At 41.9% G+C, this 57,671-nt stretch carries 47 protein-coding genes (1 of these 47 running past the window's edge); 8 read left to right on the top strand and 39 right to left on the bottom strand.

Annotated elements, in window-relative coordinates:
• The 9 genes in view from ftsW to mraZ are tightly spaced (at most 13 nt apart) and all read right to left on the bottom strand, a layout consistent with a single transcriptional unit that may run on beyond the window.
• Nucleotides 1-951: the 5' portion of a cell division protein FtsW gene (ftsW, locus tag L1068_RS16835; protein WP_237131180.1), read on the bottom strand. It extends 222 nt beyond the left edge of the window; the window shows 951 of its 1,173 coding nt (coding positions 1-951); it begins with the start codon at nt 949-951; its stop codon lies beyond the left edge, outside the window.
• Nucleotides 948-2,255, bottom strand: coding sequence for a UDP-N-acetylmuramoyl-L-alanine--D-glutamate ligase (gene murD, locus L1068_RS16830; RefSeq protein WP_237131179.1), 1,308 nt, complete (start codon nt 2,253-2,255; stop codon nt 948-950). The genes ftsW and murD overlap by 4 nt, the downstream gene beginning before the upstream one ends.
• Nucleotides 2,256-3,338, bottom strand: a complete 1,083-nt coding sequence (gene mraY / locus L1068_RS16825; RefSeq protein ID WP_010561171.1) for a phospho-N-acetylmuramoyl-pentapeptide-transferase — start codon at nt 3,336-3,338, stop codon at nt 2,256-2,258.
• The gene (murF, locus tag L1068_RS16820) at nt 3,332-4,717 is read right to left on the bottom strand and encodes a UDP-N-acetylmuramoyl-tripeptide--D-alanyl-D-alanine ligase (RefSeq protein ID WP_237131178.1); all 1,386 of its coding nucleotides are present in this window, start codon (nt 4,715-4,717) and stop codon (nt 3,332-3,334) included. Before murF ends, mraY begins: the two co-directional genes overlap by 7 nt.
• Nucleotides 4,714-6,174, bottom strand: a complete 1,461-nt coding sequence (locus tag L1068_RS16815) for a UDP-N-acetylmuramoyl-L-alanyl-D-glutamate--2,6-diaminopimelate ligase (RefSeq protein WP_237131177.1) — start codon at nt 6,172-6,174, stop codon at nt 4,714-4,716. Before L1068_RS16815 ends, murF begins: the two co-directional genes overlap by 4 nt.
• Nucleotides 6,161-8,008 carry a penicillin-binding transpeptidase domain-containing protein gene (locus L1068_RS16810; RefSeq protein ID WP_237131176.1) on the bottom strand — a complete coding sequence of 616 codons (1,848 nt, stop codon included), beginning with the start codon at nt 8,006-8,008 and terminating at the stop codon, nt 6,161-6,163. Before L1068_RS16810 ends, L1068_RS16815 begins: the two co-directional genes overlap by 14 nt.
• Nucleotides 8,005-8,331, bottom strand: a complete 327-nt coding sequence (ftsL, locus tag L1068_RS16805) for a cell division protein FtsL (protein ID WP_054978925.1) — start codon at nt 8,329-8,331, stop codon at nt 8,005-8,007. Before ftsL ends, L1068_RS16810 begins: the two co-directional genes overlap by 4 nt.
• Nucleotides 8,331-9,266 (bottom strand): 16S rRNA (cytosine(1402)-N(4))-methyltransferase RsmH, encoded by a 936-nt coding sequence (gene rsmH, locus L1068_RS16800; protein ID WP_237131175.1) that lies wholly within the window; start codon nt 9,264-9,266, stop codon nt 8,331-8,333. Before rsmH ends, ftsL begins: the two co-directional genes overlap by 1 nt.
• Nucleotides 9,267-9,279: 13 nt before the next feature.
• On the bottom strand, nt 9,280-9,738 hold the full coding sequence (gene mraZ, locus L1068_RS16795) for a division/cell wall cluster transcriptional repressor MraZ (RefSeq protein ID WP_010561177.1): 459 nt from the start codon (nt 9,736-9,738) through the stop codon (nt 9,280-9,282).
• A 389-nt stretch (nt 9,739-10,127) separates the two neighbouring features.
• Between mraZ and L1068_RS16790 the strand changes: the two genes are divergently transcribed.
• Entirely contained in the window at nt 10,128-11,735 is a 1,608-nt protein-coding gene (locus L1068_RS16790) for a S41 family peptidase (RefSeq protein ID WP_237131174.1), read from the top strand.
• Between the two features lie 88 nt (nt 11,736-11,823).
• On the opposite strand, the gene L1068_RS16785 is transcribed toward L1068_RS16790, so the two are convergent.
• Complete coding sequence (locus L1068_RS16785; protein WP_237131173.1) at nt 11,824-12,711, bottom strand: DMT family transporter; 888 nt, start codon at nt 12,709-12,711, stop codon at nt 11,824-11,826.
• A gap of 94 nt (nt 12,712-12,805) precedes the next feature.
• On the opposite strand from L1068_RS16785, the gene L1068_RS16780 reads away from it, so the two are divergent.
• Nucleotides 12,806-13,546 (top strand): ferredoxin--NADP reductase, encoded by a 741-nt coding sequence (locus L1068_RS16780; RefSeq protein WP_237131172.1) that lies wholly within the window; start codon nt 12,806-12,808, stop codon nt 13,544-13,546.
• 20 nt (nt 13,547-13,566) lie between these two features.
• Here L1068_RS16780 and pmbA read toward each other — a convergent pair whose 3' ends face one another.
• Entirely contained in the window at nt 13,567-14,916 is a 1,350-nt protein-coding gene (pmbA, locus tag L1068_RS16775) for a metalloprotease PmbA (RefSeq protein ID WP_237131171.1), read from the bottom strand.
• A gap of 175 nt (nt 14,917-15,091) precedes the next feature.
• Here pmbA and yjgA point away from each other — a divergent pair, with 175 nt between their 5' ends.
• Both yjgA and L1068_RS16765 read left to right on the top strand, forming a co-directional pair.
• Nucleotides 15,092-15,622: a ribosome biogenesis factor YjgA gene (yjgA, locus tag L1068_RS16770; protein ID WP_010561182.1), complete on the top strand. Its 531-nt coding sequence runs from the start codon at nt 15,092-15,094 to the stop codon at nt 15,620-15,622.
• A gap of 30 nt (nt 15,623-15,652) precedes the next feature.
• Complete coding sequence (locus L1068_RS16765) at nt 15,653-18,193, top strand: Ig-like domain-containing protein (protein WP_237131170.1); 2,541 nt, start codon at nt 15,653-15,655, stop codon at nt 18,191-18,193.
• 60 nt (nt 18,194-18,253) lie between these two features.
• On the opposite strand, the gene tldD is transcribed toward L1068_RS16765, so the two are convergent.
• The 26 genes from tldD to L1068_RS16635 form a co-directional block, all read right to left on the bottom strand.
• Nucleotides 18,254-19,705, bottom strand: coding sequence for a metalloprotease TldD (tldD, locus tag L1068_RS16760; RefSeq protein ID WP_237131169.1), 1,452 nt, complete (start codon nt 19,703-19,705; stop codon nt 18,254-18,256).
• On the bottom strand, nt 19,695-20,519 hold the full coding sequence (locus tag L1068_RS16755; RefSeq protein WP_237131168.1) for a carbon-nitrogen hydrolase family protein: 825 nt from the start codon (nt 20,517-20,519) through the stop codon (nt 19,695-19,697). Before L1068_RS16755 ends, tldD begins: the two co-directional genes overlap by 11 nt.
• A complete protein-coding gene (locus tag L1068_RS16750) occupies nt 20,516-24,442 on the bottom strand; it encodes a YhdP family protein (protein ID WP_237131167.1) in 3,927 nt (1,308 codons plus the stop codon). The genes L1068_RS16755 and L1068_RS16750 overlap by 4 nt, the downstream gene beginning before the upstream one ends.
• Nucleotides 24,442-25,914: a ribonuclease G gene (rng, locus tag L1068_RS16745; RefSeq protein ID WP_010561187.1), complete on the bottom strand. Its 1,473-nt coding sequence runs from the start codon at nt 25,912-25,914 to the stop codon at nt 24,442-24,444. Before rng ends, L1068_RS16750 begins: the two co-directional genes overlap by 1 nt.
• Complete coding sequence (locus L1068_RS16740; RefSeq protein WP_343221965.1) at nt 25,911-26,486, bottom strand: Maf family protein; 576 nt, start codon at nt 26,484-26,486, stop codon at nt 25,911-25,913. Before L1068_RS16740 ends, rng begins: the two co-directional genes overlap by 4 nt.
• Nucleotides 26,486-26,962 (bottom strand): rod shape-determining protein MreD, encoded by a 477-nt coding sequence (gene mreD, locus L1068_RS16735; RefSeq protein WP_054978936.1) that lies wholly within the window; start codon nt 26,960-26,962, stop codon nt 26,486-26,488. Before mreD ends, L1068_RS16740 begins: the two co-directional genes overlap by 1 nt.
• Nucleotides 26,955-27,788, bottom strand: a complete 834-nt coding sequence (gene mreC / locus L1068_RS16730) for a rod shape-determining protein MreC (protein WP_237131165.1) — start codon at nt 27,786-27,788, stop codon at nt 26,955-26,957. The genes mreD and mreC overlap by 8 nt, the downstream gene beginning before the upstream one ends.
• 40 nt (nt 27,789-27,828) lie before the next feature.
• On the bottom strand, nt 27,829-28,872 hold the full coding sequence (locus L1068_RS16725; protein WP_237131164.1) for a rod shape-determining protein: 1,044 nt from the start codon (nt 28,870-28,872) through the stop codon (nt 27,829-27,831).
• 85 nt (nt 28,873-28,957) lie between these two features.
• Nucleotides 28,958-30,949 carry a formylglycine-generating enzyme family protein gene (locus L1068_RS16720; RefSeq protein WP_237131163.1) on the bottom strand — a complete coding sequence of 664 codons (1,992 nt, stop codon included), beginning with the start codon at nt 30,947-30,949 and terminating at the stop codon, nt 28,958-28,960.
• A gap of 363 nt (nt 30,950-31,312) precedes the next feature.
• Complete coding sequence (locus L1068_RS16715; RefSeq protein WP_237131162.1) at nt 31,313-35,359, bottom strand: DUF6701 domain-containing protein; 4,047 nt, start codon at nt 35,357-35,359, stop codon at nt 31,313-31,315.
• Nucleotides 35,334-35,771, bottom strand: a complete 438-nt coding sequence (locus L1068_RS16710; RefSeq protein ID WP_237131161.1) for an agglutinin biogenesis protein MshP — start codon at nt 35,769-35,771, stop codon at nt 35,334-35,336. The genes L1068_RS16715 and L1068_RS16710 overlap by 26 nt, the downstream gene beginning before the upstream one ends.
• An 8-nt stretch (nt 35,772-35,779) precedes the next feature.
• The gene (locus tag L1068_RS16705; protein ID WP_237131160.1) at nt 35,780-36,604 is read right to left on the bottom strand and encodes a prepilin-type N-terminal cleavage/methylation domain-containing protein; all 825 of its coding nucleotides are present in this window, start codon (nt 36,602-36,604) and stop codon (nt 35,780-35,782) included.
• Nucleotides 36,604-37,170: a prepilin-type N-terminal cleavage/methylation domain-containing protein gene (locus tag L1068_RS16700; protein WP_237131159.1), complete on the bottom strand. Its 567-nt coding sequence runs from the start codon at nt 37,168-37,170 to the stop codon at nt 36,604-36,606. The genes L1068_RS16705 and L1068_RS16700 overlap by 1 nt, the downstream gene beginning before the upstream one ends.
• Nucleotides 37,157-37,624, bottom strand: coding sequence for a type II secretion system protein (locus L1068_RS16695; protein WP_237131158.1), 468 nt, complete (start codon nt 37,622-37,624; stop codon nt 37,157-37,159). The genes L1068_RS16700 and L1068_RS16695 overlap by 14 nt, the downstream gene beginning before the upstream one ends.
• Nucleotides 37,625-37,642: 18 nt before the next feature.
• On the bottom strand, nt 37,643-38,182 hold the full coding sequence (locus L1068_RS22090; RefSeq protein ID WP_054978944.1) for a prepilin-type N-terminal cleavage/methylation domain-containing protein: 540 nt from the start codon (nt 38,180-38,182) through the stop codon (nt 37,643-37,645).
• Between the two features lie 26 nt (nt 38,183-38,208).
• Complete coding sequence (locus tag L1068_RS16685) at nt 38,209-38,829, bottom strand: prepilin-type N-terminal cleavage/methylation domain-containing protein (protein ID WP_237131157.1); 621 nt, start codon at nt 38,827-38,829, stop codon at nt 38,209-38,211.
• Between the two features lie 46 nt (nt 38,830-38,875).
• Nucleotides 38,876-39,259 carry a hypothetical protein gene (locus L1068_RS16680; RefSeq protein ID WP_054978946.1) on the bottom strand — a complete coding sequence of 128 codons (384 nt, stop codon included), beginning with the start codon at nt 39,257-39,259 and terminating at the stop codon, nt 38,876-38,878.
• 95 nt (nt 39,260-39,354) lie between these two features.
• A complete protein-coding gene (locus tag L1068_RS16675; RefSeq protein WP_237131156.1) occupies nt 39,355-40,581 on the bottom strand; it encodes a type II secretion system F family protein in 1,227 nt (408 codons plus the stop codon).
• 4 nt (nt 40,582-40,585) lie between these two features.
• Nucleotides 40,586-42,295 (bottom strand): GspE/PulE family protein, encoded by a 1,710-nt coding sequence (locus L1068_RS16670; RefSeq protein WP_054978948.1) that lies wholly within the window; start codon nt 42,293-42,295, stop codon nt 40,586-40,588.
• Nucleotides 42,285-43,451 carry a tetratricopeptide repeat protein gene (locus tag L1068_RS16665; RefSeq protein ID WP_237131155.1) on the bottom strand — a complete coding sequence of 389 codons (1,167 nt, stop codon included), beginning with the start codon at nt 43,449-43,451 and terminating at the stop codon, nt 42,285-42,287. Before L1068_RS16665 ends, L1068_RS16670 begins: the two co-directional genes overlap by 11 nt.
• Nucleotides 43,448-44,350, bottom strand: coding sequence for an AAA family ATPase (locus L1068_RS16660; RefSeq protein WP_237131154.1), 903 nt, complete (start codon nt 44,348-44,350; stop codon nt 43,448-43,450). Before L1068_RS16660 ends, L1068_RS16665 begins: the two co-directional genes overlap by 4 nt.
• Nucleotides 44,350-46,023, bottom strand: coding sequence for a pilus (MSHA type) biogenesis protein MshL (gene mshL / locus L1068_RS16655; RefSeq protein ID WP_237131153.1), 1,674 nt, complete (start codon nt 46,021-46,023; stop codon nt 44,350-44,352). Before mshL ends, L1068_RS16660 begins: the two co-directional genes overlap by 1 nt.
• The gene (locus tag L1068_RS16650) at nt 46,007-46,339 is read right to left on the bottom strand and encodes a hypothetical protein (RefSeq protein WP_237131152.1); all 333 of its coding nucleotides are present in this window, start codon (nt 46,337-46,339) and stop codon (nt 46,007-46,009) included. Before L1068_RS16650 ends, mshL begins: the two co-directional genes overlap by 17 nt.
• A complete protein-coding gene (locus tag L1068_RS16645; RefSeq protein WP_237131151.1) occupies nt 46,317-47,009 on the bottom strand; it encodes a type II secretion system protein M in 693 nt (230 codons plus the stop codon). Before L1068_RS16645 ends, L1068_RS16650 begins: the two co-directional genes overlap by 23 nt.
• Complete coding sequence (locus tag L1068_RS16640) at nt 47,009-47,605, bottom strand: PilN domain-containing protein (protein ID WP_105171096.1); 597 nt, start codon at nt 47,603-47,605, stop codon at nt 47,009-47,011. Before L1068_RS16640 ends, L1068_RS16645 begins: the two co-directional genes overlap by 1 nt.
• Nucleotides 47,589-48,530: a hypothetical protein gene (locus L1068_RS16635; RefSeq protein WP_237131150.1), complete on the bottom strand. Its 942-nt coding sequence runs from the start codon at nt 48,528-48,530 to the stop codon at nt 47,589-47,591. Before L1068_RS16635 ends, L1068_RS16640 begins: the two co-directional genes overlap by 17 nt.
• 88 nt (nt 48,531-48,618) lie before the next feature.
• Between L1068_RS16635 and L1068_RS16630 the strand changes: the two genes are divergently transcribed.
• A complete protein-coding gene (locus tag L1068_RS16630) occupies nt 48,619-49,524 on the top strand; it encodes a pyridoxal-phosphate dependent enzyme (protein ID WP_237131149.1) in 906 nt (301 codons plus the stop codon).
• Between the two features lie 17 nt (nt 49,525-49,541).
• Here L1068_RS16630 and L1068_RS16625 read toward each other — a convergent pair whose 3' ends face one another.
• Together L1068_RS16625 and L1068_RS16620 are read right to left on the bottom strand one after the other, a co-directional pair.
• Nucleotides 49,542-50,861: an EAL domain-containing protein gene (locus tag L1068_RS16625; RefSeq protein ID WP_237131148.1), complete on the bottom strand. Its 1,320-nt coding sequence runs from the start codon at nt 50,859-50,861 to the stop codon at nt 49,542-49,544.
• Between the two features lie 75 nt (nt 50,862-50,936).
• Entirely contained in the window at nt 50,937-51,746 is an 810-nt protein-coding gene (locus tag L1068_RS16620) for an ion transporter (protein ID WP_237131147.1), read from the bottom strand.
• Nucleotides 51,747-51,952: 206 nt separating this feature from the next.
• Here L1068_RS16620 and sbcD point away from each other — a divergent pair, with 206 nt between their 5' ends.
• From sbcD to L1068_RS16605, 3 genes are read left to right on the top strand one after another with little or no spacing between them, the layout of a single operon-like run.
• Nucleotides 51,953-53,164 (top strand): exonuclease subunit SbcD, encoded by a 1,212-nt coding sequence (gene sbcD / locus L1068_RS16615; protein WP_237131146.1) that lies wholly within the window; start codon nt 51,953-51,955, stop codon nt 53,162-53,164.
• Nucleotides 53,161-56,832: an AAA family ATPase gene (locus tag L1068_RS16610; RefSeq protein WP_237131145.1), complete on the top strand. Its 3,672-nt coding sequence runs from the start codon at nt 53,161-53,163 to the stop codon at nt 56,830-56,832. Before sbcD ends, L1068_RS16610 begins: the two co-directional genes overlap by 4 nt.
• Nucleotides 56,833-56,843: 11 nt before the next feature.
• On the top strand, nt 56,844-57,296 hold the full coding sequence (locus tag L1068_RS16605) for an RNA-binding S4 domain-containing protein (RefSeq protein ID WP_237131144.1): 453 nt from the start codon (nt 56,844-56,846) through the stop codon (nt 57,294-57,296).
• Nucleotides 57,297-57,671: the final 375 nt, after the last annotated feature.

Below are 57,671 nucleotides of genomic sequence, written 5' to 3'. Positions count from 1 at the left end.
ACCTTCGTAGTCTTTACCTGCTTTAAGGGCATTGAAGCCAATATTTAGCGCTCTAAAAATCAGCACAAATAACACAGTTAACACGCTTAATACGCCGATAAATCCGGTCTCTTCGGCTAAAATCGCAAAAATAAAATCGGTGTGCGCTTCAGGCAAATATTGTAGTTTTTGCACGCTATTACCTAACCCTTGACCAAACCAATCACCACGACTGTATGCCATTAACGACTGAACCAATTGATAACCCTTACCAAACGGGTCATCCCAAGGATCCATAAAGCCAGTAATACGTGCACGACGATAAGGTGAGCTGGCTATCAGTAACACTACTAGGCCAACACCTGCCATCATCAAAGCAAAGAATTGCCACAAACGTGCGCCCGCTAAGAACAGCAAACCTACAGTTGTTACAAACATTACTACTACCGTACCCAAGTCGGGCTGCATCAAAATCAAAAACGCATAAACCGTAAAAACAGCCAACGGTTTAATAAAGCCTTTTAAGTTTTCTTGTACTTCAGATTTTTTGCGAACCAAGTAACCAGCGAGATAACAAAAGAAAAATAATTTAGCAACTTCAGATACTTGAATATTAATAGGCCCTAAACCAATCCAACGCGTTGAACCGTTTACTTCACGACCAATAACCAGTACCGCGATTAACATAGGTACACCCGCCAGCAACAGCGGTAAATTGGCCTTTTTCCAAAAACTCATCGGTAAGCTGGTTGAGATCATCAACAAACTCATACTCAACACTAAATACACAACGTGGCGAATGGTGAAATGGAAGGGGTTATCAAACATACGAATTGCAGTTGGCATCGACGCGCTGGTTACCATAATAAAACCAACACCAGCCAAAATAACCATGCAATAAATAAGTGGAATATCGTAAAGTGTATTCGAGCGCACATGAAATTGCGCTTTTAAAAACTCAATCACCTTCATGATTTCACCGCCTTGTTAACCAACTCTACAAATGCATCGCCGCGATGTTCAAAGCTGTTAAACATGTCAAAACTCGCACACGCAGGAGCAAGCAATACTATATCCCCCGAAACAGCGATAGCCTTCGCCTGTAATACGGCATCTTCAAGTGAGTTTGTCTGGTTTGCGCTTTCACATAACGCTGCTATCTGGGCTTTATCTTTACCAAACGTAATAAGCTGTTTAACGGTCGTTTCAATATCAACTTTTAACGGTGAAAAATCGGCATCTTTGCCAACACCGCCCGCTAATAAAATTATATTTTTACCTGTGGCTAAGCTTGTTAATGCAGCTTGTGTTGCACCAACATTCGTCGCTTTGGAGTCATTGACATAAAGTACGCCGTTATCTTCACATACTAATTGGCAGCGATGAGAAAGCCCTGAGAACTGATTAAACGCCGTTTTAAACACATCAACTGGCAGTTTAAGATTTTCTAACAGCGCCATAACTGCAAGCGCGTTGAATTGGTTGTGTAATCCAATCACTTTTAGCTCGTCAGTACTCAGCATTTGTTTGCCGTGTACATTAAAGTATTGCTGCGAAATCGTGTAATCACCTTGTTGCGCACCAAAACTAACACTTGGCGTTTGCTCACAATGAGTTAATGCATCATCAAAATTAACAACCACGTGTTTACTGTGTAAATGAATGCGCTGTTTAGCGTAAGCATAATCACCAAGGCTGTCGTAACGATCCATATGATCTTCGCTAATGTTGAGCACGCAACTTGCTTCACACACTAACGAATGCGTTGTCTCTAATTGAAAGCTCGATAGCTCCAATACATAGCAATCGTAATCTTGGTCAATAACATCCAGTACCGGTGTACCAATGTTGCCTGCAAGTGCCACTTTATAACCCGCTTGCTTTAATACATCGCGCGTTAGTGTAACCACTGACGACTTACCATTAGAGCCTGTTACCGCATACACAGCTTTGGTATTAATCCGAGCAAATAGCTCAACATCGCCAATCACTTCTACACCACGGGTTACTGCATCTTGTATATACATGTTAAAAAGCGCAATACCTGGACTAATAACGATTAAATCAACGTTTTTAAATAACGTATCGTTAAGGGCGCCAAAATGTGTATCTGTTGCAAGCTGTTTAGCAATATCAGCGTTAGGTGGCAAATCACGACTATCCACAACGCTAAACGCAATATTTTTACGAGCGAAAAAACGCATTGTGCTCAGACCGGATACACCCAGCCCAAGCACAATAATTTTTTTGTTTTTAAGTTCGTCTAAATAATTCATTTATCTCAGCTTTAATGTTGCTAAACCGGCTAAAACTAATACCACCGAAATAATCCAAAAACGCACAATAACGCGTGGCTCTGGCCAACCCTTTAATTCATAGTGATGGTGTATGGGTGCCATGCGAAATATACGTTGGCCGCGTAACTTGTACGAGCCCACCTGCAAAATAACCGATAGTGCTTCCATTACAAAAACACCACCCATAATCACGAGTACCAATTCTTGTCGTACTAATACGGCGATAATGCCAAGTGCACCACCTAGCGCAAGCGAACCTACATCGCCCATAAATACTTGCGCTGGATATGTGTTAAACCATAAGAAACCTAAACCCGCCCCCACAATCGCAGTGCACAGAACAACTAATTCGCTCGCCTCTGGGATATAAGGAATATGTAGGTAGTTGGCAAAATTAACGTTACTGGTTACGTACGCAATAAATGCAAATGCGCCGGCAACTAAAATCGTAGGTACAATAGCTAATCCATCTAATCCATCGGTTAAATTAACGGCGTTTGATGTACCAACAATTACAAAGTAAGCCATTACAATGTAAAACAAGCCAAGCTGTGGCATTACTTCTTTAAAGAAAGGCACAACAAGCGCAGTTTCTTGCGGTAACGCAGCACTGTAAAATAAAAATGCACCGGCAGTTAAGGCGATTACTGACTGCCAAAAGTATTTCCAACGCGCAATCAGGCCGTCAGTGTTTTTGCGCACTACTTTACGGTAGTCATCAATAAACCCCACCACACCAAGTGAGCCGATAACAAATAATGTGACTAATACATAACGGTTGCTTAAGTCAGCCCATAACAATGTACTGGCAAAAATAGAACCTAAAATCAAAATGCCACCCATTGTTGGCGTGCCTGATTTAGATAAATGCGATTCTGGACCGTCATCACGTACAGTTTGGCCAATTTGCATTAGCTGTAAACGACGAATCAATTTTGGACCAAAATAAAGCGACAGCATAAGTGCGGTTAACACACCTAAAATAGAGCGAAACGTTAAGTACGAAAAAACGTTAAAGCCTGAGTAAAATTGTGTTAAATATTCAGCCAACCACATTAACATGACTGTTCACCTTTCTTATTATTGAGCTCGTCTACAAGTAGTTCCATTCGAGAACTACGCGAACCCTTTATCAAAATTGTTGTACGCTCACTACCGCTAGCTGCATCGTTAAGTAACGCCTGCTTTAACGCATCGACAAGTTTTTCGCGGGTTGAGAAGTGGCGGCCAGGTTGTTCAAACACATCACTCGCCGATTGACTGAGCACACCTAATGTATATACATGATCTATGCCTTTATCTCTGGCGTATTCGCCTACTTCTTGGTGATAGACACGTGCATCTTCACCAAGTTCAGCCATATCACCTAAAACCAGTATTTTTTTGCCGTTAATACCGCTTAACAGGTCAATTGCCGCACGAACCGAACCTGGATTAGCATTGTAGCTATCATCGATAAGAGTCAGCTTTTGCGAGACCTCAATAATATTCACGCGCCCTTTTACCTGCGGCATATTACTTAAGCCAGATGCAACTTGTTTTAAGCTAACATCCAGCGGAAGTACCAACGCTGAAGCAACTAAGCTGTTAGTGACATTGTGTGAACCTGGAATCGGCAAATCAACTCGCACCGCTTCACCTTTATAAACTAAGTCAAAGCTTGCACGACCAAAATCATCTAATATTATATTTTCAGCCCAAATATCTTTGTGCTGTGTTGCTGAGAACTGAGTTACCTGTTTGTCTTCAAGGCGTGCTAACCAATAGTCAATAAACTCACTATCGGCATTAACTACTGCAACACCATTTTCAGGTAAGCCTAAGAAAATTTCGCCTTTTGCACGCGCTACACCAAATAAATCACCAAAACCTTCTAAATGCGCTTCCGCCACATTGGTAATCGCCGCTACATGTGGTTTTACTAAATCAGTGGTATAGGCAATTTCACCCAAATGATTTGCACCCAGTTCAATCACCGCATACTGGTGCTTTTCTTCTAATCGCAACAGCGTAAGAGGTACACCAATATCGTTATTAAAATTACCATCGGTCGCCAGTACTTCACCGAGCTGCGATAAAATCGCCGCGGTCATTTCTTTTACTGTGGTTTTACCTACACTTCCCGTCATCGCGACAGTTTTAGGGCTCACTTTAGCCATCACAGCTGCGCCTAACTTACCTAATGCAAGACGAGAGTTTTCAACGATAAACTGAGGGATATCGACATCTTGCTCTACTTCAACAATCAGCGCTTTAGCACCTAATTCTTGTGCTGTTTGGGCGAATTTATGGCCATCAAAGTTTGGTCCTTTAAGTGCTAAAAACACTTCGCCTGCTTGTAACTTTCTTGAATCGGTTACAATTGTTGAAAATGCTACATTTTCGCCGCGGTATGACACACCTAAGACGTCTGCAATCCAGTTTAGATCAGCCGTAATCATGCGCTTTCCCCTTTTAAAATCTGCTGTGCAACTAAGCTGTCACTAAAGTGCAGCGTGTTAGTGCCTATTATTTGGTAGTCTTCGTGGCCTTTGCCAGCAATTAAAATAATGCCATCAGCAGAGGTGGTGGCAATCGCATGCGCGATAGCTTGGTAGCGATCATGCTCAACCACAGCTCGTTCAGCAGCTGCAAATCCAGCTAAAATGTCTGCGGTAATTGCTTCTTCATCCTCTGTACGCGGATTATCGTTAGTAACAATTACTTTATTTGCATACTTTTCAGCGATTTGCGCCATTAGTGGGCGTTTACCTTTGTCTCTGTCACCACCACAGCCAAACACACACGTGATATTGCTGCCAACATGTTCCGACAATGCAATCAATGCTTGTTCAAGGGCATCTGGTGTATGGGCGTAATCGACAATACAGGTAGGTTTATTATCTGCGCTGAAAGCTTGCATTCTTCCGACTACCGCATCTAATTGGGCAATTTTATCAATTAACCAATTAAAGTCATATGTTAAATTCAGTAATGTCGCGAGTGCAGCGGTTAAGTTATATAAATTAAACTTACCAAACAAAGGTACGGTAACTTTTTGACTTCCCCAGCTTGAGCGAATATCACAACATAAGCCTTGTTTTGAATACTTTGCATTATCAAATGAAACAAACGGATAGCTAATATCGGTTGGCAGGTTTTCACCAAATAGAACTGGGTTAGGAATACGATCTTCTGCGAGCCATTGCTTTACTTGTGCATCGTCAAAATTAACGACATTACATTTCGTAGAGAAATTTGTTAGTAATGATAATTTTGCCTCGCCATAAGCGAACATAGTGCCATGATAATCAAGATGGTCACGACTTAAATTAGTAAACACCGCAATATCAAATGCACTATGCGCCACGCGCTGTTGCACTAAACCATGAGACGATACTTCCATTGCCACTAATTCATAATCGCGCATTTGCCAAAATAAATCTTGTAGGTCAATGGCTGAAGGTGTGGTGTTTGCAAGTGGCGTAAGCTGCTCGGTTTGACCCCAGCCGAGAGTACCAATAACACCTGTTTTAGCTTCTTCTGCACTGGCGAGGTTTGCGATCATGCTCGTTACGGTAGATTTACCATTAGTACCTGTAACGCCAACTAACTTAAATTGTGTACTCGGCTCGCCGTAAAAAGCACTCGCAAAAAGGCTCAGCTTATTCGCTAAGCCATCAATAACCTGTACATTCGCTAGATTTGGTTGATATTGACACTCGCTATCAACAAGCACTAGCGCAGCACCTGCCGCCAAAGCGTTATCGATAAAGCGTGAACCATCGAGTTGATGACCTTTAATCGCAATAAACGCAGTACCGGGCGCTATGGCCCGGCTGTCTAAAGTCAGTTTATGTGTTTCAATGCCGCAGCTAGGTTCACCTATTGCGAGCAATGCGCGATCAATAGGTAACATAGTCCTGCCGTTGAGTTAGTTGCGCCACTGCCTCAAGATCCGGTGCAACATTTAAAATTCGCAGCGATCCAGACATAATTTCAGAAAATGCTGGGCCGGCAACATCACCACCATAATAAACGTCACCGCCAGGTTCATTAATCATCACAACAACCGCTAAACGCGGGTCAGATACTGGGGCAATTCCAGCAAAGTAACCTACATATTCATCACCATAGCCGCCAAATGCTGCTTTTTTCGACGTACCAGTTTTAGCTCCAACGCGATAGCCATCAAGCTTTACACGCCTAGCAGTTCCGCCACGTTCAAACACGCTTTCCATCATTTCAAGCACCGCATACGCATTACGCTGTTCAAACACGCGGTCGCCATGCACTTCGCCTTCTTGTTTTAAAATCGTCAGAGGACGGTTAATGCCACCGGAACCGATAGCTGCATATGCACGCGCCATTTGCGCGGTACTTACTGAAATTCGGTAACCATATGCTAATGTTGCCACCTCAAAATCAGACCAACGACCATGCGGTGTAAATAAGCCATCGCTTTCACCAACCATACCCGTGCCAGTTTCCTCGCCAAAACCTAAACGTTGGAAGAAACTAATAAAGTCTTGTTTAGGCATAGTTTGTGCTATTTTCGATACACCCACATTTGACGATTTTTGTAAAATTGTACGCAGATCCATTGAGCCATTGTTCTTACCATCGGTAACAATACTGCCGCCAACACGCATCCACCCTTTTGTATTAATCACGGTATCAAAATCGATGGTGCCATACTCTAGTCCAGCTAAAACCGAAATAGGCTTTAACGTTGAGCCAGGCTCAAATAAGTCAGTAATTGCGCGGTTACGGCGTTTATGTGGCGCCGCATCTTTTAAATTATTTGGATTGAATGACGGGCTATTCACCATAGCTAGCACTTCGCCAGTCGTCACATCAACAACCATAGCGCTACCCGACGTTGCTTTATAACTCAGAACTGCTGATTTTAAAGAACGGTAAGCCAGTGATTGAATGCGCTGATCAATGCTCAATTGGATATTTTCAGGCTCAATACGCGCACGCTCGTCAAGAATTTCTATTTCTCTACCTTGTGCGTCTTTACGAATGGTACGTTTACCAGCTTCTCCGGTTAACGCTTCATTGTAAAGTTTTTCAATACCTTCGATGCCTTCACCATCGATGTTAGTAAAGCCAAGTACGTGCGCAGTTACTTCACCCGCTGGGTAAAAGCGTTTTGATTCGTCGAGTAGGTAAATTCCAGGCAGTTTTAATTCTGAAATATAGCGTGCTACCGGTGGAGTTACCTGACGCTTTAAATACACAAAGCGGCGGGTGTTATCGCTTGTTAGTTTTCCATCAATTAACGGCTTTTGCAGGCGTAATACTTCAGCGAGATCCTGCCAGCGCGAATCGCTGTTATAGATTTCAATTTTTTCTTTTGCAACACGTGCGGGATCATCATCTAATGCTTTGACCGCTTGTTTAATATCGAGCTGATTTTCTCTCGCATGCTTGCGCGCAAGACTATAAACCTTGGCTGTTAAGGCCTTATCAAGTTGTTTTGGGTCACCGTATACACTTACAACCGGTACGCTAATCGCCAGTTCGTTACCATGGCGATCTAAAATTAAACCACGCTGTACATTAACCTTTTCCACGCGTACCGTACGTTTATCATTTTCAGACACGGCAAAATCAGGTTCGATAACCTGAATATAAGCGGCGCGTGCAACCAGTGTTGCAAATACGGCAAAAATCGTGGCACATACCAATAAGTATCGCCAGCGAATTAAGCTGCCTTGTTTTGGTTTAGTAGTATGTCGTTTCATGGTAATACCACCAGCTTTTCATCCTTGCGTTCTGGTCGTTTCATATTAAGTTTTTTCTTGGCGATATCTTCCACTCGGGCATGCTGTGCGTAGAATTCACTTTCTACAACTAAATAGCCCCATGCCAAATCTAATTCATCTTTTTGTTGTAACAACGTATCTTGTTTGATCACTTCCGCGCGTGACGCATCGGTAACCATCACTACGGCAAATGCCGAAGCAAAAATAGAAAAAAGCAGCCCCAAAGTGACTTTCTCCCTAAAAAGTCCCTTAGTGATCTCGATAAACAGGTTTGGCTGACGCGTATTATTTTTACTAGCCACTACAACCTCTTAGCGATCCTAAGTACGGAGCTGCGCGCACGGCTATTGCGAGCTATTTCTTGCTCGCTCGGTTTAATAGCCTTACCTATCGCTTTTAACGTTAGGTTTTGTTTTAACTGTTCATCAGTAAGCGGAAGGCCTCGCGGTACTGCTTCGCCTTTGCTTTGCTTTTTAATAAATTGCTTAACAATGCGATCTTCGAGCGAATGGAACGAAATTACCGCTAAACGGCCATCTTGCTTAAGTACATCAAGCGAGCCTTGTAATGCCGTGGTGATTTCTTCAAGCTCACTGTTGATATAAATTCGAATTGCCTGAAACGTACGCGTTGCTGGATGCTTGTGCTTATCTTTTACTGGTACTGCTTCATCAACTAACTTTGCTAATTGCTTAGTCGTTGTGATTGGATGCTCATCGCGCGTTTCAATAATTTTGGTTGCAATACGGCGACCAAATTTTTCTTCGCCATACTTCTTAATCACAAAAGTGATGTCTTCTAGTTCCGCTTCTGCCAACCACTGCGCTGCACTGCGGCCAGAACTAGGGTCCATACGCATATCCAGTGGACCATCGTGCATAAAGCTAAAACCACGGTCTGCTTCATCAAGCTGTGGACTTGAAACACCAATATCTAGCAAAATACCATCAACCTGATTTAACAAATTGAGGTTTTCGGCTACCTGACGGATATTTGAAAAGCGATCATGCACAATCTGAAAGCGCGCATCATCGGCAAACTTTTTCGCCGCTTCAATTGCCGTTGGGTCGCGATCTACCGCAACGAGTCGTCCTTGCTCACCTAGGCGTTTTAAAATTTCGCCCGAATGGCCGCCACGACCAAAGGTACCATCGATGTAAATACCGTTTGGCTTAATATCTAAAGCCTCGATCGTTTCGTCGAGTAACACGGAGATATGCTGTTGGCTTTGAGACATAAGGCGCCTATTATTAAAAATTGAAATCTTGTAGTCGTTCGCTAACGGTCAGATCTTTTTGCTGTTCTTGGGCGATATCTTGTTGTAATTTTTCATTCCAAGTATCTTCATCCCAAAGCTCAAACTTATTGAGTTGACCAACTAACATTAATTTTTTATTGAGCCCTGCATGCGCTCGAAGTGGAGATGACAATAAAATTCTGCCGTTTTTATCAAGCTGACATTCCATCGCACTACCAAGTAAAATACGTTTAACGCGACGTTCCGCTTCAACCATATTCGATAATTGACTCAGTTTTTGCTCAACTTCTTGCCATTCACTTAGCGGATACAACAAAAGACAGGGATCTTTTAAATCAATTGTGCACACTAACTGGCCTTCGCAATCTGCCTGCAATAAAGCACGAAACTTGGTTGGTATTGCCAAGCGTCCTTTATCGTCGAGGTTAATTGCATGTGCGCCACGAAACATGTAAGCGTTCCCATTTTTTTATTAGTGCCGATCCACTGAGATCCATTTTTTACCACTTTTCTCCACAACGTTAGAGTCTAGGGCTTGACACAGGTATTTGTCAAGAATTGTAACAATAATATTTTTCTCGCTAGCCCTTTATTGATAAGGGCTAGAGCAAAGTTAATGAATTTAGTGGAAAAATGTGGAGGGAGATCTTAGATCAGGCCTTTACTAGCCTAGCATTGAAACTTTTTGCACAAAAAGCGATCGAATATTTATGGTTTAAGAAAATAAGCATGCGCATAACAGATCGTTCTTTTACAAACTTTAACTGTAAACAGTTGTTGTTATTTTGACCCTCTGATATTTTGTGATGATAAATTGCGATCTTATTTAAGGAAATATTTATGAAGTTCAGCAAATTGCAAAAAGGAATTACCTTAGCGTTATCAATGTCGATGTTAGTAGCCTGTAATGGGGACTCAGGCTCAGACTCAGATAATGATATTGGTGGCGGCGATAATTCATGGGTTGCCGGTGAGTTTAAAGCAAAAGAGATATTTGCGAATAAATGTGCCGTTGTTCGTACTGGATCTGATCCTTATACCAATGAAGTTTATAAAGACCGTGCTGGTACACTCACAGATGAAAAAATGTGGTTACGTTCATGGAACCATGAATCATACCTCTGGTTCGATGAAGTTGAAGATGTCGATCTTGCCAATTACAGTACACCACAGGCTTATTTCGAGGTACTTAAAACATTTGCCAAAACCAGCTCAGGTGCAGATAAAGATAATTTCCACTTCGCACAAGATACCGCTGAATACCGTAAGCGCACTCAAGGCAGTGCATCTTCAGGATATGGCATTCGCTGGCAAGCGCGTAACCTCGATGAAGAAGGTCGTTTCACGCTTCCACGCACATTGTATGTGGCAACTATTGAACCAGGTTCACCTGCAGATACAGCGGGCTTTATACGTGGCGATCAGATCATCAAAGTGGATGGTGCTGATTTCTTAAATGGCAATGATGTTGAAACACTTAATGCTGGTTTGTTTCCGACAAATAATGGTCAAAGCCATGACATAACAGTAAAAGATGTATTTGGCGCGGAAAGAACCATTACAGTTACATCTGGTAGTTACGATCTTTCGCCAGTCAAAGCGACCAATACCTTTGTCCATGCTGGTAAAACGGTTGGCTATATTCAATTCGATACATTTAATATCAGCGACGCGCAAGATGATCTAATCAACAAGTTCACCCAATTTAGGAACCAAAATGTTAGTGAGCTGGTAGTTGATTTAAGATACAACGGCGGTGGTTTACTCGCGCTTTCTTCACAGCTGGCTTATATGATTGCCGGTGATGTGAATACGCAAAACCGAGATTATTATACGCTTAAGTACAATGGCAAATGGTCTAACGATGAAACTATCGGCTTCTATGATAAAAAAATTGATTGGCAAAACGGTAATTTAACGAACATCGATTTACCAACCGTAGGCCTTAATAAAGTATACGTGTTATCGAGTGATTCAACTTGTTCAGCGAGTGAAGCACTAATTAACGGATTAAAAGGCATTGATTTAGATGTTGTGTTAATTGGTGGCCAAACATGTGGTAAGCCTTATGGCTTTGTTCCAACCGATAATTGCAGCACAACTTATTTCACAATTCAGTTTAGCGGTGTAAATGATAAAGGTTTTGGTGAGTACTCTGATGGACTAATCCCTAAGCAAAATCCTAACTTCCAAAACGAAGTGCGCGGTTGTACGGTAAGTGATGACTTAACTCGTCCACTCGGTGATATTTCAGAAGGCATGCTATCAGCTGCGCTTTACCACATCGAACGAGGCAGCTGCCCACCAATTGCTGCAAACTATGCACCAAAGACATCAACAACGACTAAACAAGTTGTTGGGCACCCTCTTAAAATGCCACAAGATCGTACGCAACAAATGATTGAAAATAATGCGATCTTTACGCCTCTTGAGACTACAAATAAATAAACGGCGGTTTATTTATTAACGCTAGAAAAAGGTGGCCATGCCACCTTTTTTATTCATATACCTTCTTCACAGCATTTTTTCATATCAATTACCGGAAAATAAAAAACAACGAAATCCCGCCAACCGCAAGCACAGTGCCAAACAGCGTTTTTCCAGAAGGAATTTGCCCTTTTAAAATTGAAAACAACAAAATAAATAAAGGTGATGTGGCAATTAACGTTTGCGCTACAGCCGGATTCGCATATTTAAGTGCAATTTGCTGCAACCAAAGCGTTAAGAAAGTGCCCACCACAATGGCAAGTAACAGTAATACAAACTCACGCTGTGCCATTTTTGAAAAACCAGTAACTAGCTGGGCTAACTGTTGTCGTTTAATCAGTACAAGGGTTAAGAGCAGCACGCCCACACCTGCAAGTAGTCTAAGTACTGCACCTAGTAACGGCTCAATATCGCCAGCAACAAGCGCATAATGAGAAATCACCACGCCCGAGGCTTGGCAAACACTGGCTAATAGACCAAAGCCTATGCCAGCTGCATTCACTTTTTGGGTATGGGTTTCAGGCTGCATCACCACTAAGGCTACCGCAAAGGTCGTTACCAACACACCTAACCAACTCTGCCAAGTTAATAAGCTACCAAGTATTAATACCGCTAAAATTCCGGAAAGTGGCGGGGCTATAGATTCTAGCAAGAGAGTTTTATTTACGCCTATGCGCTTTAATGATGCAAAATAAGCACTATCACCAATAGCAATACCTATCACACCTGAAAATAACAAAATCCCTATATGCTCAGGCGATAAACAAAACTCCACATTTGGCAGTAAAGGCAGCGTAAGCAGCATTAATGATGCAGCAATAACACCTTTAACCAAATTAAGCTGCAAGGCACTAAAGTGATGACTAAAACGACCATACAGCAGGCTTGCTAGTGCCCAAAAAAAAGCCGCAGCTAACGCTGCCACTTCACCTAACATACTATTTCCTCAATAAAATTCTTTCCACCAGATTGAAATTCTCAGCGCAGCTGCCACAGTTAACGTAGCCCCAAATAAACGTTGAGAGCAAATTATGGCAAATTGGATTGATGGACAAGTTACTCATATCAAGTGGTGGAACGACAAGCTATTTAGTTTAACCGTGTCTGCATCATTACCAAGTTATAAAGCAGGGCAATTTACTAAACTTGCAATGACAATTGAAGATAAAAAAGTCGCCCGTGCATATTCTTTCGTCAATACACCGTCAAACAATAACCTTCACGAGTTTTTACTGGTTACTGTGAAAGACGGATTACTTTCACCACCGCTTTCTGATTTAAAAAAAGGGGATACATTGCAAATAGCTGAACAAGCCTCTGGTTTTTTTACGTTAGATGAGGTGCCAGTATCTGACACATTATGGCTATTAGCGACAGGCACGGCGATCGGCCCTTTTTTATCTATGCTAGGTGATGATGGGATTTGGCAAAAGTATAAACATGTTGTGCTTGTTCACGGGGTACGTAAACACACAGACTTAGTTTATCAGCAGCAAATTTGCGACCTGTGTAGCAATCATCCACTGACGTTTGTGCCCGTTATCAGTCAAGAGAAGTGGCCCGATGGGCTGCAAGGTCGCATTACTAATGCGATAACCTCAGGTGAGTTATTTAACCACGCTGAAATAATGCCAACGCCACAAAACAGTCAGTTTATGCTTTGTGGAAATCCTGAAATGGTCAAAGAAACAACGCAATTACTATTAGATTTAGGCTTTACGCTAAATCGCCGCGCAAAGCCTGGAAATATTACCGTGGAGCAATATTGGTAAATTGTCGTAATTAAGGCCGGCTACTCACCGGCAATAGACATACTCTCAATCAAAATTGAGCCTGTTTGAATGCTGCCGCGCACATCAACATCACCGCCAATTGCCGCCACTTTTAAGAACATGTCTTTTAGGTTTCCGGCAATGGTAACTTCACTTACTGGGTATTGAATTTCACCATTTTCTACCCAAAAGCCAGCTGCACCGCGTGAATAATCGCCGGTGACAATATTAACACCTTGACCCATAACCTCTGTTACTAACAAGCCTGTGCCCATTTCATTAAGCACATTTTTTAAATCTTGATGCGAGGCCTCTACTAACCAGTTGTGAATACCACCCGCATGGCCTGTTGCCTGCATACCAAGTTTGCGTGATGCATAACTTGCTAATAAGTAAGTTTGTAACTCACCACCTTTAATGATTTCACGATCTATAGTTTTAACCCCCTCACTGTCTACAGCTGAAGATGCTAAGCCACCTAAAATATGCGGACGCTCCTGAATATTCACTTTATCGCTAAACACTTGGCTACCTAAGCTATCAAGCAAGAAACTCGATTTGCGATAAAGTGCACCACCACCAATGGCTGAAACTAAGTGGCCAAATAGCGAGCTGGCGATATCAGCGCGAAACACAACCGGATACTTACCCGTTGGAATACGACGACAATTTAAACGTGCGATTGTTTCTTCTGCCGCTTCAATACCAACACTTTCAGCGCTACTTAACCCTTCTTGTTTACGTGCGATGGTATACGCTGAATCGCGTTGCATCATGCCATTTTCTTCGCCAATTACCATACAGCTAATGCTATGACGACTGCGCGGAAACCCTACTAATTGACCATAACTATTGCCATATACACGCAGGCCATTGTGGCTAGAAAAACTAGCGCCATCTGAATTACTAATACGACTATCAAACTGCATTGCTGCCGCTTCAGCTTGTTTACACAAGTCAATTCCTTGCTCAGCGGTTACTTGCCATGGGTGATACAAATCAAGATCTTGCGGAGCAAAATCAAGCAACTCTTTATCAGCGATGCCATTACATGGATCTTCTGAAGTATATTTAGCAATCTCAACTGCTTTCGATACAACTGTTTTTAGCGCATCAGGGCTTAAATCTGCGGTTGACGCTGAGCCTTTTTTATTTCCTACATAAACACTAATGCCAAGGGCACCGTCTTGGTTATATTCAATCGTTTCAAGTTCGCCTAAACGGGTTGAAACAGATAAACCTGAGGTACTCGACATTGCTGCTTCAGCAGAGCTTGCGCCTAACTGTTTTGCGTAATCGAGCGCTTCGCTCACCGCTTGCTTAACTTCATTGAGGCGCTGAAAAATTGGATCGTTAGAGTCTGCTTGCATAGGAAAATGAGTTTAAATTTAAATATTTTTTTAAGCATATCAAAAATACCGTCATAAGGCAGAGCATCGAAACAGATTTTTCACGTATAATATAAAGAAATTACGCAATTAGACTTGGGTAGATTTACTCAAAACAGACTAACAATGCGTGACATTACTAATTTGTGGAGAAACCATGGCCAAAAAGAACAAAGTTGATTTCGATACGCCAGAGGAAGAAATTATTTACGTATCACGTGCAGAACTTAAGCGTGATGCCAAAGAGTTACATGGACTTGGTGCCGATATTGCTGGACTAAGCAAAAAGCAACGTAAAACAATTCCATTAAACGATGAATTGATTGAAGCGATGGAGCTTGCAGATCGCCTTAAAGAAAAAACGGAAGCTTACCGCAGACATTTAAACTACATTGCAAAATGTTTACGCTTGGCGGCAAATATTGAAGAAATCACTAAAGCGGTAGATATTTTGAAAAACAAGCATGCTCAAGGTAATGTGTTGTTTCATAAACTTGAACATATTCGCGATGAGTTAATTGAAGTTGGCGACAATAAGATCAATGAGTTAGTATCAGAATATCCCGAACTTGATAGACAGCGATTACGTCAATTAACACGCCAAGCAAAAAAAGAAAAAGAAGCAAATAAGCCAGCTAAAGCTTATCGTGAAATTTTTCAGTGTTTAAAACAAGTAATCACGCACTAATAAAACAAACAGCAACGGTTAAGGATAAGCATGAGAACAATAAGGCAACTTGGTATTTTACTCACTGCATCTGCGCTTGCAGCGTGTAATGGCTCATCGGGTAAAAACGATGAAGTGACACCGCCAGACCCAAATGCGCCAACGCTATTGACGCTTTCGGTACTTGATGAAAACTGCCAAGCACTTGCCACACCCTCTCTCGTTGCTGGTTCAACATTTTGTGTACAGGCTTTTCTAAGTAAAAATAGCGAAGCCATAAGCAATACCAGTGTTAGTTTTGAAACAGCGCTAGGCACATTGTCGCCAAGTAGTAAATTAACTAATGTTGATGGCATTGCACAAGTATTACTCAGCAGTACCCCTTCTGATATTGGCGCAGCGGAGATCACGGCAACATCGCAAGATGCGAGCGCTAGCACAAGCTTTGAGTTTTTACGCGACACTAGTCAAACAACGCTATTGCCTGTTGTGACACTCACCAGCTTAGTTGGCGATTTAGCGGTAAACAATGCAAAGCTTGGCGAAGTTATTACGTTAAAAGCCAACTTGCTCGACAATCGAAGCAACCCAATAAGCCAAGTACCGATTAGTTTTTCTGCTGAGATTGGTGAGCTTAATGCTGCATCTTGGTTAACCGACGCAAATGGTAATGCCAGTGTACAGCTAACGCTCGCTTCCGACAGTCCTATCGGCGCGGCCACAGCCGTAGCAACGTACCAAATTGATGAAACTAATAGCGTAAGCTCACAAATAAACTATCAAGTATTAAGTGCCGATGATATTGATACACCGGTTATACAAGCGGGTTACTTTGATAGCAATGGCAATTTTGTTGCTAACCAATTGAAACTTAGCGTTGCGCGCCAAAGCGATGGCTCGGTAGATTTAGCGGCTGGCGGTACTCTCGGCCTATCACTAGTATTAGTAGACGAGAACCAGCAAGTAATCACTACGCCAACGGCTGTTAATTTTAGCTCCAGCTGTGTAATTAATGGCACAGCTAGCATTGACCAGCAAGTTCTCACAATAAACGGTGAAGCTAATTCAACGTACAGAGATATTAACTGCGCTGGGGCCAATGGTAATCAAGATCAAATCATTGCAAGCGTTACCGTAAACGGCGAAAACATTATTTTAACGCAAGATGTAAACCTCTCTGGCGAAGCTCTCGGTGCCATTGAGTTTGTATCAGCAGATCCGACGTCAATCGTGATTAAAGGTACTGGCGGCGTAGGCAAACAAGAAATCTCAACCATCACTTTCCGCGTTAAAGGCAAACAGGGTAATTTACTGGCTCAACAGTTAGTTAATTTTAGTGCAAGTACCGATGTTGGCGGTCTAGAAATATCTCCTACTTCCGCAATAACTAACTCACAAGGTGAAGTGAGTACCAAAGTAATCTCGGGGACTGTGCCAACACCTGTTCGCGTTACAGCAAGTGCCACAACGACTAACGATGCAGGCGAAAGCGTCGAGATTATCAGTCAATCTGATTTGCTCTCGGTGAATACCGGTCTTGCCGACCAAAACAGTATTTCTTTATCTGCAGAAATTCTTAACCCTGAAAGTCACAATACAAATGGCGTAACAAGTGAGATTACCGCATGGCTAGCAGACAGTTTTAATAACCCAGTTCCCGATGGCACTACAGTTAATTTTACCACTGAAGGCGGTCAAATAGAGCCAAGCTGTCAAACTACCAATGGTTCATGTTCAGTTACTTGGCAAAGTAGCAACCCTCGCGTGTTTAACCACAGATCCACCATTCTGGCTACCGCCATTGGCCATGAAACCTTTTTCGATACCAATGGTAATAACCTATTTGATAATCAAGATGGTAGTGCCGTAGAAAACGAAAAAGTATCAAGCGGGTTTGGGCGTGCTGAATATTTACCGTCAGGTTTTATCGATATGTCGGAAGCATGGCGCGATGACAACGAAAACGACCAATACGACCAAGGCGAAACCTTTATCGACTTTGATAACAATAAAACCTTTGCCAATGCTGATGGTATGTTTAACGGCCCACAATGTTCTAGCGATTTGTGCTCAACAAAAAGCTTAATTAATGTGCGTAAGTCATTGGTGCTGATTATGGCAAGTGGCAGTAGCTATTGGTCATTGTATGAAACAGTGGAAACCACACCGGGTGAATTTAACGAAACTATAGTCGCGAGTAACCGTGATAACGTAAGTATCTTTAGAACACCCATTGCACGCGGTGGTAGCCAATCTTATTCGCTAAGCTTTGCTGACACTGCATTACAAACCTTGCCCCAAGGCAGTACAGTGAGTGTGAGTACTGATCTTGGTGAACTAGTTGGTCAAACAAGTTTTACGGTAGGTAATACCAATGGAACAGCAAGCCCAATCAGTCAAACTGACTTAAATACTAATATTACTATCTCAAGTGCAAAGACTAAGAATGTATTTGGCGGCGATACGATAGGTTTTACGCTAAAAAATACGCTCGCTGAAGGTGATGATGCAACTACCGCGAACTTAACGATTGAAATAACAAGTTCAGGTGGCGTGGTTACATCACAGTTTATTACGGTCGACTTACAATAAATCGAAAAAAACGCTGCAATTGCAGCGTTTTTTGTTTTGGTAAGCGCTAATACAGCTCATTTAGGCTGCGGTACCGCCAACTGTAAGTTCATCAATTTTAAGGCTTGGCTGACCGACGCCAACTGGCACACTTTGACCATCTTTGCCACACACGCCCACGCCATTATCAAGTGATAAGTCATTACCTACCATTGAAATTTTGTGCATTACGTCTGGGCCGTTACCAATAAGGGTAGCCCCTTTGATTGGTTGCGTTACTTTGCCATCTTTAATTAAATACGCTTCTGATGCCGAGAACACAAACTTGCCTGATGTAATATCAACTTGACCACCTGCAAAGTTCGTCGCGAAAATACCGTTTTCAACACTTTCTAAAATTTCTTGTTGCGTACTTTCACCCGCTAGCATGTACGTATTCGTCATACGCGGCATAGGTAAATGAGCATATGATTCGCGGCGACCGTTACCTGTAGGCGCTACGCCCATTAAACGCGCATTAAGCTTATCTTGCATATACCCTTTCAGCACACCGTTTTCAATCAGCACGTTGTAACCCGCAGCAACACCTTCATCGTCAACGTTTAATGAGCCACGACGGTTGTCCAGCGTACCGTCATCAACCACAGTACATAAGCTAGAAGCCACTTGCTGGCCTACTTTACCACTGAAGGCCGAAGACCCTTTACGGTTAAAATCGCCCTCTAAGCCATGACCTACAGCTTCGTGTAGCAGCACACCAGGCCAGCCACCACCGAGTACCACAGGCATAGTGCCCGCAGGCGCTTCAATTGCGGCAAGGTTAACATTTGCTAAACGCACTGCTTCGTCGGCATAAGTCATCCAACGTGGTTTGCCATCAACCATTTCATAAAAATAACCATAATCTAAACGCGCACCGCCACCAGCACTGCCACGCTCACGCTTACCATCTTGCTCAAGTAGTACCGATGCGTTTAAACGAATAAGCGGGCGCACATCTGTTGCAAATGTGCCGTCACTCGCGGCAATAAGCACCTCTTCATAAACCGCTGCCATTGAACACACAACTTGCGATGCATTTGGCGCTATTTTGCGGATGTACGCGTCAATTTGTTTTAACAAATCAATTTTTTCGCCATCCGTTAAGCTGCTAATTGGCATAATCGGCTGAATAATATGCTTATCACGCTCTACTACCTGAATTTTGCTAGTGCTTTGTGCCGCGCTATTTTTGTCAGCAACACTTCGTGCTGCCAAAGCCGCCTGAGTAATGGCATTTTTATTAATTGCATCAGAATACGAGAAGCCGGTCTTTTCACCAGATACAGCTCTAACACCAACGCCACGCTCAATGTTGTAGCTACCATCTTTTACAATACCGTCTTCGAGTACCCAAGACTCATGATGACTTGATTGAAAATACACATCAGCATAATCAATTTGGTGTTCTTGAATTAAAGACAAACTATCGAGCAAATCTTGGCGTGAAAGGCCGCTTTGCGCTAGTAAATGCTGTTCTACGTTATTGCTCATGTTTAAACTCATAATTAAATTGGTTATGTGACATCAGCGGCATTTTTTGCCTTACGTCTGTCAATTTATCCATATTGGGTAAGTATACGATATTGTTAGCTTCATCACCTAACATCGCCTCTATCTCACCCCAAGGTGAAATAATCACGCTATGGCCATACGTTTGTCTGCCATTGTCATGTGTGCCTGTGGTAGCAGCAGCAACTAGGTATACTTGATTTTCAATCGCTCGCGCTTGTAGCAACGGCAACCAATGTGCTTTGCCAGTAGGTACGGTAAAGGCCGATGGCACTAAAATAATCTCTGCCCCTAAAGCTCTAAGTGCGCCAAACAAGCCCGGAAAACGCATATCATAACAAACCGTTAAGCCGATTTTACCAAACGGTGTGTCAACTACGACTAAGTCTTTGCCAGCGATAGTGGTATTGGATTCACGATAATTTTGCTTTGCATCGTCAACATCCACATCGAATAAATGAATTTTGTTATAGCGTGCAACCACTTCACCTAACTGGTTAATCATTAAAGAGGCTGCGTAATATTTTGTCCCTTCGGCGATAGGGATAGTGCCGGCACTTATCCAAACGTTAAACTGTTTTGCCAACTGACATACTTCATCAATAAATGGCGCACTATTATTGGCAAACGCCATTAAGTCATGGGCTTTGGCATCAAAACAAGCGAACCCTTCTGGCAAACAAACCAGCAAAGGATCATTTGCATGCTCGTCGCGCAAGGCGATTAACTGCTGACGCAAGTAATCCAAGTTGCTACGTGGTTTAGCGCTTACCGTCCATTGCAAAACAACAATCATTGGTTTTGACCTTCTGTTTTGTCGCCTGTAGGTTGCTCATTTGGCATAGTTGCATCACTTAGTGGCACTATTTTCTTTTCAGCTGGCAACACATCTTGTTTGGGTGTACCAGGCAAAGTCGATTGTGGAATTTCAATTTCACGGCTCTTCTTGCCTTTTTCTGTAACAACTGGTTGCTCAAAGGTGCCGGTAATGGTGTATTCAATTTCAGAAATAACGCGCGCTGAATGCAGCACTTTATCTATCGCGAGTGCAGCTAAACCTGTTACAGGATTTACCATCCAAGCAACAATTACTGGAATGCTTGAAGTCACCTCTGGCGCAACCCACATTGTATAATCAATTTTTTGCGTATTGAGGTCTGCATAACCCTTGATGGTTAAATCTGCAGGCACACCATTTAGCTCAGTATCTTTGGTGTACGCCACGCCCTTATCAACCTGCATACTGCCTTGCATGCTGTTGTAGAAAAATCCTTTGGCAAATACATCTCGAAAATCCAGTTTAAGCTTCCGTACTAACGAATCTAAGCTTAACAATGAAAATACACGTGCTCCGCCATCACTAATATCGGTAATATAGCCATCACCTAAACGCCATTTTAAATCGCCAGAAAGCGACTGCGTATTAAACTGATAAGGCGTACCATACCAGTACAAATCAATATCGATTTCGGCGTTAGATTCTTTAATTGAGCTGGTGAGGTCGAATTCGTCGGTTAGCTCACCGATATCCTTACTTACTAGCTTGCCACTTAAGTTAGTTTTTTGTTTTTGCCAGCTGCCTTCACCAATAAATAAGTGCTTGCCTTTATCGACAGTCAACTTACTGATCAGCAAACCGTTATCAGCCGGATCTAAATCGAGCGATAGCTTATCTAGCTGATAGCTATCCACTTTACAATCGGCACAGTTAAATCGAATCGCCGGTAAATGGGTTAACCATTCATTGTCTTGTGGGCTACCGAAGTCATCAATTGGCTTTAAACCAACACTAGGCTGTGCCTCTGTTTCTTCAGGTTTAAAGTTAAGCCGTAAATAATCCGCTTCAATAAACACAGGTCGCTGCGCAAGAATACGTGGAATACTCACTTCTGCGCGTACTTCTTTACCATTAATTTTCAGCTGGGTAGACTGCGCTAATGCGCTGAGGTTTATCTCAAGATCATTAAACTCAATTTCCGATAGTGTCGCATAATCGATATTGGCATTTACCTCTTTTAACTTAGGAAATACTTGACTATCCGAAGTCGACTCAGTTGGTGTAGCAACCAAGTGATCAATAAACGGGATCCACTCCACAATATCGGCTTTTGCAAGGGCTACCGTCACATCAAAGCCACTGGCATTAATACCAAGATCATTTTCACCGACGATCAAGTGTGCATTACTTACCTTGCCCAAGCGATTATCAACAATACTATTAAAATAGAGTTGCTGATTAATATTTGCGGTGATCAAGTTCGAGATTTCATCGCCTCTTACATTTAAGGTAAAGGGCCATACTTGATCACGTTTTTTACTATATGGCGCTGGTAATGCAGTACTTAAGCCTATTAAATCTGACGATGCACTGGCAGTATAATTAAACCCTTGTGGCTTTAGCTGCATATTAAACGCGATATCAAACGGCACAGCACCACTCATGTAACCACTCATAATGCCTTGCGTATGCTTAACAATGTCACTCACTTGCCAGCTGGCATCGCCAGTCACTGACAGGTCGTAGTTTTCGCCTTGCTGCTTGCCTTGCAAATTAAACTTAAACGGCATATCAAGCCAGCTAGCCGTCGCATTGCTGAGCTGAATATCGCTATTGTTAAAGGTTAAAGTACCGGTAACCTTATCAAAAGGAATACCCGGCTTTGCTATAAAAATCGGGGTGTTTTTAAGGTCAATAGAACCGCTAACGCTCACTTCGCCTTTACTTAACGGTACTTGAATGCGTGTTTTACCAAGCACAACACCCTGCCCTTGCACGGTTTCAAGTACCACACCAATAGAGTCTTTTAGTGGTGTGGCTACAAAGAAAGGCTGTAATTCTTGTGCTTTTTGCTGTGTTTCAATATCAACATTTAGCGTACTTGCATGTGATAAGTCGTCAATACTAACAACAACGCCATTACCTAACTGTAATCCAGCAAGTACTCCCTGCTGCGACACAATGTCCATGCGTTCATTTGAAAAAATTAAGTCAGCTTCAAGATTAGTAATATCTGGCCACGATTGATTAAAGTTAAATGTTGCATCGGTCACTTTAGCGTCAACTAAAAAGCGGCCGTTGTGCTCTTGATATGGGAAGTCGCTTAGCTTGCCTTGCCACAATACCTTTGCCACATCTATTTTACCGCCTCGCAGTGAACGATTGAGGTAATCAATTGTGCCCTGTGGCATATAACCTCGTGGAAAATAATGACGCGCTTTAAGTACTTCTGGACCCTGCATCTCTGCATATAAACTAAGTTCGCTTTGCTCAAATAAATTAAGGGAAAACTCTGCGGCGAAGGTCAGCTCGTCATTATCTAACCAAATGGTGTCACTTTCGAGTCTCCAGCCTTGCGCTTGTTTTAGAAAATCAAGGTTAATGGTTAATTGCTTGTACGGAATAGCACGCGTAAACAGCTCGCCTGTCATGATGTAGTCTTCATTACCTTGAACTGACAACTTAGCTGCTGACTGATCGCCTACCAGCGTGAGTGATAAATTTTGCACCCCAGGAATGCCGTTATAGTGCTGCCATGACAAATCGCGCACTGAGGTAGTAAAGAAATAATCTTCTGGATTATGATACTGCACATAAAGATCTGAGACTGAGCCTTTTAGTAATAACTGCTCAACAATTTTAGTTTGCTCAAATGGGAGCAAAGGGGCTACATCACTTAATAATGCCAGTGGAAAGTCACGCCATTGCGTCGTAATACGACCATTGTTGTAGTCAATTTTACCACCAAAGCTTGGCCATTGATTTTGATTAGCACCAATATCAAGTTCAGACGTTTCAAATCGCCAACCATCGTTGTGCGGTCGCACTCTTAGCGTGCCTGCATTGATTTGTAACGACTCTCTTTCGTTTTCTTGTTGCCAGCTAATCTCGCTTGGTTGCCAATCTAGTTGAATGTTTTCAACTTTAAACTCTTTAAATCGCGCCCATGCTTTAAAGTTAATATCGCTTTTAACTTGGGTAACATCATCCGAAAGCACATCGCGCAACCAACTGCTCGCATTTAGCTGCTTACTTTCAACAAATAAAGAACCAAAAGATTCAGAGAAATGTTCACCGTATAAATCGAGAATAATCTCTAATCGATTATCAGAAATACCCGGCAAGGTGATGTAACCTACGCCTTGATGCTGATTGTTACGGTTTTGCCAAGTGACACGCTCAATCGCAATAACGCGCTTTTCATTGCGCTTGGTGTTAACTAAAAATTGGCTATCTTCTACAGCAAAGTGACCACTTTGCGCTAAAAATAAGGTTTCGAGTACATCAATTAAGTTAGCACCGTCGGTGCTTTCATCACTGCTTGGGAAAGGCTGGGTTAAATCAACTTTGGCGTTAAGCCCTGACAACACAAAATAGTTTGATACTAACCTGCGCTGCAGCACAGATTGCCACACATTAACATGCAAACGCGATTGTTCAACATAGAGTCCAAGAGCTAGTGACTGGTTTTTGCCGAACGATACCTGATTAAGTACCAATGCGGGGCCTGTGTGCTCCCAACCAGCAGAAATAGAACCAATAGCGATACTAGTGCCAACTTGTTCGGTAATCAGTGCTTCAATTTCACCTTTGTAATCATTGGCATAAGGCAAGCTGTATTTTAGCAACGACACAAGCACAGCGACCAACACAAGGCTGATCGCGAATATTTGCCAAACTTTACGTAAACACCAAAAACAGGTGTGCCTTACTTTTTGCACTACATCATCACCACATCAAACTGCTCTTGATTATACAAGCTTTCCGTTTGAATACTGACTTGTTTCTTAATAAAAAGTTCAAGTTCAGCTAAGTTGTGATACTCATCATTAATCAGTGCTTCGCTCACAGCTGGCGAAGCGTAAACAACAAATTTAGTCGCATCGTAAGCCCGATTAACACGCACAATTTCACGTAAAATTTCGTAGCAAACAGTTTCAACTGTTTTAAGCGCGCCTCGCCCTTTACACACTGGGCACTCGCCACACAGAATATGCTCTAGACTCTCTCGCGTACGCTTACGTGTCATTTCTACTAAGCCTAGCGCTGAAAAACCGTTGATATTGGTTTTGGCACGATCTGGCGCCATAGCAACTTCTAAGCAATGAAGCACACGACGTTTATGCTCGGCACTGGCCATATCAATAAAGTCGATAATGATAATGCCGCCTAAATTACGCAAACGTAACTGACGAGCAATCGCTTGAGTGGCTTCAATATTGGTATTAAAGATGGTTTCTTCAAGGTTGCGATGGCCAACAAACGCACCGGTGTTAACATCCACCGTTGTCATTGCTTCGGTTTGGTCAAATATTAAGTAACCACCCGATTTAAGCTCAACTTTACGTTCAAGAGCTCGTTGAATTTCATGTTCTACACTGAACAAATCAAAAATTGGACGTTCACCCGGGTAATATTCCAATGCTTTAGCAAGCTCTGGTACAAACTCTTCGGTAAACGCAGTGAGCTGCTGATAAGTGAGCTTTGAATCAACACGAATACGCTCCATATCTTCACCCACATAATCACGCAGTGTGCGAAAAGCAAGAGTTAAGTCTTCGTGTAGAATCGACTCTTTACGCGTTTTTTTGCGTTTTTTTGCTATTTTGTGCCATAGTTTTTTTAAGAATTTAGCATCGTGCTCTAATTCAGCTTCGGTTGCGCCTTCAGCTGCAGTGCGCACAATAAAGCCACCTTCCTGATCATGAAATGGTGCAACGATCTTTTTTAAGCGCTCGCGCTCTTCTTCACTTTCAATACGCTGCGATACACCAACATGGGTGGCATCTGGCATAAATACTAAATAACGCGATGGAATAGTGATATCCGTTGTTAAACGCGCACCTTTAGTGCCAAGTGGATCTTTAACCACTTGCACCATAATAAACTGCCCCTGCCTCACTAGTTCTCGAATATCCTGAACTTTTTTGATCGGCTGATCATCCACGCCTTCGGCAATTGAGGTGCTATTTACAATATCAGATGCGTGTAAAAATGCGGCTTTTTCAAGGCCTATATCAACAAACGCTGCTTGCATACCTGGCAACACGCGGCTCACTTTACCAAGGTAAATATTGCCAACAATACCAAGATTACCTTCACGCTCTAACTGCACTTCTTGCAGCACGCCGTTTTCAATTAATGCGACGCGACTTTCACTAGGGGTGACGTTAATTAATAACTCTGAGCTCATGCAAATTCCTTTAAAAATTGCGCCAATAATTGCTCGGTTTCATACAGTGGCAACCCCATAACGGCAAAGTAACTGCCATTAAGCTTAGTAACAAATCTACCTGCCCCACCTTGAATACCGTAGCTTCCTGCTTTATCAAATGGCTCGTTTGTTGCGCAATAATCGTTAATTTCTTGTTGTGACAACTTTTTAAATGTAACGTCAGTCACAACTAACTGCGACATTACCCCTTGCTGATTGGCAAATGCAATGGCGGTCATCACTTGATGGGTTTGACCTGACAATGACGAAAGGGTAGCAATTGCATCTGCCAAATCCGCAGGCTTTCCTAACACCGTGTCGTTTAATACCACCACAGTATCTGAACCCAGTACAGGGCAATTGTGAGCAGCTAATTTTACACCCGCTAACGCTTTTTCTTCTGCAAGGCGACAAACAAACTGTTCAGCTGATTCGCCTGTTTGTTGTGTTTCATCAATATCTGTTGCGAACTGCTCAAACTCAACATGCAGTTGAGCAAGCAGTTGTTTGCGTCTGGGAGAAGCAGACGCTAAATAAATTTTAGTCAAAATTAGCGTATCCTAAAGTGACGTCGATATTTTCTTAGCAGTAAAAACAACCACGGCCACGCCAATGCACCCGTTAAAACCGGCCATAAATATTGCGGTAAAAAATAAATATCGAGTAAAAAGTGATTCAGCCAAAATACCAAAAGATAATAAAGCGCCAAAAATAACGCCACTAACATCGCTTGCTGCCAAACACTAAAATTACGAATTTTCTGGTAATTACTTGCCGTAATATAAATCACAATTGAGTAAGTAAGTGATCGCACACCTAGCGGAGATCCAAGCGCTAAATCAATAATCAGGCCAGCCATCCACGCAAAGCCTATGTTTACCCTATGGGGTAAGGCGATAGACCAATACATAATTACCAACAACACTAAATCAGGACGATACATTTCAAACGCAATTGGCAATGGCATTAATGCAACTACTAAAGAAACAAATACCGAAAGTAAAATAAACCCTAAATGCCTAGTCATTGGCCACCTCATTACGCCAAAGCAAAATCAGCAAACGAATGCGGTCAAGCTCGGCAATTGGACTGGCATAGACTTCAGAAAAAGGCCTACCCTCGTTACGATTAATACTGGTTACAGTGGCGACCGGATAGCCTTCAGGAAACACGCCACCCAACCCCGAACTCACTAGCACATCGCCAATACGAATATCCATGCTATGTGGCACATGAGATAATTTAAGCTGATCAATTTTACCAATACCTTCCACCACAGTACGCACATTATTGCGCAATACACGCACAGGCGTAGCATGTTGTGTATCAGTGATTAATAACACTCGACTCGTTGTGCTGCCAACCTGAGTGACTTGACCAACAATGCCTTTGTCATCAATCACTGCAAGGCTTTCTTTTACATCATCAAGTAAACCGCGATTAATTAACACCTGATGGCTGTATGGGTTGGAATGAACTGATAAAACCTGAGCAACCAGCTTACGTTCTTCAAGCTTATTTGAAGAACCGAGCAAGGCTCTTAGCTTTTGGTTTTCGAGCTGTAAGAACTCATATTGCTGCAATTTTTGATTTTGCACCAATTGCGCTTCGCGCAGGGCATCGTTCTCAACCATTAAACGCTGGTGAGAAGAAAGGTTTTTACTGCCTTCGCGGAACATTTCATAAGGGAGGTTTGCAAGGTAAAACAAAGGGCTAACTATGGTGTTTAAGCTAGCCCTAACTTTGGAACCGCCATCCGTGTAGCGATCGCCGATAATCAGCATCACACTCAATACGATGGCAATTACCAAACGTAATTGCAACGAGGTATTTCTACCAAAAATTAAATTCATTGCGCCCTCAAAGAGCAGTAAAACAAGTGTATTTAGCTACTTAATCGTAGCTAAATACATCACCACCATGCATATCAATCATTTCAAGTGCTTTACCACCGCCACGCGCTACGCAGGTTAATGGATCTTCCGCAACAACAACTGGAATGCCCGTCTCTTCCATTAATAAACGGTCAAGATCTTTTAGCAATGCACCACCACCGGTTAATACCATACCGTGTGCTGAAATATCGGAAGCCAGTTCAGGTGGTGATTGCTCTAACGCAACCATTACCGCACTTACAATACCTTGTAACGGTTCTTGTAATGCTTCTAGAATTTCACCTGAATTTAGCGTGAATGAGCGCGGCACACCTTCAGCAAGATTGCGACCACGTACTTCAATTTCTTTTACTTCTTCGCCATTAAATGCAGAGCCAATTTCATGTTTAATGCGCTCAGCGGTTGCTTCACCAATTAAACTGCCGAAATTACGACGTACATAGTTAATAATTGCTTCATCGAACTTATCACCACCAATGCGAACTGATGATGAGTAAACAATACCGTTTAAAGAGATAATAGCGACTTCAGTTGTACCACCACCAATATCAACAACCATTGAACCTGTTGCTTCAGATACCGGTAAACCAGCACCTATCGCAGCGGCCATAGGTTCTTCAATTAGGTAAACTTCACGCGCACCTGCACCCATTGCTGATTCACGAATCGCACGTTTTTCAACTTGTGTTGCACCACACGGTACACACACTAAAACACGTGGACTTGGACGTAAGAAATTATTGTTGTGCACTTGTTTAATAAAGTGCTGTAACATTTTTTCGGTTACATAAAAGTCGGCAATAACGCCGTCTTTCATTGGGCGAATTGCTTTGATATTACCAGGTGTACGGCCAAGCATTTGTTTTGCTTCTTGACCTACTGATGCAACACTTTTAGGGCCACCTGGTTTGTCGTGGCGAATTGCCACAACCGATGGTTCATTTAAAACAATGCCCTGATCTTTCACATAGATAAGTGTATTGGCAGTTCCGAGATCGATTGATAAATCGTTAGAAAAAAGACCACGTAATTTTTTAAACATGGAACTGGGGTATCCTTGTAACGTATGAGGCTCAGTTTTATTTTTAATCGAATAACTAAACGCTCAAATAATAAATATAAAGTGTCTAGCGCTCGCGCACTAGACGAAAACCGATGTAATTAGCACGAAAATCCGTTGCTAAAATTAGGCGTGTCGACGCACGCGCTAAGGTAGGTGCAAAATTCCATGCACCGCCACGAATCGCAACATCAGAACGACCAGCCGTTTTTTGGGTCCACTCCCACACATTACCAACGGTGTCATAAACGCCAAAACGGTTAGCGCTGAACGACCCTACAGGTGCTGGGCTCTGATTTGACCACTCACTACCACACCAACCACAATTAGCTAAGTTATTGCCAATATCATTACCCCAAGGGTAATCGGTTTTAGTGCCGGCACGTGCCGCATATTCCCACTCCACCTCAGTTGGCAGGCGATATTCGTTGCCTGTTTTTTCACTTAACCAATCAGCATACGCTTTGGCATCTGAGTAAGTTAAGCACACAACTGGAAAATTATCTTTTTGCTCGTAGCCTGGGTTTTGCCAATTAAGCGACGCTTCCCACACTGGCTCACCATTTAAATAGTAAGCACAGCCTTGGCCACTTTCTGCTTCTGTCTTGTAAGCAGTATCGGCAACAAATTCGTTGTATTCGCCTACTGTTACTTCTTTCTCGTTCATCGCGTACGAATCACTCAGAATCTTTTTAACAATAGGTTGCTCGTTTGCTAAACCGTTACCGGTTAAATCACCCATTTCAAACTCGCCTGCTGGGATCACAATCATGCCAGCTGAATTTTCAATCGTGCTGCGAGTTGAAAGGCTTGGTGTAGTCGTTGTTTGGCGAGTTCGCGTTTGATTATAGTTAGACTGAGTAATCGTCTCTTTTCTTAAGTTTGCGCGTAATGTTTGCGAGCGTTTTAAATTAATATTTCGCGTATAGGTTTGATAACCTTGTTTGCGAATTTCAATGTCATAGCTACCTGATGGCAATGACACATCTAAACGAGTTGAGCCGTAGCTTACACCATTAATAAACACTTCATCATCGCGCACGTTAGAGCGCAATGTGAGCTGGAACAATCGCTCTTTTTTTGGCGTATTTACCTCTACCGTATCACGGTTAGTTACCATGCTTGCTGATGAGGGCGCGCTTTTATTATCTTTAAAACGCACTACTGGTTCATCGTAGCTTGCACTTATAACTGGCTGATAAACATTAGGAATTGCTGAACCATAATCAGAACAGAAGCTGTTATCTAGATTAAGCAAATTACATAAACGGCTGGCGTTTACTTCGCCGCGCATGGTTACGCTTAGGTTGGTATTATAATTACCTTGCCCGCTAAATGAGCTGTTAACCACATGACTGCTTAATACTTGAACCTGCGCACCTGACATATTGCGCTTTGGTTCAACCACTCTCTGCTCGGTAATATTGGCAAAAATTTGGTCCATAAAGCGTTTTGTGGCTTTTTGTAAACCTTGTGATTGACCACGTTGCTCACACGCCGCTAGCGTTTCAGTGCGCTTACAGTTTACTGTGTGATTCACTTCAACAGTGCCTTCACGGGTAAACTCATTACGTAAACGCTCAACACGTGCGGTATTTTTTTGCTGCTTTAAGCTTTCGAGGGTGTTAACTAAGGTATGTTTTGAAACGCGGATTGCTTCAATATCTTTGCGATGAGATGAAATCGCTACAAGCTGTAGGTCTATATCATCTTTATTTTGCTTTAGATCCGCAATCGCTTTTTGGTAGCGCGTTTGCGCCGCACTAATATCCAATGTTGGGTCTTCAATTAAACGGCGATACAAATCATTCATCGCGTCTAATGATTGGTTGCGTTCTTTCTCTAGCGAAATAGAACGTGAACGAAGTAATTCCAGTTGCTCTTGCAATTGTTTTTCTTGTTTTAGATGTTTATCTAAAACACCAGATAACTCTTTGAATTCAGACTGCTTAATATCTATTTCAGCTTGAATGCTTGATACTGTATTAGTGTCTTGTCCATGCGCTTGCCAAGTAAATAGGCTAAGCGAGATCACCAATGACAAAGGTGCTAGTCGCATATAATTATTCCCAAAACGGCCGATTTTTGGTTTTCTTGTTTTCGTTTTTATCGTAAGGGCACTTGCCCTAATGCTTTATGCTATTTTTTTGTCATGCAAAACACAAGCTTTGTCTTACCTTAAATGGCAAATTTTCAATTAAATAGCAAAACTAAAGGCTGTTGTTGTTTGTTTAATAATTCAGCCGAGCAATAAAACTACTTTAAATAAGGCGAAAGTAATGAAATTTAGTTATCTAAAGTAAGTTGTTTTGTGCGCAAGAAAGAAGCTGCTTTAATCAGAGTCCAAAGGACCTAAAAGTATATTTCACTCCAGCATTTCATTCACTTGGAACAAAAATAACGTTGCAAAGCTCAAAAGATATTAGTTTTCTCGCCAGTAAATTACGCGGTCATTTCCTCTAAAACGACCAAACTGCAGCACGGCATTAGGATTATCATTTGCATCGTTATAGTTTCCATCGTTATTCCAATCAAACTGTAACCACTTTTCTGGGCTTACGTAATCAACATTAAAAGTACGCTGCTCTGTTGGCGTTGGCGCAGTCAAAAATAACTCTCGACCCGATTTGTAGATACCTGCGGCAAAACTATCACTCAAATTATCTTTAAGCGGTTGGTTATCTTCAATCACTAAATTAGCAAAGTTGTATGCGCTACAAGAGTCTGACATATTAACCACAAAGTTGGTGCCATCCCAATATTCAACTTTCATTGGGATTTGTAGCGCTTCATATTCACTGCCATAGTTATTGCTGAGTGTTAACCGGCCATAGCGCATTTCCGTGGGCGAAATAATTTCAACACCGCCAATTACTTTAGTGTTAATAGCGCGACTATCAGCTGTACCAGCAAGTTGATTAGCATTTTGATTTAAATCGTTGAGTACTTTGCCATCTGAATCAGTTAAACGCACTAATGGAATCACTTGCGTCATTGGAATTGACGGCGCACTATCACGCTCTAACGTGGCGTTGTTTACATTCACCACATACAAACCTTGCTGCCAGTCGACACCGTCATCGGCACTCAAACTGTAACGCGGCGCAAGTTGTGTTGCCGATTTATAATTTGCAGCATCATCATTTTCAATTAAGTTTTCAATGCTCGCTTTGGCAAAATTAAGCGTACTAGTTGCATTATAAGTGTAATTGTGTAAGCGGTTACCTAATACATCTTGCGCTGTAATGGTGTAACTCAATTCATCAAACGGCTGGCTGTAATAGGTAAAACTATTGCAAGCACTTGTCAGTGATTGCTCTGTCATTTCAAATTGCGCGGGGATAAAGCGCCCTACATTGGCCTTACTGCCAGAGATAGATCCACCATCACTATGGTTTAAGTAATTACTGCTTGAAAGGTTAGCGAGCAGCTCAATAATCCCCACTTCATTAAATTTTGCATCAGTGATCGTCGCAACACCCGATACAAAACCATTATCCGGCACAGCATTAGGCGATAACACACCGTCAATACCTGCTTGCGGCGCCTGTAAGTTATGCGTTAACGCGACTGTTCCTGTGATATCAGCACTTCGAAAATTACGCGTTATCGCACCATTGGCATTGTGAGCCTCGACTTGAATATTGAAATCTTCCGACGCCATTTTAAATACAGAATCTTCCGCATCAAACGCGTTCGGATCGCTGGCTACAATGATGTTAAACCTTTCAGGACGCACCACATAATTATTACTGGTGTCGGTTAAACTCGCTCCATTAGGTGCTGATGCAAATGCCGACAAACTAATTCTACCGGCATCAAGATAATTTAACGCCAAATTCGCTTTATAGTTATTAGTTGGATCAAAATTAACGGTTACAGGTGTGTTGTTTGTTACTGGCGTATTATTGACAGTAAACGCCATCGATGATGGGTTACTTGGTTGTACAAAATTATTGGTAAAGTTGACTGTTTGTGGGCCACTAAAAATGTTTTCACACGCGCCTGTATTATCGTTTTTTCTTACCGCCATTAATTCAGCGCTATACGGCACACCTGATATTTGATCGCTAATGGCACTGATTTTAAATCCCGTATCCACGAATTGGGTATAACAATTAGCAAGCGACACTTCATTTGCACCGACAAAACATCTAAACCCTGAGCTCGGATTCGTTATGTTAGTGTTTAGCGCGTAATTAATGGTACTTGCTTGGGTGTTATTTAAGCTGATATTTGCTCGACCATTTACCGTAAATGGGTTACTTGGCGACCAACTTAACGCGCCACCACCTGAGGTGGAAAGCGATACAGTAGCTGGGTTTGGATAATAACTACTGCAAGTATCGTCAGCACATGCCTCAATTGTCATGGTTTCAGCTTCGCATGTTAACCCTGTATTATCACTTAGCGTAAGGCGATAATGGTCAACACTCGGCGCATTGTCACACGTACGTACCGTATTCATATCACTTAAAATTTCAGACTGTTGTAACGCACGTGAATAAATTCTTACTTCATCAAGCTTACCTTTAAAATAACGATCGCTGCGAATGCCGCCACACTGTGTTGAAGTATTCGTGCCTACATCAACACCAATAAAAAACTTACACGGTGAATCAGCTAACCCATCGCTGTAACTACGTGAGGCATCGGCAATTCCATTAATGTACATAATTTGCGAACCAGATCTGTAAACAACTGCAACATGAGTCCATTGATTAAGCGGTATAGTGCGCGAGCTGGTAAATGAACGCGTTTGTCGAGCGGCGTTTTGCCACCACCAAAATAATCGATTATTTGAATCTAAATGGAATTCAAAATGCTCATCTTTAGATACTAAACTTCGCAGGCCACCGCGATTTTCGGTGGGATAAACCCAGGTACTTACTGTTAGTTCTTGATAGTTAAAATCACCACTGTCATCAACTGACGCATAGTTGGTTCCATCAAACTCTGCATAATCACACGTACTTTGACTGCCTATAGTGTTGGCAGGCCCTGGTGAGTGAATTGAAAACGAAGGACTTCCCGAAGGGGTTAAGTCATGAGGCTCATTTAAATTAGCATCTAAAAAATCACGATCCAGTTGCCACCAACCATTGGCATCGCAATATTGTTCGCGCGCGGCTCCATCCCAGCCTAAGCCTAGGTTTTGATTTTGATAGATGGTTTGAATTTGTGTATCGCCAATCGCTTTATCAAAAATCAGTAGTTCATCAACTAAGCCGCGAAAGCGCTGATTAGCATCAAAACCGCCACCTAAATTATCTTGTTCTTGCCCTAACATTAAGTAGTTAATGTTTAATGAACCACTATCGTGATTTGATACACAGACTTGTTGCTGCCCATTAACAAAGAAGCACGACGTTGAACCATCGCGACGCCAAACAAAGTGTCGCCAAACATTATCTGAAAAGTTTGGAATGCCGATGCGAGAGGCGCGATCTTGTTTAATCCAAGGCTCAAATAATGTACTGCTTGGATGCCACCAAATTAATTCATTAGCATTATTATTGTTACGCGCACCAGAAACTAATACTTGGCTACCTGAAAAACTACTTTTAACCCACGCCGAAATCGTAAACTCTCTGCCACTGAGTAAATCCTCATCAATATCAATTCGTGCATTGCTAATACCGTCATCAAAAAATGCGGCATTACAAATTTTTCCTTCCGCGGGTTGAATATTAAAAGGCGTACCATGTTCACTGTTAATTGATTCTATGACTTGGTTATTTACACCGCTTAACCATGAAAATTCATCAAAACGAAATTCCGCGATAGGCGACGCATTTGGGTCAATCGTCGTCGCACCACAAATACCCGTAAAATTATTTAATATACTTGGTGCTACGTAGCTTACTTCGGCACTGTTGCCTACACTAACCGACGCGCCTGATGTAAGCGCACCTTCGAATTCAGCACCAAATGCAAGATCTATCTGGCTTTGTGAATAAACAAATCCGCCAAACTCAACATTATTGGCAGTTGAAACACTGCCAGCTACGTAAATAATTAAATCGTCCGGGCGCGGCACATCAATATCACTAAAAATAGATAAAGATCCTCTTACAACTATGCGTGTTGGCCCGGTAACACGTAAGTTTGGACGGTTAAGTGATAAAGAACCAGTGAATAAATAATCGCCTGAAAGTTTGCCATTATTTGGAATACTAGTTTTAGGATTTGATAAACTTGGCTCTTGAATGGTTTCAGCATTCGTGCCCGAAGCGATACACTTTGAACCGCACGCATCAGGGTTGCTATCTACCAGATTGGTCGTAACAATTACACTATTAGCCTGGCCGCTAATTTCTGCATTATTTGAAATAATTGCACTGCCGTTATTAAACGTCGCAATTCCTGAAGGAAATACATCTTCACAAGCAGGCAAATTTGCCCAAACTAAATTAGGAAGCAACAGCAATAGATAGAAAAAGCTAGTTAAGTGTTTTTGCTTCAACATTGATACTTCTCTGCGTTGTCCACTGGCCAGAATCACAACTTACCGTACTGGTTATCCGATACACAGTCACCGTAGAGGTTGGAGAATTTGCATCCGCCACATTATTTACCGAGCTGCATGACAGCTCTACAAATTGGCAATTTTCCATATACTTAGTTGCATTAAAATGGTTTGGCGGCAGATCAGCATTACATACGCCGCTTGGCGCATTCAGGGGAAACAACTGTGTGAGTTTCCATTCAACACCACTTTGCGCTGACAAAAACGCTTTAGAGCCATAGTACTCTACTGCATTTGATTGCGCGCCCCCTTCAATCACACGAGTAAGCGCTAATCCAAGTGCCAACAATACAATAGCAACAAATAACGATGTAATTAATAAACTGCCTTGCTGTTTAAACCTTAACGTCATACATTTCTCTAGGGCACGTTTGGAATATGCACTTCATGGTTAAATACCAAGGATTCAGAACTATTAAATCCCATCGCCAGCCTTATATTAACAATAGCATTTCGCGTTAAGCTTGCGTCATTAAACTCAAAAACTAAGTGATCAGAAATGTATTTTGCTAATAACTGCCCCTTCACTCCATCAAGCACATGCAAAAGCGAAGGTGTTGGCTGATTCACTTCAAAATCATAACCTTGATAATAATACAAACTATCACCTTCAACACAAAAGCTAATTGGGCTGTTATTCAATACAAACAATCGCTGCGTTGGTGAGGCAACTGCAAAACCATTATCAAATGACCAACGCTGTGTTTTATTTGCCTCTTCTTCAACCGGGTCTGCCGATAACAAGCGAACGCGATTATTACTCAAATCATAAATATCGGCAGGGCTTTGTGGATATAAGGTGACACGATCATTTTCAAACGCTTTATCTTCATTATTAAACGCCACAACAATTAAATCACCTGCACTTGAGGTATCAAGCGGTGGGTTATTGACATAAATACTGCTAGCTTTAAACGGCGTAAACTCTAAACACTGAAACGCTTGACCTGAAACATTACCAGCTTGAACTCGAATCGAATTAGGCGTTGCTTGGCGTAACTCTTTACTTAACCGCAGTAAGGCAAAACGCGCTTGTGCTACCACTTCATCACGCTCTGTACCCGTTGCATAAATTTGTGCACCAAACTTTATAAACTGCATCGTGCTAATGCTTACAATACCGATAATAACAATCACAATTATCAGTTCGACCAAACTAAAACCTGTTCGTTTAGCGCGGTTCATTAGTAATTACCTTTGTAGGCAGAAAAACCATATACTTCGCCTGTTGGCGCTGTCACAGTTACCGTGATTAGTTTTAAGGTATTATAATCACCAGATGTATCTGCTATACCATTGGCATCATCATCGTAAACAACGTTAACTGACAGGCTAAAGCCAGGATAAAGGTTTGTAACTGGTTGACCTAAGCTATTTTGTAAATCTGCAGCTTGGTAATTGCCAATAAAGTCATCTACATCGTTAAGTTTGTTACGAATACATTTTCCGTTAATATCTTTTTCTTCGGGGTCATCACAACCCAAATCACTTGGCAAAGTACATGAACTTGATGCTATACCACATTGAGTATAAGGAGGACTGCGTCGTGATTGCTCGTCAAATGAGCGCCCTAAAATCTCGTTCATCATCGCTTGGCCTAGTTCATTGGCTTTAACTTGAATCACGGGATCGGCGCTTTGCTTTGCCTGCGGTGCTAACAGACCTGTTACTATGGTAAGCACAATCGCCATTAGCACTATACCAAAAATCACTTCAACTAAGGTAAAGCCCTTAAGCCTATTCACATGCATAAATGCCACCTTGTGCAGAAATGCAAATATCCGCCTCACCAAAATCGATTTTGCAATTTGCGGCGCAATTTAAATTTGGTCTACCAAAATCATCAAACTCGACCTCATTAAAACTGGCATTATTTGAATCAAGGGTTTGGATACGTGTTGCTGTGCTATTAGTTGGAATATTGACAACAAGATAGGCAAAATCGAGCGCTAAATTGGCGCAATTATTAGTCATTGCAGGTGCGATTTGAGCACTACTAAAACACACTTTGTGGGATAAGGTATTATTAGTATTTTGCATTGCGCGAAGTTGCATAGTGCGCAATATAGTAAGGGTTCTGTCGCGGAACTCAAAGCTATCAAAACTTTCGTTTGTAAAAAATTTAGGCACCACGGTTACCGCCAAGGTGCCTAAAATTACCAAGGTTATTATTAGCTCGACAAGACTAAAACCTTGTTGTTTCATCAAAAATCACAAAGTCGATTAACAATCGTTTGTTTGAACCGTTGTAGTTGCGGCATTATAAACAAAATTAGGTGTAGTACCAGTACGTGTAGCTGGTGCATACCAAACAAAACAACCAGCATCAGTCACAGCTGTTGGCTCTGTTGAACCATTAGCATAAAAAACACCTGCACCACTAACCACATTAAAATTAAAATCAGCAGAATTTGCAGTTCCACCATTGTTTAAATCGGCAACATTCACGTCCATTGCAACTACAATGCCCGACGCCGCACTACCTGTTAGGTCAACGTCTGGATAACCATATACCAAGCCAATCGATTCACCTGTGTCAGCCGTGATAGTACCTGTAGCTTGCTTCTGTAAGCCTGCAATCACAGATTTACCGTAAACGATTGAGCTTGCGCTATCTGCTGCACCTGCAACACCCTGAATAGTCGATGCATTAGCATCGCCTTGTAAATCTAAAAACTTAGGGGCTGCTGTTACTGCTAAAATACCTAAAATTACAATAACGATAATTAATTCGACTAATGTAAAACCTGTTTGCTTTTTCATATTACTTACCTCTTTAAAGCCTAAAATTAGTTACCAAAAACTCGCACTACGCCAGTTGCTGGAGTGTATTCAATACCACGTAAATTTGTATCTGCAGGGCTGTTTGCCGCTGGAGGAGAGTTGATGTCAAGCGCGCTTACTAAATAATAGAGACAAACGCCACCATTACCATTGGCTGCACCATCTGCATCGTGTCTTACAAAATAAGTATTTTGTTCAAGCTCCGCGACTGTTGCCACAACAGTGTTAGATGGCGCACTTTGCAACACTGAATTAAACACGCCTTGGCATTTCAGCGCTGTTAATGCTGTTGACTCTGTCGAACCAGCTATTTCATTACCCGCAGCGTCCACACCTGATGTTGGGTAGCCAATATCCGGGTCAATACCAACACGCGTTGTATCATAATCAATAAAGTTGATAGCGGTATTATTGTCAGGGCGACCTAACACTTCCCATTGACCGCGTACTAGGCCAACTGCAGCTGCTAAACCACCTGCAACGCCTTCAACCGTCGAGCGCTCTGCTTCTTCTTGAATATCAATAAAGCGCGGCAATGCCGTCACGGCCAGTAAGCCTAAAATTATCACTACAATAATCATTTCGATTAATGTAAAACCTGTGTTCTTTGCTAGATTTTTCTTCATTTGACGCCTCGACGACTTAATTGTAACCAAAGTTTACATTTATGCTCTAACTATTGCTCACTATGCCATTTAAGAACATGTACTTAAATAGTAAAACTGAATTTTTATAGTATTTACAGCCAATTATTTGACCGTGATCTAATATTTCTACACTGTTAACATCCGATAGCGCAATTGACTGTAAGTTTTCGAACAAGCCATCACATTGCGCTTTGGATGAGGTAACTACGTGGGTTACAAATCCATTACGGTTAACACGTGCTTTTAACACTCCTTCGCTACTTAGCGATGACTGTGCGACCAACGACATTTCAACTTCACTTTGCTTATCTCGCATCCATTGATGCCTAATATGGTTGATGCTAGTTACAAACTCATCTTTTGATTTTTTTGCAACTACTTGTTCAACTTCATCATATAAGCCTAGCATTTTTCCTGCCAAGACCCAGTACAGCAGACAAAAAACAATCAGTATGATGATAAAGCGATATAATCCTGTGCTAGATTCTTGCCTATCTGCCACATTTATCGTCCTTTAATTGCCGACATCATATCCCACATTGGCGTAAAGATACCCAAGGCTAATACAAGCACCATACCAGCCACAATCGAAATTAAAATTGGCTCAATTTTGGCGGTTAAACTCTTTAAATCAAAATCTACTTCACGCTCGTAAAACTCTGCCGCTTCTTGCAATAGTTCTTCGACTCGTCCAGTTTCTTCGCCTACGGCGACCATTTGTAATACCAATTGAGTAAACAGCTCGCTGTTTTTTGATGCGCGCAATAAGCTTTCACCTTTTTCAATACTGCGCCGCATATCAATTACTTTCTCTTCCATAAAGGCATTGTCAATCGCTTCTGCAACTAATGAAAGGCCTGTCGTCATGGGTACGCCTGCGCGCAGAATCATAGCGAACGAACGACTATAGCGAGCCAATAATGAGCGTTCAATAATACCGCCCACAATGGGAATTCTAAGCTTTACCCTGTCCCATTTCAGCCTGCCAACAGGTGTTTTTAGATAACTTCTAACGCCGATAAAAACACCTAAAATACCAAGTAAAAGCACATGCCAATACGTTACAAAAAAGTTGGATGTGCCAATCAAAATTCGCGTCATTAATGGCAGCTCGGCATTAAATTTTGCAAACATCTCAGCAAAGGTTGGAATAACGAAAATATTGAGAATAAACATCGCAATTGCCAACGCAATAACCACAAACATTGGATAACGCATAGCTGCTTTAATACGTTTACGAGTTTCGTGCTCTTGTTCAAAATACGTCGCAAGTTGCAAAAACGCATCTTCTAACTTACCCGTGCTTTCACCCACTACCACAATCGATACCATTAAACGGTTAAATATCTTTTTGTGACTGGCAAATGCCGCGGATAAATTTCGACCTTGCTCTAGTTGCTTTGCGACATCAAGCAAAGCATCGCGAAAAACGGGGTGTGTAGTGGTTTCAGCAAGCCCAACAATTGCCCGAATAATCGGAATACCCGCTTTCATTAACGAGTACATTTGGCGTGAAAAAACAATCAACTCATCAAGGGTCACTTTTGGCTGAAAAAACGCCATTATCGGCGAGTTTTCGCCCTCTTTTTCACCAGTGCTAGGTTTAATAGACAGCGGTATTAACCCACGCCTCAATAGTACATCTGCAGCCGCATTGTCATCATGCGCCTCAAGCTCACCGTTAACCGGGTTGCCCTGTTTATCTTTTGCTTGATAGGCAAAAAACGGCATCGTCTTAACCTACTAACTCAGGCAAACTTTCAGCCACTCTAAACACCTCTTCAAGTGAGGTAATGCCTTGGCTTGCGTAATCCAATGCCATCACTGATAAAGGTTCAAACTCTGGGTTTGCACGTGCCGCTTCTGAGAATGCTTGTGTATCAGCTAAACGCAGTGCATCCATCATAGGTTCGTTCATTTCGAGTAATTCGAACACACCTATCCGGCCACGATAGCCGGTTTGATTACAACTGTTACAGCCTTTGCCCAACTTAAACTGAGCACCGCTAAAGCGAGGATTGATATGATTTATCCAAGCAAGTTCTTGTGCATCAGGCGTATAATCGCTCGCACATTTATCACATACACGACGCACTAAGCGCTGCGCTAAAATTGCGCGTAAAGAGCTTGCTACCAAATAGCTTGGCGCTCCCATATCAATTAAACGCATGGCGCTGGTAATCGCATCATTGGTATGCAATGTTGATAACACTAAGTGACCGGTTAACGCACCGCGCAAACCAATTTCAACCGTTTCTTGATCTCGCATCTCACCTACCATCAAAATATCAGGGTCTTGACGAAGTGTGGTACGTAATACAGATGCAAAACTTAACCCAATTTTACTGTTTACCTGAACTTGGTTAATGCGCGGTAATCGATATTCCACAGGATCTTCAACGGTAATGATTTTTTTGCTTGATTGGTTTAACTCACTTAATGCACCGTAAAGTGTTGTGGTTTTACCCGAACCCGTTGGTCCTGTAACCAAAATCATGCCGTGCGGTCGCTTTAGCGCATTACGCATTTTATTAAGCACTTTTAAAGGCATACCGGTTTCATCTAACGTTAATAGACCCGCCGACTGATCGAGCAAACGCATTACTACGGACTCACCATGCTGTACCGGCATGGTTGAAACACGCACATCAATATTGTGACCCTTGATGGTGATATTGAAGCGACCATCTTGCGGTAAACGCTTCTCTGAAATATCAAGGCCCGACATTAACTTAAGGCGCAGTACCAATGCCGCTGAAATAGCCACTTGATCAAGGGTATTTTCATGCAAAATGCCATCTATGCGCTGACGAATGCGTAAAATGCCTTCATCAGGTTCAATATGAATATCCGACGCACGCATTTGCACTGCATCTTCAAAAATCGACTGCAGTAATTTTACAACGGTGGCATCTGAGGTGTTTTCATCTAGCGCATTAAGCTCAAACTCTTCGGTCTCTTGATACTCTTCTTGCAGCTGTGATGCAAAGCTTTCGATGTCTTGGGTACGGCGATATAAATTATCGAATGCATTTAGAATTTGCTGCTCTTGTGCAACAACAATTTCAATTTGCTTTGGCGCAACAATAGGCGCTAGCTGATCTAAACTCGATAAATCAGCAGGATCACTCATCGCAATTTGAATCGACTCACCAAGGTCTGCTAAAGCCAGCGCTCTAAAACGACGAGCGTAAACTTCAGGGATCAGTTTAACCACCTTTGGGTCGAGCTTTTCATTGTCTAAGTTTACAAACGCAACATTAAGTTGCTGCGCTAAAAAGCGTAGTAACTGAGTTTCTTCAATCACTTGCTGCTCAATTAATGTAGCACCGAGCTTTCGCCCCGTTATTTTTTGTGCTTGAAGCGCATCGTTGAGTTGTTGTTCCGAGATGATATGTTCATGAACCAACAAATCACCTAATCGCATTTTTAACCTAGGACGCATCGAGTCGACCTCTTATAAACTGTAAACGCTCAACAGCATAACGCTGTGATGCAGGCGACAAATTGCCAATTTGCGTCGCTGTTGTGTAATATTGCATCGCATTTTGCCATTGTTTTAAAAATTCAGCGGAACGCGCCATTGCTAACCACCACTTGCCTTGCTCAGGCTGCGATAGCGTTAATTTTTTAAAACTGCGTAAAGCCACTTCGTGTTGCTTTAACTGCTGTGCAGCTAAGCCTTTTAATATCCAAAAATCGTTATCACCTTGGCTTTCGTAGCGCTGCGGCAATACACTCAGTACTTCGTTATATTGCTTATTATCAGCGTAAATGCGCGCCAATAGAGTGCGCCACTCCATACTATCGGGTTTTAAACTTAACCCTTGCTCAAGTACATTACTGGCTTTCACGGTGTCTTGGCGACCGTAAAACGCCGCAGCCAATAGGCTACGACATTCAATATGTTCATTAAGTACTGCAATACACTGCTCTAACGCGGCAATAGCCTCGCTCACCAAACCAAACGTGAAGGCTTTTTTTCCGGCTTGAAAATGTTCATTTGCCTGTTGCGTTGCTGTTATCTTAGTAACTTGCTTCATCGTCGCTTGACGTTCAGATGGTTGCGCTTTTTCGCGTTCTACAAGCTGAACGGGTGGTATGTCCTCTTCAGCAGGCACCACTTTTTGTGACGCTACGCGGGGAGCTTGTGTAGCAGTTGTATCATTATCCATCTCGATAGTTTGCGTTACTTTCTCTGCTTGCGATAATGATTGAGATGTTAGCGATTTAGATTGCTCAGCTACTTGCTCATTTCTTTGTTGATTTACTTGTTCATTTTCCTGTTCAAGCATGCGATTTGGCGTTTCACTTGTTGGCTCACTTACAGCTGGATTTTCGTTACTAGTAGTAACCACAGGAATACTTTCAGCAGCGTTTGGCGATTTTACAAAAAAATGCTGAACCGGATCTTTTTTATAAACCACATAAGCAACAAGCGACAACGCCACCACAGCTAATACTGGAATTGCTAACTTATGCAATTTTTCGCCGATATCTGAAATTGGTGTTACGTTTACTGTTTTTTCTCGCTCTGCGCTCGATGCGGCTTCGGTTTGTCTTTGCTCTAACCCCTTGAGCGTTTTATTCAGTACACTCATAGTTGTTCCTTAACGATTAACCATGTCGCCGTACCTATCACTAACAACAAAGCTAAGTACATTGGCCAAATACGTGAGCGGCTTAAGCGGCAATCTTCTGTATCTTGCGCGGCGCTATACACATAACCTACTTTGGCTTTTTGTGTACCCTCACCATAGCCCTGAATAAGCACTTTATGACTTAACAAATTAACCAAACGTGGAATACCGCGACTCGCTTTTGCAATAAGCAAACACACTTTATTAGAAAAAAGCTCTTTCGCTTGCTCGGCTCCCGCAACTTCTAACCGATGTCGAATATAATATGCCACTTCAGCATTGGTCATAGCGCGTAAGGTATATGAAAAACTAATACGCTGTCGTAACTGACGCACTTTTTGATTTGCTAAACGGCTATCGAGCTCAGGCTGGCCAAATAACACAACCTGAATCAGCTTACGTGTTTCGGTTTCTAAATTAGTAAATAGTCGCACCGCTTCTAACGCATCCCAACTTAAACACTGCGCTTCATCAATAATCAAAACAACGCGTTTGCCTTGATGATTTAATGCTAACAGTTGGTCTTGAATTTTTTGGCTAAGCGATTGCTGATCTAAATCGCTGCTAATATCAATTTGTAATTCGTTAGCTATCGCATAGCGCAGCTCATCAGGACTTAAATATGAATTGGCGATATACGCTACTATGGTTGAGTCATCAAAGCTATTGAGCAGCTTTCGACATAACAATGTTTTTCCGGTACCAACTTCACCCGTAACTTTAATAAAGCCCTCACCCATATTGAGCGCGGTAATCAGTACCTCCATGGCTTCATTATGAGGAGCTAACGCGCAATAAAACTGCGTATTGGGCGTTAGCGAAAACGGTAACTCGGTCAAACCGAAGTGCGATAGATACATTACTTACCGTACCAAGAATTCAACAACTTAAGGCTACGTTGCTGCTGTTGTTGCCAAGTATCTGCCATCACCACGGTTGGGCGAATAAGAATGACAAGCTCTTTTTTGTTTTGCACACGACGCACGCTTTTGAATAGATTTCCTAAAATCGGCATATCGCCTAAAACTGGCGTTTTCGATTCTTGATCTGTGGTTAAAGTTTGCATTAAGCCACCAATAATCACTATTTCGCCACTGCCTGCACGGATCACAGTATCGGATTCACGAATGTTACTTTGCGCTAGCGGTAAAACGTAGTCTTGGTCGTTTAGTGTCACGACTTTGTTTTGTTCTTCGGTTTCGGTAACCGATGGGTGAACATGTAAAATAACTGAGCCAAACTCATCAATTTGCGGAGTTACATCAAGCGCAATACCTGAGAAAAACGGCGTCAGTTCAATTTCTGGTGACGTGGTTGTCGCATTGCCGGTTACCGTAGTGCTCGATACTTCTGTAACAAAATACTCGTCTTCACCCACTTTAATCACTGCTTTTTGATTATTCGTTGCAGTTACACGTGGGTTAGAGAGCATTTGCACATCGCCCTGTGTCTCAAGCAAGTTAATCACACCGCTGAAATCAGCATTTTTAAAGACTAAGTTAGTCACACCACCTAATTGAGATGAAATAGTATTGCCGACTTGCGCAGCAGCAGTGGTTGAGAAAGTTAGATCAGTCGCGCCAATATGGCCTAACACTTCGGACCAATTAACCCCTTGCTGATATTCATCGTTTAAGGTTACTTCAATTATTTTAGCTTCAAGCACAACTTGGCGCTGCAAGCTGTCTTCACTGGCTTTTAAAAACTCTTTTAGCGCGGCAATTTCACTTGGTAATGCGTTTACAGTTACCAAACTTGCTTGCGGACTAACAATAACAAAACGGCCACTGCCCTTACCAATTAAGGATTCCATCGCCAATTGCAAATCTTTCCAAAAATCAGTTTCACTGCTGGTTTGAATGCTAGCACCATTAATTTGCATATTAGAGCCACCACCAAAAGTGTTATTACCACCCATATTTTGGTTATTGCTCGAATTATTGTTACCTGAATTACCATTACCGCCTGAGCCACCTTGATCAAACTGGCTCACGCCACCAGCAACAACGCTTACCGTAGATAATCCGCTACGCTTCATCATTAAATAGTTTACCGGTATCGACTCAGTACGCATTTTCGCCGGTAATACTTGCACCACCTTGCCTTCACGAAATACATCAATGCCGTATAAACGCGATACAATTTTTGTCACTTCATCCATAGTGACGTCTTTTAACGTAAGTGAAATTTCACCTTCCACCTCTGGGTGTAAAGCAACACTATACGGCGTATCGGCAACCAATCCCGCGAAGAATTCATTAATAGACACTTTATTGGCATTTACATCGAAGCGCGTCATTTCAAACTCTTTCGGTAATGAAACGCTAGTTCCTACAGAGGCTAGCAACTCTTCTTCAAAACCTTCTGGCGCTTGTTCGGTAGGTAACTGCTCGTTTGCAGTATTTTGTGGTTTCGCATTGAGTTCTTGTTGAATATGCGGCTTTAATGTTGGCTCTGACGTAAGCTCACAACCAGACACCATTAACGCTGAAACTGCCAGCCAACTTTTTAGAATGTTATTTTTTAATTTCATGCTGATAAAGTCTCAATACCTTGTTAGTTTGACCTTGCTCTAGTGTCACCGAGTCCGATGTTATTTTTATCACTTTATAGCCTTGAACTTGGTCGCCAATTCTTACCATTTGCCCAGCAACAACCGCTAAGTTGCCTGAATCTTTTACAAACACCGATTGCAGCACCAGTGCGTTATCTGCTTGCGTACTGTTAGCAACAACACTGCTCGCTTCAAGTGTTTTTGGTCGTGTTGGATCTTGCAGGCTTTTTGCCGACAGCGAAAAGCCACAACACATGCAGATTAAAATAAGGTTATAACGCAATAAATTTATCATTCGCACTTACAGTAGCAATGGTTAATGTCAATTTACCTGTCGGATACTCGTCCACTTGGTAATCAAATTCTTGAATAAATAACTTTTCTTCAATCTTCTTAATTTGTTTTAAATAACTTAATAGCCCGAAATATTCACCCTCTAGCTCTATCAGCATAGTATGTTGATAAAACGCGACCTCCCGCGGCGCTAGAGGTTCTTCCCCCTGAGGGTCTTGTGCCGTAGCAGGAGTGCTTGAAGTGACATAAATCGCTTCTACTGGGTTTATTTTAAAACGCGAAAGTTGAATATTTTTATGCTTACGCAGAATTTTTTGCAATACCAATGCCATATCTTCAGGCGAGATGTAGGTAAGGCTAAAATCAGCCAGTTGCTGATTAATTTGCTGCAATTCACTCTCAAGAGATTGCTCTTGTTGCAACAACTCTTGCACATAACTTTTGCTCAGCGCATCTTTCAGCACCACTAATTGTCGCTCGCTGTTTTGCTGTTGATTAGTTAAATTAGTAATTCGCTGCTGATTGTTTGAATATGAAGTTTGCAGCGGCGAAATTACAAACCAAATGGTTAAGTAACCGAACAAAAACAAGCCAACTGAAAATACCAATAACTTTTCACGTTGCTCTAGCGTGCTGAGTTTTTCTGACCACTGCTGCCAAGTATCCTTCATTATTGCACTCCTTGACCGCTATATTGGGTGGCAATTTGAAACTCAACACCGGTTTCTTGCTTATCAAATTCAAGTAACGAGAAGGTTTTTGCCTCAAAATATTCTGAGCGCTTCAGGCCATTCAACCATTCAGGAATAGCCGAGCCATGCGTAGCCTCGCCTACTAATTGAATATCGTTACCAACAAAATGGAACGATTTAAGCCATATTTCGTTGTGCGTATTACTGGCTAAATCAACCATCACTTGTGCGTAGTCAAATTCAGCTTGCTTTGATTTCGCTTGCATAAATTGTAGTAACTTTTGCATTTCAAGCATGTCGTGTTTTTTCTTATCAATGCGGCGTAATACTGGCGATTTATCTTGTTTTCGTTCTAATTCACGTTGCACTTGAGTTAGCTCAGCTTTAGTGCGGTCTAATTTGCTTTGTAGCGATAACAGCTGTTGTTTCGATGTATGTTCAAAACGCGCGAATAATATACTAACAAGCACCAACACAATAATTAGAGCCCCCCAGCACATCACAATATTATTAAGCGTAAAAAACTCACGCTTCGGTTTTAGCTCATCTAAGTATAAGTTAATGCGAGTCTTCATTGTCACCTCGCAAGTCCTGAGATAATGCCGCCGCAATCGCTAGCTGCACTTCAGTGTTTTGCTGTAAACAGAGCGCTAAGCGTGGTTCAAACGCGAGTACTTTTGCTGGAAAAAACTGACTCAACTCTTGCGCTATGCCGTTAATTTCAAAATTTGGAATTGCCAACTGCAAACTTTTGATTGGAGGTTGCTTTAGCTGGCTTTCAAAATAATCGAGTGAGCGCTGTAATTCCAACCCTAGTGCATCAAGTAGCCCGAGTTTCAATTGATTTAATGGTTGCTCAGCCAGTGGAATTAAGCCACGCAGCTTACGCGATAACAATAGCTCGCCATCACGAATAATATGAATGCTTGGCTCGTTGCCGAATTGCTGCGAAACCAACATATGCGCAGCGTTATCTTGCGTCACTAAATCGCAAAACATCATTTCTTGGGTAGTAATGGTTTGTAGGTCAATATCGTTGTCGTTAATTAATTTAAGCATTGGCATTAACAAGGTACGGCTTGTTACCACCACATTAATTTTATTTTGCCCACCTTGTTTTAACGATGCGTCATAATAATCCGCAATAATATCAGCAGGTTCTAAGCTTACTAATTCTTTAATCGTCCACGGTAGCGACGTCACAATGTCTTGCTCAGGCAAGTTAGGTTTTTCAATTTGCACCCATTGGTATGCACTTTCGGGCATTACCAAACATACTTGTGCACCAGAGGGGAGCTTCGCTAACACTCTATTAAGTGCTGGTAATTTTTCCGTTTCACTTTGAAACGCTTCAACTACCGTATGCTTAATTTCGAAACTATCTGAAACGCGATGCAGAATAACAGATACAACTTTATCGCTCGCAATATAGATGCCAGCTAACAGTGAGCCATCATTATTCTTGTTAAACCACGGAATTCGAGCCAATAAATTCTTCATATTTGTTATTATTTAATATGTTATCTATCAAACGCGCTATTGCTCTTAGTGTAGCAAGCAAACCAACCTAAGCAAGGAGTTTCGTGCTTTGAGCATTGATTTCCAACTAAATATTGATCAAACACCGGTGCAAAAAATTGCGCATCCCATATTAGCTGAAAATAACATCACCCTATTTGTGAAGCGCGATGACCTGACGCATCCGTTAATAAGCGGTAATAAATGGCGCAAACTTAAATACAACCTTCACTATGCGCATAAAAACAAAATAGACAACTTGCTGAGTTTTTCAGGCGCTTTCTCAAATCATTTATATGCGTTAGCGGGCGCGTCGCGCTTGTTTGGGTTTAACACAGAAGTAATTGTACGTGGGCCAGAACTTGATACTAACAATCCCTGTTTAAAATTCGCCAGCGCTTGCGGCGTAACACTAACGCCAGTTAATCGCATCACTTACCGAAAGCGTTATGAGCAAGATTATTTATCTGAATTACAAACAAAGCGCCCAGACAGCCTAATCATTCCAGAAGGTGGTAGCAACCAACTCGCAATGAAAGGCGTTATAGAACTCGCACAAAGCTTGCCACACACAGATCAAGTTTGGTGTGCTGTGGGTAGTGGCGGCACATTAGCAGGGTTGATTGAAGGACTTCCCTACAGCACTCAAATTTATGGTGTTGCGGTATTAAAACAAGCAAATTATTTAAACGATGAAATCCAAAAGCTTAGTCTTAAAGCTAAACAACAAGATAATTGGCATTTATTCACCGAATATCACTATGGCGGCTACGGTAGTTTTACAGATGAATTGTGGCAGTTTTGCCAAAGCATGCGTGCGCAGTTACCACTTGAGCCCATTTACACTGGAAAATTACTATTCACAATTTTCAGCCAAATAAAGCAAGGTATTATTAAACCAAACACCCGTATCATGGCGATTCACACCGGTGGCTTACAAGGACTAACAGGACTCAAATTCCGAAAGCTAATTTAACAGCCTCAATTGGGGGGTTAGTTTAATCCCAGTGCAATATTGCTTTCGCCTTGCTGAAAGTAGCGCCCACTAGCACCAGAAAAATGATGTTCTGCAAGCAAGTTAAGTTGATATTTATTTGCTACGCCATTTGCGTATAACTGCAACTGGTATTGATTGGCAAAATGAGCAACGGCTGTCAGTAAGCTCTCTTGTTGTTCATGCAGCAGCTGAAAGCAATCGCTGTCTAAACTTATCCCTGTTAAATAATTCACGCCTTTTTGCACCGCTAATAATGCACCATGGCAATGCTCAAGCAAAATAGCAATATTATGCTTTTTAACAAATTTAAGTTGTGCTGAGATTTTATCAAATTCGTTAACGAATGCGCTTTCAGGCAATGAAAAACGGATCACTTGGGTATGCCCCGCTTGCTCTACCAATTTCACTAGCTCATTTATTGCATTAGCACTTTGCCAAGTAGAAAGATCTAAACACAAAGAGACAGGTTCGCTACCTGGGTCTTGTGCAAGTGTTTTAATTAGCTGGTGCATTAAATGTGAATCGAGCGAAATTAACTTATCTGGCTCAATACAGCCCAACAAACACTGTTTGGCATCACACAATCCAATTTTTTGATGGCGAATCGTGATACCAACTTGATGAAATAACAAAGCCTCACCATGCACGCTAAACACCGGCTCAAAAACCAGTAAAAACTGCTTATTTAACAAGTCACTCAGCATATCTGGCAGCGAATATTGCAATAGCGCAAGATTAGTTTGATTTAGCTTTAGGGTGTGGCAAGGGTCATGCTGTTTTGTTTTCGCAATAGCTAATGCAAGCTCTGCAAGTTGATATACATTCAACTGCTGACACGGCTCGCGATACAAACAAGCACCAAATGCAATGTCGCTATGCTGCGCCATAACTTCGATAAAAAGTGTATTAAATCGCCTTTCATCGCACACATTTGGGCATTTAATAGTAATGCTGATACGCTCGCCTTTAAGTTGCTTGCAAGATACAAAGTCACTGGCGAATGCGTTTTTTAAGCGCTCACCCAACTCCTGCAAATTATTAATAGATGCACCACTAACCAATACAAACACATCAAACGCATTGCTGTTTAATGCATAAACAGGGGAAGCTTGGCGTTTAAATGAAATTTGCGGGGGCAGTTTTAATAGCACACCAGGTGACGCGCGGTGGATAAATAACAGAAGTAATATGGCGGCAATTGCACCGCACACAATAACAGCGGTAAGACTTTCTAAGAACCAATAAGCAACAAAACACGCCCAAAGCGCACAAACAACGTAGAGTATATTAAGAATACGACTAAAGTTGTTCCACATTGCACATCCGCCACACCTGCTCACTATACATAAGTGTTGACGAGGTTAGCCAGATGCGCAAGTGAGCAGTGGCGGTTACTTCAGCCGTTCGCTGAGTAATTTATTAAGCTCTAGAATTTGCGCTTTTAACTCAAGCACTTCACCTTTGGTTGCAGGCTCATCTAATTCGTCAGTATTTTCTTTAACAAAGTTATCGTGCTCTTGGGTCATCACTTCAAGCACCACGCCCACCATCATATTTAAGAAAATAAACGCCGTTAAAAAGATAAACGACAAATAGTAAATCCAACTTAGCGGGTGCACCGCCATGGTTTCGTACATTACATCTGTCCAATCTTCAAAGGTTGCCACACGGAACAGCGTCAGCATTGAAATCGATACATCGCGCCAAAGGGTTGGGTTAATTTCACTGAACATCATGCTACCAACAGCGGCATAAATGTAGAAAATTACAAACATTAGTAGTGCGATGTAACCCATGCGCGGAATCGCTTTAATCAGCGCATTCACCAGCATTCGTAGCTCTGGCACCATAGAAACCAAACGCAGCACACGGAAAATACGCAACAAACGCGCAATAAACACCGTTGAACCCGCAACAGGTAACAAGCTACCAATTACAATAATGGTGTCGAAAATATTCCAACCCTTAGAGAAAAACGCTTTAGGCCCTTTTGAAGCAATAAAACGAATTGTAATTTCTACCGCAAAAAATACTGTGATGCCTTTATCTAACAGCAGTAAGAGATTCTCCATCCACACAGGCAAGGCATAAGTATGCGCACCAACACTCAGTGCTGATACCACAATGACAAAAATTACAAAGGCTTGAAACGCTTTACTGTCGTCGATTCGTTGAAATTGGCTTTGCATGGCCGTGAACATACTGAATTTCTCTTACTGGTTAGCAAAATAAAAAACGCATTATAACCATCCATTAAGCGAAGATCTAACGGATAAATTAGCGCACTGTAACAACATGTTATGCGTTAAAAGCAGCAGTTAAAAAATTATGCTTTATGCAGCTTGTTGCCCTTTATGGGTTTTATTAAAAAGTGATAAAGTGAGTTTTTTTGCTATCAAGAACTCTTATGCGCATTATTCACACATCTGACTGGCATCTTGGCCAGAGCTTTTTTAATCAGTCTCGGCAAAAAGAGCACCATTTATTAATCAAATGGCTAGCTGAGCAAGTTAAAACGCAGCAAGTAGATGCGGTGATTATCGCAGGAGATATTTTTGACACTGGCACACCACCAAGTTATGCGCGCAGCCTCTACAGCGAACTTATTTTGGGAATGCAAGCGGCAAATTGTCAGTTGATTGTTACCGCAGGCAATCACGATTCGGTAGCAACTCTTAACGAGATTAAAAGCTTAGTAAAAGCCCTTAACTGCCATGTGGTATCACAAGCAAGTGAAAATGTAACAGAGCAAATCGTCGCTATCACTAAAGCTGAAAAAACATTAGGTTATGTCTGTGCTATTCCGTTTTTACGCAGTAAAGACATTATCACCAGCCGCGCCGACGAAAGCATAAAAGAAAAACAAGACAACCTTGCCAAAGGCATTTACGAGCACTTTGAAAACACCTTTCAAGCCGCGCAAACATTAAAAGCAGATCAAGATATACCGATTATTATGACGGGCCATTTAACTGCTGTAGGCGCATCTAGTTCAGAGTCAGTGCGCGATATTTACATCGGCCATCTGTCAGGTATAAACGCACTTCAACTGCCAAACGCCGATTACATCGCTCTTGGTCATATTCATGGCGCTCAAAAGGTTGGTAAAGAAGGTAATGTGTTTTATAGCGGCTCGCCAATCGCCCTTAGTTTTGATGAATTAAAACACGCGAAATCGGTCAACTTGGTTGAATTTGAAGGGCAAAATGTGTCGCAAATAAGCCAACTTGAAATCCCACGCTTTCAAGCAATGCAAACCATAAAAGGCAACCTCGCCGAAATTAAAAACGCATTAACCGTATTTTCAGAGCAAACTGACATAACCTGGCTGAGCATTGAAGTTAGCACCGACGACTATATTAGTGACCTGCAAAATACAGTGTTGAATCTCACCAAAGACCTGCCTGTTGAAGTACTACAACTAAAACGTGCGCGCAAACATGTGGCCAAACTTAGCCAACAAAAGCAAGAAAACCTGTCTGAAATAACCCCTTTAGAGGTTTTTGAGAAACGTATCGCACTTGAAGAGTTTACAACAGAGGACGATCTTGCCCGCAAAGAGCGCCTAACTCAGCATTTTATTTCACTGCTGAATACGGCAAAAGGAGCACAGTCATGAAAATACTATCACTGCGTTTTGCCAATTTAAACTCGTTAAAAGGCGAATGGAAAATCGACTTTAATAAAGCGCCATTTGCCGAAAGCGGCATTTTTGCTATCACTGGGCCAACTGGCGCTGGTAAAACCACCATTTTAGATGCCATTTGCTTAGCACTTTACAACAGCACGCCAAGGCTTGGTGCAATAAGCGCAAGTAATAATGAAATAATGACCCGTGGCACCAGTTACTGTTTAGCTGAAGTTGAATTTGCCGTAAATAAAGGTATGTATCGTGCTTTTTGGTCAATGCGCCGTGCCCGCAATAAGCCAGACGGTAACTTACAACCAGCAGAAGTAGAGCTAGTTGAAGTGACGAGCAATAAACCTATTTCCGCGCAAGTCAAAAAGAAAGATCAGCTCATCGAGTCGCTCACTGGCCTAAACTTTGCCCGCTTCACAAAATCCATGATGCTGTCACAGGGGCAATTCGCCGCATTTTTACAAGCCAAAGAAGCCGACCGCGCCGAGTTATTAGAAGAACTCACCGGCACCGAAATTTACGGCCAAATTTCACAATTAGTACACCAACGCTTTGGTGAAGCGCGCGATGCTCTGAATGTGATAAGTGCTAAAACAGAATCACTCGAACTGTTACCTGAAGAGCGCATAAATGAAATAAACCAGCAAATTAGTGAGCTACAAACACAGCAAACTAATTTAAAAAGCGAGCTTACCAGCCTGCAAGCAAAACGCGATTGGCATAACCAACTTACACAAAACCAACAGCGCTTAGAAAAACTGCAACAGCAAAAAGCGCAGCTTGAAAATGAACTTGCTGAAAAACAGCCAGAGCTAACGCGCCTTGAAGCTGCCCTGCCCGCACAAAAACTCGCGGTTGATTTAGATAAACTAGCATCGTTAAACACTGCCAAACAAAACCAAATTGCCAGTATTGAAAGTTATCAACAACAAGCAAACACGCACGCAAATGAGCAAGCAAAGATTGTTGAGTTAACTCACTCATTAGCCAATAAACTCGATACTGCCAAGCAAGTGCAAAAAGAGTTATTTGAGCTTATTGATAACCAAGTAACGCCACTTGATAACCAACTTGCGCATAGCAAAAGCAAATTAAGCGAGTTAAATCAGCGGCTGGAAAACTTATATATACAAGAGAAAGAATTGACTCAAGCGCTGCAACAAAGTGAAAGTAACATTCATAACCTTGAAGCTGAAAAGCAGCAACTTGCTGCTAGTTTTGATAAAACCATCAATATAGAGCAATTTGAACACAAGCTTGCAGAGTGGCTTGATGAGCATGCCAAACTGCAACTAAACGCACAGTCTTTGCAGCAGCAACAAAACCAGCTAACCGAGTTAGCCGAAAGCAAAACCACCTTAAACCAAGCAATTGGCGAGCAACAAACAGGTATCGCAAAAGAGCAAACTAAGCGTGAACAGCATCAGCTACAAGTTACGCAGTTACAAACACAGTTAAGTGAATTTTGTGATAACAGTGATATTAATGTTTCTGAAGACACAATTGAATCGCTAAAACAGGCGCTAGATAAAGCCAAAACTGCAAAACAACAGCAAACTCAATGGCAACAAATAACAAACGAAATCTTTGCGGATAAAACGCAAATTAAAACATTACAGAGTACCCAACCTGAACTGGAAACGCAGCTTGCTTCACAAAATACACTACTGAAAGCTCAGCAACAAAGTTTAGATACCTCACTTCGCTTACAAGATGCAGAGGCCCAATTAGCACTGCTACGACAAGATTTAGAAGAAGGTACCCCCTGCCCGCTTTGCGGTAGTGCTCAGCACGACTTAAGTCATTTTGAGGTTGGTAACACGGCAGGTAATGAAAACACACACATTGCAACGCTTAAACAAGAGACAAGTGACTTACAACAAAACATCATTGAGCTTTCAGCAACGCTTAGCAGCAATGCCCAACAAATTGATGCATTAAATACCGCAATCACGAACAAAACCCAGCGACTAGATTCAATCGCCACAACTTGGGCGATTGAACAGATTGCGATTAGCGATGAAACCGCTTTGCTGACGTTTATTGCAAAAACTGAGCAACACCTTGCAACCGCGTTACAAAACCATGAACAAGTTAAAGCAATAAATACTCAGTTAACTGAGGCGCAACAAGCAGAACGCGAGTTAAGCCATCAAATACAACTACTAACTGAAAAACTAAATAGCGCGACTGAGCAATTACAAAACGTATCGGCCAAAGAGCAAAAGCTACTAACAACCTTTAATGAGCAGCAAAAGGCTTACGGCTCAGCACTTGCAGAGCTTGTATATATAATTAATAAGTGTGGCTATTCCTGCCAAGAAAGCAATTTAGCCAACTGGTTTAACGAACAGAAACAACAATTAAATACGCTTAAAACACAGCATAAAAAATACCAACAGGTGCAACAACAACTCGCTCTAGCACAGCAGGCACGCAACCATTTAACACAGCAACAAATGGATATTGCCAAGCAACAAAGTGAATTAAAAAATCAACAGGAAACCATACAGCAAAAAATTGCAGAGCAAGCACACACACGCCACGAACTGTTTGGCGATAAATCGACCATAACTGAAAAGCAACAATCACAAGCACACTTAGAGGCGCTTCATACTGAAGTAAAAACCGCCGAAGCAAATGCTCAGCAGTTACACGCTGCACTGACAAAGCTAAATGGTCAACTGAGTGAAAAGCAAGATCAACTTAATGATACCAATGTGCAATTAAGTGAGGTGCAAACCAAACTGACAAAACTACTGGAGCAAACCCCTTATGCGACCATTAAAGCGGCGCAGCAAGCACGTTTACCAGCAGATGAGTTTGATAGATTAGCCGAGCTTAAACACCAATTAGATGCTGCGCTTACACTTAATAGCGAGCAAATAAATACCGTTGAAAGTGAGTTAAAAACCCAACAAGCACATGAATTTAATACGCTAAACCTAAATAACCAGCAACTACGAAGCGCCTTTGACGAACTAAATGAAACACTTGGTCAAACCAACCAACAACTGGGGTTACTGAGCAACCAAATTAATGAAAATACAGCGCGACAAGACAAACTTAAAGATTTAAAACACGAGCTCGATTTACTTAACCGTGAATATCAAGATTGGCATTATTTGCACGGTTTAATTGGCTCGCAAAAAGGTGATAAATTTAGAAAATTTGCCCAAGGGCTAACACTTGATAATTTGATTTATCTTGCCAATCGACAACTTGAAAAGCTCACTGGCCGCTACCTATTAAAACGCAAGGAAGATCAGTCGTTAGAAATGCAAATTATCGACCTTTGGCAAGGAGAGCAAGTGCGCGATACCAACACCCTATCTGGCGGTGAAAGCTTTTTAGTCAGCCTTGCTTTGGCGCTCGCGCTTTCAGATTTGGTAAGTCACAAAGTGAGTATTGATTCACTGTTTCTAGATGAAGGTTTTGGCACACTTGATAAAGAAACCCTCGATATCGCCCTTGATGCGCTCGATAACCTACATGCCAGCGGCAAAACGATTGGCGTAATAAGTCATATCGATGCGATGAAAGAACGCATTCCTGTGCAAATTAAAGTGCGTAAAAAGTCAGGTTTAGGCATCAGCGAACTCGACCGCATCTATAAGTTTGATACAATAGCCAGCGAAACCAGTTAAGAGATTTATCCATGTCACAAGCTTTTGTTGTAGAACTTGAAGAGCAACCGATTGAATTATGTAACTTATTAAAGCTACTCGACCTTGTTGAGTCTGGCGGCCAAGCAAAAATGCTAATTGCCGACGGCTATGTTGCTCTTAATGGTGAAATTTGTCTACAAAAACGCAAAAAAGTATACGCAGGTGACACGGTAGAATTCGACGGCCAACTGTTCCAAATTGCCGAATTTTCAGGTGAAAGCCCTGAAAGTCACTACCAAGAAAACGAGTCATTTGAAGACGACGTTCAAGATGATGACGCAGCTGAATATCAGCCAGTAACTGAAGCGCCAAAAGCAACAACTCCTGCGAATAATCAGCCACCATCAAAAGCGAAAAAAGCAGATAAAAAACCAGCCGCTAAAAGCGCAAAAGCTAAAGATAAAGATAAAAAAACAGGTAGAAAACCGATATCGTTTGGGTAAAGGGCTGGGATTCGCTAATTTTAATTCTAGCCTCAACCGCAGCATTCAAAGCAACTTCAACATTTCCATTTGAATAACTGACGCCATCCATGGCTTGCTCGACCGCTTCGCTCCCTGTCTCGCATTATTCATTTCAATTCCTTTTTCAGGTCTGATTAAAAGGGGGGATAACACAAATCAAACTCTGAGAATATTGTAACATTCTTTTTATACATTTCCCTTTTCAGGAAAAACAACCAGGTAACCCTTTCGTTTATAAAAATATTTACAACCACTAAAAAGACCATAATTGACAATGAGTTACAGTTTTTGCTAAAAGTATAAAATGGGACTAGCGAGAACGTTTTAATTCACACAAAATAACTTGCGATATTT

Origin of the sequence: Pseudoalteromonas sp. MMG024 (assembly GCF_021654175.1) — a bacterium.
Classification (GTDB): domain Bacteria; phylum Pseudomonadota; class Gammaproteobacteria; order Enterobacterales; family Alteromonadaceae; genus Pseudoalteromonas.
This window is presented reverse-complemented; position numbering and strand designations above follow the sequence as displayed.

Bases quoted from the DNA above. Each gene is read 5' to 3' on its own strand.
- murD (WP_237131179.1), bottom strand. From the start codon at position 2,255: ATGAATTATTTAGACGAACTTAAAAACAAAAAAATTATTGTGCTTGGG.
- mraY (WP_010561171.1), bottom strand. From the start codon at position 3,338: ATGTTAATGTGGTTGGCTGAATATTTAACACAATTTTACTCAGGCTTT.
- murF (WP_237131178.1), bottom strand. From the start codon at position 4,717: ATGATTACGGCTGATCTAAACTGGATTGCAGACGTCTTAGGTGTGTCA.
- L1068_RS16815 (WP_237131177.1), bottom strand. From the start codon at position 6,174: ATGTTACCTATTGATCGCGCATTGCTCGCAATAGGTGAACCTAGCTGC.
- L1068_RS16810 (WP_237131176.1), bottom strand. From the start codon at position 8,008: ATGAAACGACATACTACTAAACCAAAACAAGGCAGCTTAATTCGCTGG.
- rsmH (WP_237131175.1), bottom strand. From the start codon at position 9,266: ATGTCTCAAAGCCAACAGCATATCTCCGTGTTACTCGACGAAACGATC.
- mraZ (WP_010561177.1), bottom strand. From the start codon at position 9,738: ATGTTTCGTGGCGCACATGCAATTAACCTCGACGATAAAGGACGCTTG.
- L1068_RS16790 (WP_237131174.1), top strand. From the start codon at position 10,128: ATGAAGTTCAGCAAATTGCAAAAAGGAATTACCTTAGCGTTATCAATG.
- L1068_RS16785 (WP_237131173.1), bottom strand. From the start codon at position 12,711: ATGTTAGGTGAAGTGGCAGCGTTAGCTGCGGCTTTTTTTTGGGCACTA.
- L1068_RS16780 (WP_237131172.1), top strand. From the start codon at position 12,806: ATGGCAAATTGGATTGATGGACAAGTTACTCATATCAAGTGGTGGAAC.
- pmbA (WP_237131171.1), bottom strand. From the start codon at position 14,916: ATGCAAGCAGACTCTAACGATCCAATTTTTCAGCGCCTCAATGAAGTT.
- yjgA (WP_010561182.1), top strand. From the start codon at position 15,092: ATGGCCAAAAAGAACAAAGTTGATTTCGATACGCCAGAGGAAGAAATT.
- L1068_RS16765 (WP_237131170.1), top strand. From the start codon at position 15,653: ATGAGAACAATAAGGCAACTTGGTATTTTACTCACTGCATCTGCGCTT.
- tldD (WP_237131169.1), bottom strand. From the start codon at position 19,705: ATGAGCAATAACGTAGAACAGCATTTACTAGCGCAAAGCGGCCTTTCA.
- L1068_RS16755 (WP_237131168.1), bottom strand. From the start codon at position 20,519: ATGATTGTTGTTTTGCAATGGACGGTAAGCGCTAAACCACGTAGCAAC.
- rng (WP_010561187.1), bottom strand. From the start codon at position 25,914: ATGAGCTCAGAGTTATTAATTAACGTCACCCCTAGTGAAAGTCGCGTC.
- mreD (WP_054978936.1), bottom strand. From the start codon at position 26,962: ATGACTAGGCATTTAGGGTTTATTTTACTTTCGGTATTTGTTTCTTTA.
- mreC (WP_237131165.1), bottom strand. From the start codon at position 27,788: ATGAATTTAATTTTTGGTAGAAATACCTCGTTGCAATTACGTTTGGTA.
- L1068_RS16725 (WP_237131164.1), bottom strand. From the start codon at position 28,872: ATGTTTAAAAAATTACGTGGTCTTTTTTCTAACGATTTATCAATCGAT.
- L1068_RS16720 (WP_237131163.1), bottom strand. From the start codon at position 30,949: ATGCGACTAGCACCTTTGTCATTGGTGATCTCGCTTAGCCTATTTACT.
- L1068_RS16715 (WP_237131162.1), bottom strand. From the start codon at position 35,359: ATGTTGAAGCAAAAACACTTAACTAGCTTTTTCTATCTATTGCTGTTG.
- L1068_RS16710 (WP_237131161.1), bottom strand. From the start codon at position 35,771: ATGACGTTAAGGTTTAAACAGCAAGGCAGTTTATTAATTACATCGTTA.
- L1068_RS16705 (WP_237131160.1), bottom strand. From the start codon at position 36,604: ATGAACCGCGCTAAACGAACAGGTTTTAGTTTGGTCGAACTGATAATT.
- L1068_RS16700 (WP_237131159.1), bottom strand. From the start codon at position 37,170: ATGCATGTGAATAGGCTTAAGGGCTTTACCTTAGTTGAAGTGATTTTT.
- L1068_RS16695 (WP_237131158.1), bottom strand. From the start codon at position 37,624: ATGAAACAACAAGGTTTTAGTCTTGTCGAGCTAATAATAACCTTGGTA.
- L1068_RS22090 (WP_054978944.1), bottom strand. From the start codon at position 38,182: ATGAAAAAGCAAACAGGTTTTACATTAGTCGAATTAATTATCGTTATT.
- L1068_RS16685 (WP_237131157.1), bottom strand. From the start codon at position 38,829: ATGAAGAAAAATCTAGCAAAGAACACAGGTTTTACATTAATCGAAATG.
- L1068_RS16680 (WP_054978946.1), bottom strand. From the start codon at position 39,259: ATGCTAGGCTTATATGATGAAGTTGAACAAGTAGTTGCAAAAAAATCA.
- L1068_RS16675 (WP_237131156.1), bottom strand. From the start codon at position 40,581: ATGCCGTTTTTTGCCTATCAAGCAAAAGATAAACAGGGCAACCCGGTT.
- L1068_RS16670 (WP_054978948.1), bottom strand. From the start codon at position 42,295: ATGCGTCCTAGGTTAAAAATGCGATTAGGTGATTTGTTGGTTCATGAA.
- L1068_RS16665 (WP_237131155.1), bottom strand. From the start codon at position 43,451: ATGAGTGTACTGAATAAAACGCTCAAGGGGTTAGAGCAAAGACAAACC.
- L1068_RS16660 (WP_237131154.1), bottom strand. From the start codon at position 44,350: ATGTATCTATCGCACTTCGGTTTGACCGAGTTACCGTTTTCGCTAACG.
- mshL (WP_237131153.1), bottom strand. From the start codon at position 46,023: ATGAAATTAAAAAATAACATTCTAAAAAGTTGGCTGGCAGTTTCAGCG.
- L1068_RS16650 (WP_237131152.1), bottom strand. From the start codon at position 46,339: ATGATAAATTTATTGCGTTATAACCTTATTTTAATCTGCATGTGTTGT.
- L1068_RS16645 (WP_237131151.1), bottom strand. From the start codon at position 47,009: ATGAAGGATACTTGGCAGCAGTGGTCAGAAAAACTCAGCACGCTAGAG.
- L1068_RS16640 (WP_105171096.1), bottom strand. From the start codon at position 47,605: ATGAAGACTCGCATTAACTTATACTTAGATGAGCTAAAACCGAAGCGT.
- L1068_RS16635 (WP_237131150.1), bottom strand. From the start codon at position 48,530: ATGAAGAATTTATTGGCTCGAATTCCGTGGTTTAACAAGAATAATGAT.
- L1068_RS16625 (WP_237131148.1), bottom strand. From the start codon at position 50,861: ATGTGGAACAACTTTAGTCGTATTCTTAATATACTCTACGTTGTTTGT.
- L1068_RS16620 (WP_237131147.1), bottom strand. From the start codon at position 51,746: ATGTTCACGGCCATGCAAAGCCAATTTCAACGAATCGACGACAGTAAA.
- sbcD (WP_237131146.1), top strand. From the start codon at position 51,953: ATGCGCATTATTCACACATCTGACTGGCATCTTGGCCAGAGCTTTTTT.
- L1068_RS16610 (WP_237131145.1), top strand. From the start codon at position 53,161: ATGAAAATACTATCACTGCGTTTTGCCAATTTAAACTCGTTAAAAGGC.
- L1068_RS16605 (WP_237131144.1), top strand. From the start codon at position 56,844: ATGTCACAAGCTTTTGTTGTAGAACTTGAAGAGCAACCGATTGAATTA.